At 62.9% G+C, this 54816-nt stretch carries 60 protein-coding genes and 1 pseudogene (2 of these 61 cut by a window edge); 26 read left to right on the top strand and 35 right to left on the bottom strand.

The genetic code is table 11. From position 1 onward, the window contains the following. On the top strand, positions 1 to 256 hold the final stretch of the coding sequence (locus C5F70_RS26710; RefSeq protein WP_017844975.1) for a 16S rRNA (uracil(1498)-N(3))-methyltransferase. It extends 464 nt beyond the left edge of the window; only the last 256 of its 720 coding nucleotides appear in the window; its start codon lies beyond the left edge, outside the window; its stop codon occupies positions 254 to 256. Between the two features lie 18 nt (positions 257 to 274). Here C5F70_RS26710 and C5F70_RS26705 read toward each other — a convergent pair whose 3' ends face one another. Both C5F70_RS26705 and C5F70_RS26700 read right to left on the bottom strand, forming a co-directional pair. Beyond that, positions 275 to 1177: a transporter substrate-binding domain-containing protein gene (locus C5F70_RS26705; RefSeq protein WP_102617729.1), complete on the bottom strand. Its 903-nt coding sequence runs from the start codon at positions 1175 to 1177 to the stop codon at positions 275 to 277. 27 nt (positions 1178 to 1204) lie between these two features. Beyond that, positions 1205 to 2446, bottom strand: a complete 1242-nt coding sequence (locus C5F70_RS26700; RefSeq protein ID WP_104904310.1) for a D-amino acid dehydrogenase — start codon at positions 2444 to 2446, stop codon at positions 1205 to 1207. A 107-nt stretch (positions 2447 to 2553) separates the two neighbouring features. On the opposite strand from C5F70_RS26700, the gene C5F70_RS26695 reads away from it, so the two are divergent. Continuing rightward, positions 2554 to 3456 carry a LysR family transcriptional regulator gene (locus C5F70_RS26695; RefSeq protein ID WP_057003947.1) on the top strand — a complete coding sequence of 301 codons (903 nt, stop codon included), beginning with the start codon at positions 2554 to 2556 and terminating at the stop codon, positions 3454 to 3456. Between the two features lie 128 nt (positions 3457 to 3584). Here the strand turns inward: C5F70_RS26695 and C5F70_RS26690 are convergent, their stop codons facing one another. Further along, positions 3585 to 4202 carry a hemolysin III family protein gene (locus tag C5F70_RS26690; RefSeq protein WP_017844979.1) on the bottom strand — a complete coding sequence of 206 codons (618 nt, stop codon included), beginning with the start codon at positions 4200 to 4202 and terminating at the stop codon, positions 3585 to 3587. 144 nt (positions 4203 to 4346) lie between these two features. Between C5F70_RS26690 and C5F70_RS26685 the strand changes: the two genes are divergently transcribed. Continuing rightward, positions 4347 to 5267 (top strand): LysR substrate-binding domain-containing protein, encoded by a 921-nt coding sequence (locus C5F70_RS26685; RefSeq protein ID WP_017844980.1) that lies wholly within the window; start codon positions 4347 to 4349, stop codon positions 5265 to 5267. Between the two features lie 106 nt (positions 5268 to 5373). Here the strand turns inward: C5F70_RS26685 and madM are convergent, their stop codons facing one another. The 20 genes and pseudogenes from madM to pilG form a co-directional block, all read right to left on the bottom strand. Further along, a complete protein-coding gene (madM, locus tag C5F70_RS26680) occupies positions 5374 to 6138 on the bottom strand; it encodes a malonate transporter subunit MadM (protein ID WP_104904309.1) in 765 nt (254 codons plus the stop codon). A gap of 1 nt (position 6139) precedes the next feature. Continuing rightward, entirely contained in the window at positions 6140 to 6553 is a 414-nt protein-coding gene (gene madL, locus C5F70_RS26675; protein WP_017844982.1) for a malonate transporter subunit MadL, read from the bottom strand. A gap of 66 nt (positions 6554 to 6619) precedes the next feature. Further along, complete coding sequence (gene mdcH, locus C5F70_RS26670; RefSeq protein WP_104904308.1) at positions 6620 to 7519, bottom strand: malonate decarboxylase subunit epsilon; 900 nt, start codon at positions 7517 to 7519, stop codon at positions 6620 to 6622. Continuing rightward, the gene (locus tag C5F70_RS26665; RefSeq protein WP_104904307.1) at positions 7516 to 8112 is read right to left on the bottom strand and encodes a malonate decarboxylase holo-ACP synthase; all 597 of its coding nucleotides are present in this window, start codon (positions 8110 to 8112) and stop codon (positions 7516 to 7518) included. Before C5F70_RS26665 ends, mdcH begins: the two co-directional genes overlap by 4 nt. Further along, entirely contained in the window at positions 8106 to 8876 is a 771-nt protein-coding gene (mdcE, locus tag C5F70_RS26660) for a biotin-independent malonate decarboxylase subunit gamma (protein WP_104904306.1), read from the bottom strand. The genes C5F70_RS26665 and mdcE overlap by 7 nt, the downstream gene beginning before the upstream one ends. Further along, positions 8873 to 9715 carry a biotin-independent malonate decarboxylase subunit beta gene (locus C5F70_RS26655; protein ID WP_104904305.1) on the bottom strand — a complete coding sequence of 281 codons (843 nt, stop codon included), beginning with the start codon at positions 9713 to 9715 and terminating at the stop codon, positions 8873 to 8875. The genes mdcE and C5F70_RS26655 overlap by 4 nt, the downstream gene beginning before the upstream one ends. Next, entirely contained in the window at positions 9708 to 10007 is a 300-nt protein-coding gene (locus C5F70_RS26650; RefSeq protein WP_017844987.1) for a malonate decarboxylase subunit delta, read from the bottom strand. Before C5F70_RS26650 ends, C5F70_RS26655 begins: the two co-directional genes overlap by 8 nt. Beyond that, positions 10007 to 10855: a triphosphoribosyl-dephospho-CoA synthase gene (locus C5F70_RS26645; RefSeq protein ID WP_104904304.1), complete on the bottom strand. Its 849-nt coding sequence runs from the start codon at positions 10853 to 10855 to the stop codon at positions 10007 to 10009. Before C5F70_RS26645 ends, C5F70_RS26650 begins: the two co-directional genes overlap by 1 nt. Continuing rightward, positions 10856 to 12526, bottom strand: coding sequence for a malonate decarboxylase subunit alpha (gene mdcA, locus C5F70_RS26640; protein WP_104904303.1), 1671 nt, complete (start codon positions 12524 to 12526; stop codon positions 10856 to 10858). Positions 12527 to 12690: 164 nt separating this feature from the next. Continuing rightward, on the bottom strand, positions 12691 to 13071 hold the full coding sequence (locus C5F70_RS26635; RefSeq protein WP_104904597.1) for a rhodanese-like domain-containing protein: 381 nt from the start codon (positions 13069 to 13071) through the stop codon (positions 12691 to 12693). A gap of 43 nt (positions 13072 to 13114) precedes the next feature. Then, the gene (locus C5F70_RS26630; protein WP_046487987.1) at positions 13115 to 13555 is read right to left on the bottom strand and encodes a group II truncated hemoglobin; all 441 of its coding nucleotides are present in this window, start codon (positions 13553 to 13555) and stop codon (positions 13115 to 13117) included. A 499-nt stretch (positions 13556 to 14054) separates the two neighbouring features. After that, a pseudogene (locus tag C5F70_RS31650) lies at positions 14055 to 14156 on the bottom strand (DUF6124 family protein); the annotation flags it as partial. A gap of 56 nt (positions 14157 to 14212) precedes the next feature. Beyond that, the gene (locus tag C5F70_RS26625) at positions 14213 to 14632 is read right to left on the bottom strand and encodes a hypothetical protein (RefSeq protein ID WP_046381766.1); all 420 of its coding nucleotides are present in this window, start codon (positions 14630 to 14632) and stop codon (positions 14213 to 14215) included. Next, the gene (locus C5F70_RS26620; RefSeq protein ID WP_104904302.1) at positions 14610 to 14993 is read right to left on the bottom strand and encodes a polymorphic toxin type 44 domain-containing protein; all 384 of its coding nucleotides are present in this window, start codon (positions 14991 to 14993) and stop codon (positions 14610 to 14612) included. The genes C5F70_RS26625 and C5F70_RS26620 overlap by 23 nt, the downstream gene beginning before the upstream one ends. A 381-nt stretch (positions 14994 to 15374) precedes the next feature. Continuing rightward, positions 15375 to 15830, bottom strand: a complete 456-nt coding sequence (locus tag C5F70_RS26615) for a chemotaxis protein CheW (protein ID WP_017844993.1) — start codon at positions 15828 to 15830, stop codon at positions 15375 to 15377. Continuing rightward, a complete protein-coding gene (locus tag C5F70_RS26610; RefSeq protein WP_104904301.1) occupies positions 15823 to 21642 on the bottom strand; it encodes an Hpt domain-containing protein in 5820 nt (1939 codons plus the stop codon). The genes C5F70_RS26615 and C5F70_RS26610 overlap by 8 nt, the downstream gene beginning before the upstream one ends. A gap of 162 nt (positions 21643 to 21804) precedes the next feature. Then, positions 21805 to 23856: a methyl-accepting chemotaxis protein gene (locus C5F70_RS26605; RefSeq protein WP_017844995.1), complete on the bottom strand. Its 2052-nt coding sequence runs from the start codon at positions 23854 to 23856 to the stop codon at positions 21805 to 21807. Then, on the bottom strand, positions 23853 to 24377 hold the full coding sequence (locus C5F70_RS26600; RefSeq protein WP_046381763.1) for a chemotaxis protein CheW: 525 nt from the start codon (positions 24375 to 24377) through the stop codon (positions 23853 to 23855). The genes C5F70_RS26605 and C5F70_RS26600 overlap by 4 nt, the downstream gene beginning before the upstream one ends. 12 nt (positions 24378 to 24389) lie before the next feature. Beyond that, a complete protein-coding gene (gene pilH / locus C5F70_RS26595; protein WP_046487806.1) occupies positions 24390 to 24755 on the bottom strand; it encodes a twitching motility response regulator PilH in 366 nt (121 codons plus the stop codon). 46 nt (positions 24756 to 24801) lie between these two features. Beyond that, the gene (gene pilG, locus C5F70_RS26590) at positions 24802 to 25209 is read right to left on the bottom strand and encodes a twitching motility response regulator PilG (RefSeq protein ID WP_010564379.1); all 408 of its coding nucleotides are present in this window, start codon (positions 25207 to 25209) and stop codon (positions 24802 to 24804) included. Positions 25210 to 25448: 239 nt separating this feature from the next. Between pilG and gshB the strand changes: the two genes are divergently transcribed. From gshB to C5F70_RS26555, 7 genes are all read left to right on the top strand, one after another. Further along, the gene (gene gshB / locus C5F70_RS26585; RefSeq protein WP_017844998.1) at positions 25449 to 26402 is read left to right on the top strand and encodes a glutathione synthase; all 954 of its coding nucleotides are present in this window, start codon (positions 25449 to 25451) and stop codon (positions 26400 to 26402) included. 77 nt (positions 26403 to 26479) lie between these two features. Next, positions 26480 to 27385, top strand: a complete 906-nt coding sequence (locus C5F70_RS26580; protein WP_017844999.1) for an energy transducer TonB — start codon at positions 26480 to 26482, stop codon at positions 27383 to 27385. A 197-nt stretch (positions 27386 to 27582) separates the two neighbouring features. Continuing rightward, a complete protein-coding gene (locus C5F70_RS26575) occupies positions 27583 to 28152 on the top strand; it encodes a YqgE/AlgH family protein (RefSeq protein ID WP_104904300.1) in 570 nt (189 codons plus the stop codon). Next, the gene (ruvX, locus tag C5F70_RS26570) at positions 28152 to 28589 is read left to right on the top strand and encodes a Holliday junction resolvase RuvX (protein WP_005792259.1); all 438 of its coding nucleotides are present in this window, start codon (positions 28152 to 28154) and stop codon (positions 28587 to 28589) included. The genes C5F70_RS26575 and ruvX overlap by 1 nt, the downstream gene beginning before the upstream one ends. A gap of 84 nt (positions 28590 to 28673) precedes the next feature. Next, on the top strand, positions 28674 to 29180 hold the full coding sequence (gene pyrR, locus C5F70_RS26565) for a bifunctional pyr operon transcriptional regulator/uracil phosphoribosyltransferase PyrR (RefSeq protein WP_017845001.1): 507 nt from the start codon (positions 28674 to 28676) through the stop codon (positions 29178 to 29180). A gap of 24 nt (positions 29181 to 29204) precedes the next feature. Next, positions 29205 to 30209, top strand: coding sequence for an aspartate carbamoyltransferase catalytic subunit (locus tag C5F70_RS26560; RefSeq protein ID WP_017845002.1), 1005 nt, complete (start codon positions 29205 to 29207; stop codon positions 30207 to 30209). Beyond that, positions 30206 to 31477 (top strand): dihydroorotase, encoded by a 1272-nt coding sequence (locus C5F70_RS26555; RefSeq protein ID WP_102617737.1) that lies wholly within the window; start codon positions 30206 to 30208, stop codon positions 31475 to 31477. The genes C5F70_RS26560 and C5F70_RS26555 overlap by 4 nt, the downstream gene beginning before the upstream one ends. 133 nt (positions 31478 to 31610) lie before the next feature. On the opposite strand, the gene C5F70_RS26550 is transcribed toward C5F70_RS26555, so the two are convergent. Beyond that, positions 31611 to 32039, bottom strand: coding sequence for a TM2 domain-containing protein (locus tag C5F70_RS26550; protein WP_102617738.1), 429 nt, complete (start codon positions 32037 to 32039; stop codon positions 31611 to 31613). A gap of 250 nt (positions 32040 to 32289) precedes the next feature. Here C5F70_RS26550 and C5F70_RS26545 point away from each other — a divergent pair, with 250 nt between their 5' ends. Further along, positions 32290 to 32925, top strand: a complete 636-nt coding sequence (locus C5F70_RS26545) for a C40 family peptidase (RefSeq protein WP_046487813.1) — start codon at positions 32290 to 32292, stop codon at positions 32923 to 32925. 74 nt (positions 32926 to 32999) lie between these two features. On the opposite strand, the gene C5F70_RS26540 is transcribed toward C5F70_RS26545, so the two are convergent. Next, positions 33000 to 34034 carry a type IV pilus twitching motility protein PilT gene (locus tag C5F70_RS26540; RefSeq protein WP_046381759.1) on the bottom strand — a complete coding sequence of 345 codons (1035 nt, stop codon included), beginning with the start codon at positions 34032 to 34034 and terminating at the stop codon, positions 33000 to 33002. A 57-nt stretch (positions 34035 to 34091) separates the two neighbouring features. On the opposite strand from C5F70_RS26540, the gene C5F70_RS26535 reads away from it, so the two are divergent. The 9 genes from C5F70_RS26535 to C5F70_RS26495 all read left to right on the top strand — a co-directional run bounded on the left by C5F70_RS26535 (position 34092) and on the right by C5F70_RS26495 (position 40720). After that, the gene (locus tag C5F70_RS26535) at positions 34092 to 34778 is read left to right on the top strand and encodes a YggS family pyridoxal phosphate-dependent enzyme (protein ID WP_017845007.1); all 687 of its coding nucleotides are present in this window, start codon (positions 34092 to 34094) and stop codon (positions 34776 to 34778) included. Positions 34779 to 34811: 33 nt separating this feature from the next. Continuing rightward, positions 34812 to 35630, top strand: coding sequence for a pyrroline-5-carboxylate reductase (gene proC, locus C5F70_RS26530; protein WP_104904299.1), 819 nt, complete (start codon positions 34812 to 34814; stop codon positions 35628 to 35630). A gap of 39 nt (positions 35631 to 35669) precedes the next feature. Next, positions 35670 to 36257 (top strand): YggT family protein, encoded by a 588-nt coding sequence (locus tag C5F70_RS26525; RefSeq protein WP_046381758.1) that lies wholly within the window; start codon positions 35670 to 35672, stop codon positions 36255 to 36257. A 104-nt stretch (positions 36258 to 36361) separates the two neighbouring features. Further along, a complete protein-coding gene (locus tag C5F70_RS26520; RefSeq protein ID WP_046381757.1) occupies positions 36362 to 37501 on the top strand; it encodes a homoserine O-acetyltransferase in 1140 nt (379 codons plus the stop codon). A 7-nt stretch (positions 37502 to 37508) separates the two neighbouring features. After that, the gene (metW, locus tag C5F70_RS26515) at positions 37509 to 38129 is read left to right on the top strand and encodes a methionine biosynthesis protein MetW (protein ID WP_017845011.1); all 621 of its coding nucleotides are present in this window, start codon (positions 37509 to 37511) and stop codon (positions 38127 to 38129) included. 21 nt (positions 38130 to 38150) lie between these two features. Beyond that, on the top strand, positions 38151 to 38585 hold the full coding sequence (locus C5F70_RS26510) for a DUF4426 domain-containing protein (RefSeq protein WP_046381756.1): 435 nt from the start codon (positions 38151 to 38153) through the stop codon (positions 38583 to 38585). Next, complete coding sequence (gene rdgB, locus C5F70_RS26505) at positions 38582 to 39178, top strand: RdgB/HAM1 family non-canonical purine NTP pyrophosphatase (protein WP_026139793.1); 597 nt, start codon at positions 38582 to 38584, stop codon at positions 39176 to 39178. The genes C5F70_RS26510 and rdgB overlap by 4 nt, the downstream gene beginning before the upstream one ends. Then, complete coding sequence (gene hemW / locus C5F70_RS26500; RefSeq protein WP_104904298.1) at positions 39175 to 40377, top strand: radical SAM family heme chaperone HemW; 1203 nt, start codon at positions 39175 to 39177, stop codon at positions 40375 to 40377. The genes rdgB and hemW overlap by 4 nt, the downstream gene beginning before the upstream one ends. Before the next feature lie 19 nt (positions 40378 to 40396). Next, positions 40397 to 40720 (top strand): DUF3392 domain-containing protein, encoded by a 324-nt coding sequence (locus tag C5F70_RS26495; RefSeq protein ID WP_003176691.1) that lies wholly within the window; start codon positions 40397 to 40399, stop codon positions 40718 to 40720. 143 nt (positions 40721 to 40863) lie between these two features. Here the strand turns inward: C5F70_RS26495 and trmB are convergent, their stop codons facing one another. The 4 genes from trmB to C5F70_RS26475 form a co-directional block, all read right to left on the bottom strand. Next, positions 40864 to 41589: a tRNA (guanosine(46)-N7)-methyltransferase TrmB gene (trmB, locus tag C5F70_RS26490; RefSeq protein ID WP_017845015.1), complete on the bottom strand. Its 726-nt coding sequence runs from the start codon at positions 41587 to 41589 to the stop codon at positions 40864 to 40866. Between the two features lie 9 nt (positions 41590 to 41598). After that, on the bottom strand, positions 41599 to 42393 hold the full coding sequence (locus tag C5F70_RS26485; RefSeq protein ID WP_017845016.1) for a thiazole synthase: 795 nt from the start codon (positions 42391 to 42393) through the stop codon (positions 41599 to 41601). 65 nt (positions 42394 to 42458) lie between these two features. Further along, positions 42459 to 42659 (bottom strand): sulfur carrier protein ThiS, encoded by a 201-nt coding sequence (gene thiS, locus C5F70_RS26480; protein WP_008434168.1) that lies wholly within the window; start codon positions 42657 to 42659, stop codon positions 42459 to 42461. 85 nt (positions 42660 to 42744) lie between these two features. Then, positions 42745 to 43125, bottom strand: a complete 381-nt coding sequence (locus tag C5F70_RS26475; protein WP_017845018.1) for a DUF423 domain-containing protein — start codon at positions 43123 to 43125, stop codon at positions 42745 to 42747. Positions 43126 to 43199: 74 nt separating this feature from the next. On the opposite strand from C5F70_RS26475, the gene mtgA reads away from it, so the two are divergent. Then, positions 43200 to 43922 carry a monofunctional biosynthetic peptidoglycan transglycosylase gene (mtgA, locus tag C5F70_RS26470; RefSeq protein WP_017845019.1) on the top strand — a complete coding sequence of 241 codons (723 nt, stop codon included), beginning with the start codon at positions 43200 to 43202 and terminating at the stop codon, positions 43920 to 43922. A gap of 124 nt (positions 43923 to 44046) precedes the next feature. Here the strand turns inward: mtgA and rpoH are convergent, their stop codons facing one another. The 4 genes from rpoH to ftsY form a co-directional block, all read right to left on the bottom strand. Continuing rightward, complete coding sequence (gene rpoH / locus C5F70_RS26465) at positions 44047 to 44901, bottom strand: RNA polymerase sigma factor RpoH (protein ID WP_017845020.1); 855 nt, start codon at positions 44899 to 44901, stop codon at positions 44047 to 44049. Between the two features lie 129 nt (positions 44902 to 45030). Further along, positions 45031 to 46053 carry a permease-like cell division protein FtsX gene (gene ftsX, locus C5F70_RS26460; RefSeq protein ID WP_104904297.1) on the bottom strand — a complete coding sequence of 341 codons (1023 nt, stop codon included), beginning with the start codon at positions 46051 to 46053 and terminating at the stop codon, positions 45031 to 45033. Further along, a complete protein-coding gene (ftsE, locus tag C5F70_RS26455) occupies positions 46050 to 46721 on the bottom strand; it encodes a cell division ATP-binding protein FtsE (protein ID WP_017476533.1) in 672 nt (223 codons plus the stop codon). The genes ftsX and ftsE overlap by 4 nt, the downstream gene beginning before the upstream one ends. Then, complete coding sequence (gene ftsY, locus C5F70_RS26450; protein WP_079444873.1) at positions 46718 to 48022, bottom strand: signal recognition particle-docking protein FtsY; 1305 nt, start codon at positions 48020 to 48022, stop codon at positions 46718 to 46720. Before ftsY ends, ftsE begins: the two co-directional genes overlap by 4 nt. A gap of 341 nt (positions 48023 to 48363) precedes the next feature. Between ftsY and C5F70_RS26445 the strand changes: the two genes are divergently transcribed. The 4 genes from C5F70_RS26445 to C5F70_RS26430 all read left to right on the top strand — a co-directional run bounded on the left by C5F70_RS26445 (position 48364) and on the right by C5F70_RS26430 (position 52877). Beyond that, on the top strand, positions 48364 to 49719 hold the full coding sequence (locus C5F70_RS26445) for a pitrilysin family protein (RefSeq protein WP_017845024.1): 1356 nt from the start codon (positions 48364 to 48366) through the stop codon (positions 49717 to 49719). Then, positions 49712 to 51202, top strand: a complete 1491-nt coding sequence (locus C5F70_RS26440; RefSeq protein ID WP_017845025.1) for a pitrilysin family protein — start codon at positions 49712 to 49714, stop codon at positions 51200 to 51202. The genes C5F70_RS26445 and C5F70_RS26440 overlap by 8 nt, the downstream gene beginning before the upstream one ends. Then, on the top strand, positions 51202 to 51819 hold the full coding sequence (gene rsmD / locus C5F70_RS26435) for a 16S rRNA (guanine(966)-N(2))-methyltransferase RsmD (protein ID WP_104904296.1): 618 nt from the start codon (positions 51202 to 51204) through the stop codon (positions 51817 to 51819). The genes C5F70_RS26440 and rsmD overlap by 1 nt, the downstream gene beginning before the upstream one ends. 62 nt (positions 51820 to 51881) lie before the next feature. Next, entirely contained in the window at positions 51882 to 52877 is a 996-nt protein-coding gene (locus C5F70_RS26430; protein WP_017845027.1) for a hydrolase, read from the top strand. 27 nt (positions 52878 to 52904) lie between these two features. Here C5F70_RS26430 and C5F70_RS26425 read toward each other — a convergent pair whose 3' ends face one another. Both C5F70_RS26425 and C5F70_RS26420 read right to left on the bottom strand, forming a co-directional pair. Beyond that, positions 52905 to 53759 carry a sulfurtransferase gene (locus tag C5F70_RS26425; RefSeq protein WP_104904295.1) on the bottom strand — a complete coding sequence of 285 codons (855 nt, stop codon included), beginning with the start codon at positions 53757 to 53759 and terminating at the stop codon, positions 52905 to 52907. Between the two features lie 33 nt (positions 53760 to 53792). Further along, on the bottom strand, positions 53793 to 54464 hold the full coding sequence (locus C5F70_RS26420) for a TetR/AcrR family transcriptional regulator (RefSeq protein WP_017845029.1): 672 nt from the start codon (positions 54462 to 54464) through the stop codon (positions 53793 to 53795). A 146-nt stretch (positions 54465 to 54610) separates the two neighbouring features. Here C5F70_RS26420 and C5F70_RS26415 point away from each other — a divergent pair, with 146 nt between their 5' ends. Next, on the top strand, positions 54611 to 54816 hold the 5' portion of the coding sequence (locus C5F70_RS26415) for a coniferyl aldehyde dehydrogenase (RefSeq protein WP_057003959.1). It continues 1222 nt past the right edge of the window; the window shows 206 of its 1428 coding nt (coding positions 1-206); the start codon lies at positions 54611 to 54613; its stop codon lies off the right edge, out of view.

Raw genomic sequence — 54816 nt, 5'->3', positions numbered from 1 at the left:
GGCCGATTGGCTGAAGCAGACCGAGGCGGACCTGAAGCTGGTGCTGCACCCGGTGGCCGAGCCGATGGTCAGCCATGCCAAGCCATCGAGCCTGGCGTTCCTGATCGGGCCCGAAGGCGGCTTGACCGACCCTGAAGTCGACACCGCCCAAGACGCCGGCTTCCACGCCGCCCGCCTCGGCCCGCGCGTGTTGCGCACCGAAACCGCGCCGGTCGTCGCGCTGGCCGTCGCCCAACAACTGTGGGGCGACTTCTGACCGGCCCGAGGAGCGGGTTTATTCCACCGGGTCGCTGACCGGGGTGGCGAAGATCGCCTTCAACTCGGCGGTCATCGGAAACTCCAGGTTCAGGCCCTTCGGTGGGATCGGCTGTTCAAACCAGCGCCGGTAAATCCCGTTGATCTCACCGGTACGGTACAGATCGCCCAAGGTGTCGTTGACCACCGCGAGAAACTGCGGATCGTCCTTGCGCACCATGCAGCTGTAGATTTCCCGCGACTGCTCCTCGCCCACCACCACCCAGCGATGCGGGTCCCTGGCCTTGGCGCGCTCGCCGTAGAGCAACGCATCGTCCATATAGAACGCGGCTGCGCGGCCGGTCTCGAGCATCTTGAAGGCTTCGCCGTGGTCCTTGGCGCTGATCACCGACAGGTTGCCGTTGTGCTCAGCGTTGTAACTTTTGAGAAAGCGTTCGTTGGTGGTGCCGGCGGTCGTCACCACGTTCTTGCCCTTGAGGTCGGCGAAGCCTTGGATGCCGCTGTCTTTCGCCGTCAGCAGTTGCCCCTTCACGTAGATGAAGCCGTAGGAAAACGCCACCTGCTTCTGCCGCTCGGCGGTCACTCCGGTAGAACCGCACTCCAGGTCGACGGTGCCGTTCTGCACCAGCGGGATACGGGTCTGGGAAGTCACCAGGTTGTACTTCACGCTAAGGTTGGCCACCCCGGTTTTCTGCTGGATGCGCTCGACAATCTTGTTGGCCAGGTCCACCGAATAGCCCATGGGCTTGCCGCTCTGGTCGCCCACGTAGGAAAACGGCACCGACGCATCGCGATAACCCAAGGTGATGGACTTGGTGCTGGCGATCTTACTCAACGTGCCCTCTGCCGGCGGTTCATTCGCCTGAACCGGCGCGCCGAACAAAAGCCCCAGGGTGCAACCGGTCAACAGGATTTTTCTCATTGTTATTCTCCGTTGGTGTGTGACGATTCAAGCGGCGCGGGGCGCCAGGCCCTGCATATCAATCGATGGCAGGTGCTGGCCGATCAGTTCGGCCAGCAGTTGGCCGCTGCCGCAGGCCAGGGTAAAACCGAGCGCGCCGTGGCCCAGGTTCAGCCACAGGTTGCGATAGGCACTGGCGCCGATCAGCGGCACCCCGGTCGGCGTGGCGGGACGCATGCCGGCCCATTCGACCGCATGGGCGTAGTCGCCGGCCAAGGGGAATGTCTCGACCGCCTGGCGCCTGATCAACGCGAGCCGCTTGGGCTCGAGGCCGGCGTCGAAACCGACGATATCGACCATCGCCGCCACCCGCAATTGCTCGCCGATCCGGGCGTACACGATCTTGCGGTCGTAGTCGGTGATGCTCACATTCGGCGCCCGATGCTGCGCGCCAATCGGCACGCTCAGGCTGTAGCCCTTGAGCGGATACAGCGGCAGCGCCAGCCCCGGCAACCCCAACTCAGCGCTGCGATGCCCGGCGGCGAGGACCAGTTGCTCGATCGGCATCACCTCCTCGCCCAACTCGATGGCCTGCACCGCACCGGCGCTGTGACGGATCCCGGTGACCTTGCGCCCCAGCAAGAAGCGACAATGCCCCGACGCTTGCAGGCGCGCCGCCAGGCGTTGGCAGAAGGCGTGACAATCGGCCACTTCCTCGTTCGGCGTGTAGATCCCACCGACAAAACCACCGCTCGCCAGCGCCGGCTCCAGGCGAGTGCAATCGGCCGCCGACAGCACCTGCTGTTGCAGGATATCCGTGACCTTGCGGCGCGCATGCTCGAAGGTGTCGGCGTTGCGAAACGTCACCAGCTTGCCGTTGCGCCGCCAGTCGAAGCCGTCCAGGCGATCATCCTCGCGCCACTGCTGCAAGGTGGCCTGGCTCAGGCTCGCCAGGCGCAGCAAGTGGGCGGCATTGCGCCGGTTCACCGAGCCACGGCAGGCACCGAGGAATGCCGCCATCCAGCGCCATTGCTGCGGGTCGAGGCGCGGGCGCAGCTTCAATGGCGAATCACCGCGCAGCAGCCAGCCAAGCGCTTGCAGCGGCACCCCGGCATCGGCCAGCGGCGCAACGTAGCGATACGACAACTGCCCACCGTTGGCGAAACTGGTTTCGCGGCCCAGGGTGTCGCGCGCGTCGATCAGCGTCACGTCATGCCCGGCGCGCACCAGCGCGTAGGCGCTTGCCAGGCCGATGACCCCACCCCCGATGATACAAACCTGCCTGGCCATCCCCGCTCCTCGCCGTTGAATAAGACGGCTCAAGCGTAGGGGCAGGTGACAGGCCCGCGACAATGAATAAAGATGGGTCACCTATAAGCAAAGGTTATGGACTCGCCATGCGCTTGCGTCATATCGAAATCTTCCAGGCCATCCGCCAGACCGGCTCCATCAGCGCCGCCGCGCAATTGCTGCACGTCTCGCAGCCGGCGGTGAGCAAAGTGTTGCAGCACGCCGAGTTGCAACTGGGCTTCCCGCTGTTTCTGCGCGTGCGCGGCAAATTGCAGCCCACGCCGGAAGCCCTGGCGTTGGAACGCGAAGTCGAGAAAGTCAGCGAAAGCCTGCAAGGCGTAAGGCGCCTGGCCAAGAGTCTGCGCCGGTCGCCGGCGCAGAGTGTGCGGATCGGTGCGATCCCGGCGCTGGCGCTGTCGTTGCTGCCACCGGCGATTCTGCAGTGGAAGCGCGCTTACCCGGACATCGCCTGCGAACTGTCCAGCGACCATAGCCGCGAGTTGGTGCAGAAGCTGTTGATGCGCGAAATCGACCTGGCGCTGACCCTCAACTTCGCCGGCCACCCGGGGCTCACCACCCAAGTGCTGGCCAACGGAGCCTTGGTCGCGCTGGCGTCCAAGGGCTATTGGAGCGACGCGCAAACCCACCAGCCGCTGCCGTTGGCGGAGCTGGCGGGAGCGCCGTTGATTGGCCTGTCCAGCGCCGACCCATTGGCGGCAAAGCTCGACAGTTACCTGGAGAAAGTCGACCCGCCACCACGGGTGAGCCTCTCGGTGCAGACCTACTCCCTGGCTCGTGCGATGGTGGAATCCGGCGCCGGCCTGACCGTCATCGACCCCTTCACCGCCCTCGGCGCGTCGACGGCGACCACCTGCATCCGCACGCTCACACCGCCGCTGCCGATCACCCTGTACGCCCTGACCCGCGCCGACGAACCGCCGCCGCACATGTTGGCCAACCTGCTGCAGATCTTCGGTGAACGTGCCCGGGAGCTGCTCGAACGCCTGTGAGAACGCCGAGGACTCCATGTGGGAGGGGGCTTGCCCCCGATGGCTGTGGTTCAGCCAGCATATTTGCCAACTGACACACCGCCATCGGGGGCAAGCCCCCTCCCACATTTTTTAGACCGCGTCGTGCGTTAGAGCACGTAATGCATGATCGCCACGAAATGCAGCAAACTGCCGCCGATCACAAACAGATGCCAGATCCCATGGGAATGCCGCAGGCGGTCCTCCAGGGCAAAAAAGATAATGCCGACGGTGTACAACACCCCGCCCGCCGCCAGCCAGATAAACCCCGCCGTGCCCAGCGCGGCGATCAGCGGCTTGACCGCCACCAGCACGATCCAGCCCATCACCGCATAGATCACGATCGACAGAACCCGTGCTTCAGAACGCGGTTTGATCTCCTGCAGAATGCCGATCACCGCCAGCCCCCACACGATCCCGAACAACGTCCAGCCCCACGGCCCTCTTAAACTGACCAGGCAAAACGGCGTGTAACTGCCGGCGATCAACAGGTAGATCGAAAAGTGATCGACCTTCTGCATGATCGCTTTTCGCCGCCCCTGCACGCTGTGATACACCGTCGACGCGCTGTACAGCACCATCAACGTAAACCCATAAATCGCCACGCTGACAATCTTCCAGGGGCTGCCGTCCAGGCTCGCCACCACCAACATCCACACCGCGCCCACACACGCCGCGACTGCACCGAGCAAATGGCTCCAGGCGTTGAATCGTTCCCCGTGGTACATCTGTCACTGACCTCCCGTAACCGTTGACCGCTGGCTGACAAGCGTCCCGCCTTGCGCATAAGAGTGCAAGGGCCTTATGACGTTCCGGCGACGCCGCACGGTTTTGCGGGCACAATCGGCAGCATTCGAACAAGAGCCACGGCCATGTTGATCGACGAAGAGTTCACCCTCAAAAAACTGGAAATCTTCCTGGCCTTCATGCGTACCGGCAACCTAGCCCGCGCCGCTGCCGAGCTGCAAACCAGCAACGTCAGCGTACACCGCGCCATCCACTCCCTGGAGAACGCCCTGCGCTGCCCGCTGTTCAAGCATGAAGGCCGCAACCTCACCCCGCTGGAAAGCGCCTACGTGCTCGAAGAGCGCGCACAAAAGCTGGTGCAGGACGCAGTCGACAGCATCCGCCTGACCCGTGAAGCCGCCGGCTTCTCCGCCGAACGCTTCAAGCTCGGCTCGCTGTATTCGCTGACGGTGAAAACCGTGCCGCAACTGATCATGGGCCTGAAACTGCGCCGCAGCGAACTCAACATCGACCTGATCCTCGGCTCCAACTTCGACCTGCTGTATAAGCTCAAGAACATGGAAGTCGACGCGATCCTGATCTCCCTCGACGAACGCGCCAACGACCCCGATTGCGAACAGATCGCGTTGTTCTCCGACGACATCTTCCTCGCCACGCCCGCCGACTCGCCCTTCGACCGCGACCAGCAGATCGACCTGGCCGACGTGCGCGACGCCACGTTCATCACCCTCACCCAAGGCTTCGCCACCCACCAGGACGGCAACCGTGTGTTCAAGCAAGCGGGGTTCGAGCCGAAGGTGGCGATGCAGGTCAATGACATCTTCACCCTGCTGAGCATGGTCAGTTCGGGGGTCGGTTATGCGCTGCTGCCGGGGCGGATTGCGGCGGTGTATGAGAACCGCGTGAAGCTGATACCGCTGCAACCCCGGTATCGGTTGCAGCAGCATATCGGGGTGGTGTTCTTGAAGGCCAAGGAGCGTGATCCGAATTTGCTGGCGTTGTTGGCCGAATGTCGGATGTATGCCAATCGGCAGGTGACAGCCTGACAGACCGTTATCGGGGGCAAGCCCCCTCCCACATTGAAACGCACTCCAAATGTGGGAGGGGGCTTGCCCCCGATAGCGCCAGACCAATCACCGCAACACCCCAAAGTCAGCCCACCAACCCTCGCACAATGAAGTACAGCAACGAAGGCCCGAGCAAACAGCCAAGCCCGGTGTGGAACGTCGCGGTCAGCGCGCCATACGGCACCAGGCGCCGATCCGTCGCCGCCAGCCCCGCCGTCACGCCACTCACCGTACCGGCCAGCCCACCGAACACCATCGCCGAACGCGGGTTATCCAGGCCCATCCAACGCGCCGCAACCGGCGTGCCGACCATCACCAGAATCGCCTTGATCAAGCCAGTGGCAATCGACAGCGCCATCACATCCGAGGTCGCGCCGATCGCCGCACCGGTCACCGGGCCGACGATGTAGGTCACGGCGCCGGCGCCGATGGTGGTCATGCTGATCGCATCGCGATAACCGAACACCCAAGCCATGCTTGCACCGACGATAAACGGCAGGATCGTGCCCAGCAGCAGCGCAATCACACCGATCATCCCGGCCTTGCGCGCTTCGGTGGCTTGCACTTCAAACGCCGTGGCGACGATGGCGAAGTCGCGCAGCATCGCGCCGCCCATCAGGCCGATGCCGGAGAACAGCGATATATCCGCCAGGCCTTTTTGCCCGCCGGTCATGGTGCCGCCGACCCAGGCCAGCACCAGGCCGATCACGATGGCAATCGCCGAGCCGTGAACGCGCCCGAACGTCAGACGCTTGGACAGCACCATGGAAATCCACATCACCACGCCCACGAACGCAAAGGCGGTGACCAGGCCGTTATGCTCCAAACCCTTTTCAATGAGAGCCCACATATCAGCGGCCTCCCACGACAGGTGTCGGTGTGATCAGCGGTTCTTCATCGGGCAGCGGTTCGCCCTTGTGCGTGCGGCTGATCAACGCGATGGTGCAACCACACACCACCACCGAACCAATCGCCGCGAGCACCGCGACCGGGCCGCCGTGCAGAGCGGTGACCACGTTTTGCTGTGCGGCCATCGCCACCACCACAGGGATGTACATCGCGCCCCAGAAGCCGACGCCCATTTCGCAATCCTTGGTCATGCCGCCGCGTTTGTGCATCCACAGCCGTGCGCAGATCAGCAGGATCATCGCGATGCCCACCCCGCCCACGTTGGATTTGACGCCGAGCAACACGCCAAGCATGTCGCCCATGATCACGCCCGCGAGCGTGCAGATCGCCAGCAATGCCACACCGTAAATAATCATTGTTGTTGTCCTCAAAGTGCTCGATCGATTTTTTGTTGTTGTGCTTCGAAAGCCTTGGGTGGTGCTTTATCGGTGGCGGCGCTCCTCCTCTTCCAGCAGGGCCTGCAAGGTGTCCAGGCGCGCACCTTCGCAGGCGATCACCGTGCCGTGTTCGAACACGCGGCGTGACAAGCCGGTGAGAACGGCGCCGGGGGGCAGTTCGATCTGCAGGCGCACGCCGCGCTCATAGGCGCTTTGCACGGTGCCGCGCCAGTCGACGACGCGGCACATGTTGAAGGCCAGGTCGTCGCGCAATTGCGCAGGGTCGCGGATCGGCCGCGCCCGGGTGCTGCTCAAGTAGCTGATGCGCGGTGCCTTGAGCGTGACGAACGCTTCAGCCAGCACCTGGGCCGGGCGCTCCAGCAGCGCGCAATGGGACGGCACGCTGACGGCCAGGCGCTTGGCGATACCGTTGCCTTTGACGCGCTGGGCGACACGCTGCATCGCTTCATCGCTGCCGGCGATCACCGTCTGGTTGTCGGCGTTGATATTGGCCAGGTACACCGGGGTTTCGGGACTATGGATGTCGGCCAGCAGGGTTTCGACAGTGGATAAATCCGGGCCGATCAGGGCGGTCATGCCATAGCCCTGTGGATAAGCCTGCTGCATCAGTTCGCCACGCAGGCTGACCAGCCGGACGGCGTCGGCAAAGTCCAGGGCACCGGCAATCACCGCCGCCGGGTAAGCACCGATGGACAAACCCGCCACATAGTCCGGCGTGCGCGCCAACAGGCGCGCATGGGCCACACCCGCAATCAACAGGCACAACTGCACAGCGCGGGTACTGGCCAAGGCTCGCGCAGAGTCGAGTGGGCGAACGTCTTCAGCCAAGGCCTCGCTGGCTTCGTCCAGCACCGACGCGGGCAAATGCCGAAGCATGCCAGGGCGTTGCGCGCCCTGCCCCGGAAACACCAGCAGGCTGCTCATATCAGCGCCTGCCAGGGATCGATGACCAGGTGCGCGCCGCTGGCGGTTTTGAGTAATACGCGACGTGACGAGCCGGCCCATTCGCGCAAGGCGACGGCGCCAAACGGGGTTTGCAGTTGCAGGTCCACGGCGCAGACCACCGTGTCCAGGATCGCCAGCAAGTCCCCGGCGTCGCGTCGCTCCAGCGGCTCGGGGGTGTGCAGGATCAAATCCAGATCGCTGGCGTCATGCAGCGCTTCGATGCCCGTGGCCAATTCAAAACCCGCACTGCCGCTGACGCCCCAATCCTTCTGCGCCAGCAGCGGCCGCAGTTGAGCCAGCGCCCGCAATGCCGGCAAATCCCGTGGCGATGTCACCTCGCGCAGGGCTTGCGGCGTCACGCGCCGCCGCACCAGCGCCAGCGGCATCTGCGCGGCGAAACGCTGCTCGCGCAAACGCCCACGCACGCCGACCGCCACCTGGCCCGGTTGCGCAATGGCGCGGCGGACCACCACCGGCTGCCCGGCACCGAGCGCCTCCAGCACCCAGGCCGGCGCATCGGCAGGCACATGCGCCGGGGTCATGCCCCAGAGCAGGTCGTGGGCGTTCACCATTGCGCCCGCAGCAGTTGGCGCACATGGCTGGAGGCGGCGCGATGGGGCGCACCCAGGCGACCGCTCAAATCGCGGCCATCGACATCCTTGATCGCACTGACCAGGCAGTCGCTGACCCGCGCCACATCGTCCTTCGTCGGCTGTTCAATCTGGCTGACCGACAAGGTCTCCCAGAGCAAACCGAGGCTGGCATAACTGTCGATGTCATAGGCCATCGGCGGCACACTGGCGGCCAGAGCTTCGAGCTCTTCGACGCTGCGCAGGGTCACCCGCGCCGCCGAGGCCTTGCCCATGGCGTGAACCATCACGCCGGGGTCGCGCAGGGCGATCAGGCGGTTGGCCTGGTAGCCGTGGGCGAGGAACGCGCCGGACATGGCCTTGCCCACCAACAACCCGATCACCGGGTGCCCGGCCAGACGGGCCCGAGCGTAGCTGTCGACCGCGGCGGCCAGGGCTTGATGGATGCCGAGGGCTTCTTCGCGACGGCCATAGGCCTGGCTCGGCACATCGACGATGGCGATCAACGGGCGCTGGTCGCCGGTCGCAATGGCTTCATCCACGGCTTTGGCCAACCCCCAGCCTTCGAGCAGGCCGACTTCGCCATTGCGTGCGCGGGGGAAGCGGTTTTGCGCGTCAGGGACCACGGCGATAAAGCGCACCGTGTGTTCACCCAATACGCCATCGGCGACTTTCAGCGAGTCCGGCAACCCTTCCACGGGTTGGGCGCCGGCACTCAACGCGTTGAACCACTGCAAGCCTCTCATGAGTGTTCTCCCTGATACAGATCGCGAACCGTCGCCGGGTCGATTTGCGGTTCGGCGTCCAGTTCAGCCAGGCGCGCCAGATAGAAGTCGGCGCGGCGACTGCGTTGTTGGGCGGGCAAGCCGAGCTGCAATAGCGCGCTGACGGTCTGCTGAATCTGCGCGACATCATCCGCCACGTAACGGTCGGCCAAGCCGCTGTTGAAGCGTTGTTCGCCACCGGTCAGGCTCCAGATAAAGGGCCGGTCGCGGGAATCGTATTCATCCAGGCCGGCTTCCTGCTCGATCACCTGCGGACCGTTCAGGCCCAGGCGCGCTTCGCGGGTCACCAGCAGATAGCTGCACAGCCCGGCGGCGATGGACATCCCGCCAAAGCAACCGACGCTGCCCGCCACCACGCCGATCACCGGCTGATACTGGCGCAGATCGACAATCGCGGCGTGGATATCGGCAATCGCCGCCAGGCCCAGGTTGGCTTCCTGCAGGCGCACGCCACCGGTTTCCAGCAGCAGCACGGCGCGGGTCGGGATGCCGTTGCGGTTGTCTTCGGCCGCAAGTTCAAGGGCTCCGGCGATTTTTGCGCCGCCGACCTCACCGAGGCTGCCGCCCTGGAAGCTGCCTTCGATCGCGGCGATCACCACCGGCTTGCCGGCGATATTGCCTTTGGCGATCACCACACCGTCGTCGGCCTGGGGCACCACGCCCTGACGGCTGAGCCAGGGCGACATGACCCGTTCGAACGGGTCGATCAGTTCGCGGTAAGAACCTGCGTCCAACAAGGCCTTGGCCCGCTGCCGTGCGCCCAGTTCGACGAAGCTGTGTTTGCTGAGCAAGTCAGTCATGGCCGATCTCCTCGAAGCCTTGTTCCAGGCGCAGGCGCACCACGCCGGGCGTGGCACCGAAGTCGTGGATATCAATGTTCAACGCGGGCGGCGTGTGCTCCTGGAAGATCCGCTCGAACAGGTGCTGCCAGCGCTGTTCGGCGCCATTCACCGAGGTCTCTACCTGAATGCTCAGGATGCCGGGCGTGCCCGGTTCCAGCAGCACTTCGAGGTCGCCCGAACCGACACACCCCACCAGCGCGCGACCTTTGGGCGGTTGCCCGGCGGGAAATTCAAAGGATAAGGTTTCCATCAAAACGCTCCATCGAGGCGGTCGATAAACAGGCAGGCGGCCAACAGGTCAGCGGCGCCGCCGGGGGAGGCATTCAGGGCCAACAGCTGTTGGTCGAGTTCGTGCAAATGGCGGCGACCGGCCAGGGTTGCGCTGCCGCCTGCGTCGAGCACCGCTTGGGCGCCGTGTTGCATGGCGTGCAGGCCCGCAGTGCCGGCGCGGTAGAGCACGCAGGTGTCGGCCAGGGCGGTCATGATCGCGAGCAATGCATCCAGGCGCGCGTTCTGTTCACCGGCCTGTTGCTGGCGGCTTTTGTGCAGTTGCGGCAGGCCGCGTTGCAACACCGAGGGGAAACCCAGTTGGGCTTCCTCACGGGCACCGCGTGCGCCGTAGCGTTGCGCCACCTGCGCGCCGTGGCTCATGGGTTGCGGGGCATGGCGATCGTCGAGCAGGGCCAGTTTTGCCGCTGTCAGGGTTACGGCATTCGGGTGAAGGGATTGGGGTTCCAGTGCCGCAGCCGCAGTGAGTAAGCCGAGGGCCCAGATCGCACCGCGATGGGTGTTCACGCCGAGGGTGGTGACGAGCATCGCCTGTTCACCCTCACGACCGATGCGGCCGAGGGCTTCGCGCAGGGGCAAGCCGACTTCACCGATGTCGCGGGCGGCTTCGGCCATTGCCAGGAACATCGGCCACAGCGACAGCGCCGAGGCATGCATCAGGCCCAGGTGCAAATCGCGGTGGGCGCCGTTGCCACGACGGTCCACCAGGGCCGGTTTGGGCGACAGGTCGGCTTCGTCGATCAGGGCGTCGACGGCCAGGTCCGCCAGGCGTTCGGCAACGCTGAGTGGGTGCAGTTTGAGGGCGCGCATTTACCAGCTCCTGAACTTGGCGGGAGGGTTGTACAAACCGCCGGACCACTCCACCAGGTCGGCCACGCTCTTGGCGGCCAACAACTCGCGGATAGCGTCGGTGCGGCGGATGCCGAGGTCTTCAGGCCAGGCGATCAGGCCCTCACGGCGCATGCGCGCGGTGTCTTTGGGGTTATGGCGCATGCCGATGGCGGTCACCCCGGCGACGGCGGCAATCATCGCCTGGCGCTCTTCCAGGGAGCGCGCCTTGTACAGGTAGGCGATGCCTTCTTCGGTGAGCAAGTGGGTGACGTCGTCACCGTAGATCATGATCGGTGCCAGGGGCATGCCGCTTTTGCGCGCCACCTCCACCGCGTCGAGGGTGTTGACGAAGGTCGGTTTGCCGCCTTCCTGGAACGTCTCGACCATTTGCACCACGAGCTTTTTGCCGCGCTCCAAGAGTGCTTCGGGAGCATCCTCGTGACGCATGTCGAGCCAGGCCGGGGTGCCATGGCGGCGGCCACGCGGGTCGTGGCCCATGTTCGGTGCGCCGCCGAAACCGGCGAGGCGCCCGCGGGTGACCGTGGAGGAATGCCCGTCGCCGTCGACTTGCAGGGTGGCGCCGATAAACAGGTCCACCGCGTATTGGCCGGCCAGTTGGCAGAACATGCGGTTGGAGCGCATGGAACCGTCGCGGCCGGTGAAGAACACATCCGGGCGGGCGGCGATGTAGTGTTCCATGCCCAGTTCAGTGCCGAAGCAATGCACGCTTTCGACCCAGCCGCTTTCGATGGCGGGGATCAGCGTGGGGTGCGGGTTGAGGGTCCAGTTGCGGCAGATCTTGCCCTTAAGACCCAGGGATTCGCCGTAGGTGGGCAGGATCAATTCGATGGCGGCGGTATTGAAGCCGATGCCGTGGTTGAGCGACTGCACGTTGTGTTTTTCGTAGATGCCGCGGATCGCCATCATCGCCATCAGCACATGCACCGGCTTGATGTGGCGCGGGTCACGGGTGAACAGCGGTTCGATGTAGAACGGCTTGTCGGCCACCACCACGAAGTCGACCCAACTGGCCGGGATGTCGACGCGGGGCAAGTCGGTGACGTCATCCACCAACTGATTGACCTGCACGATGACAATGCCATCGCTGAACGCTGCCGGCTCGATCAGCGCCGGGGTGTCTTCGGTACTCGCGCCGGTGTAGATATTACCGGCGCGGTCGGCCATGAAGCCGGCCGAGAGCACCACATTGGGGATCAGGTCCACCACCAGCCGGGCGTAGAGTTCGATGTAGGTGTGGATCGCGCCGATTTCCAGCAGGCCGTCTTCCAGCAACTGGCTGATGCGCAGGGATTGGGTGCCGGCGAAAGAGAAGTCGAGCTTGCGCGCGATGCCCTTTTCAAACAGGTCCAGGTGCTCGGACCGGCCGACACTGGGCATGATCATGTGCAAATCGTGGAGCTTGGCCGGGTCAGCCTTGGCCAGGGAGCGCGAGAGGAAATCCGCCTGCTTCTGGTTATTGCCCTCCAGCACCACGCGGTCGCCGGGGAGAATCAGGGCTTCGAGGGCCTCAACGATTTTGTCGCTGGGCAGCACGGCCCCATCCGCATACTGCTTGACCAGCCCGAGCCGCCGCTGCTTCTCGTCGCGCCGCCGCGTCCAGCGCGAGTCGGGGGTAATTATTGTTGTCATGGTCGCTCCACGGGTTTGCTGTCGTGGGCTGTACCTTAGGAGTGATTCAGAGGGGCATCAATCAAGCTGGGCGGCGGATCGTTACGGCTGGAGTAATGAATCAGCCACAGACACGGGGTTAAGCCTAATGGGGAGCAACATGCCCCCCAAAACAGCCCACGGCGCTACTCGAAGCGAGGTAAATGCGGAACCACCGTCGGCTTTTGCGCACTCACCCATGCGTCGAACCCTCCGGTGATCGATGTTACGTGCAGGTAGCCCATATCAAGCAGCGATACAGCCGCGAGTGCTGCACGACCACCCGTTTTGCAGTACAGCACGACCTTAAGGTCCCGCGAACTGAGTGCGGTATCGTTGGACAGTTTAAATTCCAGCATTCCGCGCGAGGCATGCACAGCGCCCGAGATATGACCTGCGGCATACTCGTCGGCTTCACGTACATCAATAAGTACATCCGCATTCTGGATAGCCAGGTCAACGTCTTCGATGGCAACTTCTTCGATACGGGCTTTAGCGTCTACTACAAGATCGTGGGCAGTTTTAATCATGGTATTTGGGAAGCGTCCAGTTGGGAGAGTTAGCCGACGTTCAAAGCGGCGCCGCAACACCTGCGCGGCTGCCATCGGTATTAATCATGTGGTCGGCCATTTCGGAAAACATACGTTGCAGCTTCGCATTCAGGACTGCGTCATCCACCTGCTCGTTGATTGCCTGACACATGCACAGCATCCATTCGTCGCGCTCGACAATACTGACTGCAAAGGGCGCATGTCGCATGCGCAAACGCGGGTGGCCACGTTCCTGTTGAAACAGTGGCGGACCGCCAAGCCAGCCACTCAGGAACTTGAATAGACTGTCGGCGCTGCCGGCAAGACTCGGCGGGTGCATCTGGCGCACTCTTCGCGCCTCGCACAGCACCTCCATCAATTCGTAAAAGCGGTCGACCAGTTTATGGATACCCGCCTCTCCCCCTAACTGGAGATAAGTACTGGTGTTGTTCTTATGCACGGTACTCAATAGTTCAGTCATATCGTCAGCACTCAATGTTGGAACTTTATCCCGCGGGCAAGCGCATGTGTCACACAGCACTGCCATTGGCAGATGACGCCGCCGTCGTTTATCGCAACGGGCCATGACCAGGCAGTTAGCACGCGCCATGCCAAGAGCGGAAATGTGTTTTTTATTGATTGATAACAAATACTTAACTATTCGCGCACGAAGATGGCAGATGCGTTGGCAGTCACATATTCTGCCAATCGGCTATGACGGCAGTGGTTGGCAGTCAGGGTGCGGGCGAGCGCCTACGACGTGTGGCAGGCCGAGCATTGGGAGCAGCGGATTGATTGAGCTCTGAAGACGAGCGCTAACCTGTGTGGGAGGGGGCTCGCCCCCGATAGCAGTGGCTCAGTTACAGATACTGAGACTGACACACCGCCATCGGGGGCAAGCCCCCTCCCACATTTGTTCGGCGGTGTCTTTTAAATAGCGGTCCCCAAAAGGGAGTGATCAGTCGCTGTTTGGGAACGTTTCAAGATGCTGGAGAAGGGCTGACTTGATCCCGCGCTCTGTCGACCAGCAACTGCCCCAAAGCCGCCATTTGCTGGATTCCGAGCATGATTGCGCGCTGCGAGCGACACGTTCATGCAGGGCGCAAAATATTGCAGGAAGAATCCGAACGCTGACTCATCACAACTCCATCACCACCTTGACCGCTCCAAGACCTTCGAGGGCGTAGCTGTTGTACTCATACACGCCCCCCTGAATATCCAACCGAAGCACGCCCTCATGCTCACTTACTTGCACATCGGGTTCTTTGGTTTTCAGAAATGGATGAGCCGACACCAACCCTGTGAGTATTTCCTGATCACTCCCCAGGTCCTTATGAACGTAGTACCTGTAGGAAAAGCCCACCGTCGCACCACCCTGCCCATCCCGCGCGCCGTAGATTGAGGTGCCGTTGCCCAAGGAATGTTTCAACACCACCTCATCCAGATCCGGTGTCCCGGGCGACATGACCCAACTGCCCGCGATATAAATCAGGCAGACCACTAACAGGCAGTTACGCAGGATCGGTATGAAGCCTTCAGTGGCCTTGAGAAATCGCATACTCAATACCTCTCCTTATCCAATATTGATCTCGCGGGTCATCACCAAAAGGATCACCTCCCCACCATGATCCAAAATCCGGATGGGTGGTTTTTGCGATGGTCTGAGCAACACCAGCGGCGCGCAGCAACACGTGCTCAGGAATGCCCAACACCGTACCAGTTGCACCGTAATTGAAGTTACCAAAAGCCTCGTATTGGCGCCCTCGCTTGTTGTAGTTCCATGGCCCGGCAGCTCTGACCTGAGAATAAAACCAGGAGTAGGCGAACGCCGAGCCTGACTGGAGATGAACACGCTTGCATTTGGCTATTGCCATATTTTCTAGAAGTGAAACACCAGGCGGCATTAACGGTACGGCCATGTGCCGGTCCTTGTCGGCAGTGAGGGGTGCTGAAATTAGCATCCCACTCAGGCCAGAAAACCTGCCCAATCAAAGTAAAGAAATTGCCTACATAAACAACATCCCATTCCGACAGAGGCTCGCCCCCGATGGCAGTGGCTCAGTTACAGATACTGAGACTGACACACCGCCATCGGGGGCAAGCCCCCTCCCACATTTGTTCGGTGGTGTCTTTTAAATAGCGGTCCCCAAAAGGGAGTCCCATTCAGGCCGGAAAACCTGTCCAATCCAGGCAAAGAACTTGCCTACATAAACAACATTCAATTCTGACATCAGTGCGCTCAACGCCAACCTGTGTGGGAGCAAACCCCTCCCACATCGGGATCATCGCAAGGCTTATGTTCAGGCCAGGCCGGATTCAACCAGCAGGGCTTCTAACCCCATCAAATCCGGCACTTTCGCCACATGCTCCCCCACCTGCACCGCCGCCAGTTCCAGCGGGCACAGCGGCACATCCACGTAGCTCAACTGGCTATCGAGTTTGTACGAGCGGGGAATCCCCTGGATCACCATCGCAATGAACTTCAATGACGGCCGCCCGCCCAGGGCGTTCAGCACGACGATGCGCGAGCGCTCGCCGGTCACGCTGGCTTCACCGCAGGCCGCTTCGAAGCTGATCAGCGGCAATTGCCGGTCGCGCCAGGTCACTTGCCGCAGGTACCAGGGCGGTGCGTCGCTGGCCGGTTCGCCGCGCTGGAAGTCGATCAGTTCAGCGATGGCGACGTTGGGCAGCACCAGGTGGCGGTCGGCGAGGGGCAGGAGCAGGCCGGTGAGTTGGCTGGTGCGGTGGTCAAGCATGGGACTTGCTCCAATAGGCGATGCTTTCCAGCAGCACCGACTCCTGATACGGCTTGCCGAGGTAGTCGTTGACGCCGATGGCCATGGCGCGGTCGCGGTGTTTCTGGCCGGTGCGGGAGGTGATCATGATGATCGGCAAGCGCATCAGCCGTGGGTCGTTGCGCACCTGGATGGCCACTTCGAAACCGTCCATGCGCGGCATTTCGATGTCCAGCAGCATCAGGTCCGGGGTGTGTTCTTCCAGCACGGCCATGGCGTCGATGCCGTCCTTGGCGGTGAGGACGTTCATGCCGTTGCGCTCGAGCAGGCGGCTGGTGACTTTGCGCACGGTGACCGAGTCGTCCACCACCAGCACCAGCAGCGGGCGCTTTTTCAGCGGCGCGTTGAGCAGCAGCGGGACGTCCACCACCTGGGCCGGCAAGGCCGGTTGCCGGGCGCGGATGTGGGCGAGCAGGTCGATGATCAAGACCACGCGGCCATCGCCGAGAATGGTCGCCCCGGAGAGCCCCTTCACCCCGGCAAACTGCGGCCCCAGGCCCTTGACCACGATTTCCCGGCTCCCCGCCATGCTGTCCACCTGCACCGCCACGTGCCGTTCGTTGTACTGCACCAACAGCACCGGCAACGGTTGGTACTGGCCCAGCAGTTTCGGGCGGGCGACCGTGTGCAACAGGTCACCGAGGTAAAACAGCTCATAGCGCTGGCCAGCGTATTCATAACGCGGCGGGTCCAGTTGATAGTGCCCTTCCAGCTCATGGGGCAACACGCGCACCAGGCCTTCGATGGTGTTGAGCGGCATCGCGTATTGATCGTCCGCGCACTGCACCATCAGCGCACGGTTGACCGACACGGTGAACGGCAGGCGAATACGAAAATGCACGCCCGCCCCCGGTATCGAATCGATAAACATCGAGCCGCCAAGCTGGCGCACTTCTTCATGCACCACGTCCATGCCCACGCCGCGCCCGGAAATCTGGGTGATCTTTTCCGCGGTGGAGAACCCCGGCTGCAGGATGAACTGCAACACGTCATGGTCGCTGATCTCTTGATCAGCGGCGAGCAGGCCGCGCTTGATCGCCTTGCGCCGTACCGCATCGAGAGACACGCCGGCACCGTCGTCGCGCAGGTCGAAGAGGATATCGCCGCCTTCGTGGGTCAGGTCCAGGGTGACGCGGCCCTTCTCGGGCTTGCCGGCCAGCAGCCGCGCCTCGCGGGACTCCAGGCCGTGATCGACGGCGTTGCGCAGCATATGTTCCAGCGGCGCGACCATGCGTTCCAGCACGTTGCGGTCCATCTCGCCCTCGGCATTGCCGACCACGAATTCCACGTCCTTGCCCAACTCCTGCGCGACCTGGCGCACGATGCGCTTGAGGCGCGGCAGCATGCGTTCAAAGGGCACCATGCGCGTTCGCATCAGGCCTTCTTGCAATTCGGTGTTGATGCGCGCCTGTTGCTGCAACAGGTCGTGGGCATCCTGGTTGCGGCGTTCGAGGGTTTCCTTGAGGTCGAGCAAGTCGGAGGCAGACTCGAACAACGCCCGGGACAGTTGCTGCAACTGTGAATGACGGTCCATTTCCAGCGGGTCGAATTCGTCATAGTCCAAGCGCTCGGCTTCGGCCTGCTGACGGCTGAAGAGGCGGCCCTGGGTTTCGCTGTCGAGCCGACGCAGTTGGTCGCGCATGCGCTCGAGGGTGGTTTCCACCTCATTGAGGGCAACCTGCGCGTCGTTGACCTGCTGTTCGATTCGGCCACGGAAGATCGAAGTTTCACCGGCCAGGTTGACCAGGTCGTCCAGCAGGTCGGCGGAGATTTTCACCATGTCGGCCGTCGGTTCGACAGCCGCTTCGGCCTTGCCCGTCACCAACGCCACCGCCGCCACCGGCTCATCGCTGGGGTGGACCAGGCTCTTGATGCGCTCGATGAGTTTGTCCACCGAGCCCACTGGCAAGCCCGCCGCCACCGCATCGATCATCTGCGCCAGGCGGTCGTGACAACCTTGCAGCAAGGCGAACAACTCAGAGGACGCCACGAGCAAACCGGAGGACAAGCCTTCGTAGAGAAACTCCAGCTCATGGGCCAAGTCGCCGATCGGGCCGATCTCGACCATGCGCGCACCGCCCTTGAGGGTGTGCAGGTCGCGCAGCAGGGTTTCGACTTCCTGGCGGTTATGGGGCTCTGCCTGCCAGCGCAGCAACGCCGCGCCCGAGCTGTCGAGAATGTCGGCAGCTTCTTCGAGGAAGATATCCAGCAATTCAGGGTCGATGCCCAAGGTATGCGCGGTCGCGACCGGCGCCGTGGGCGAACCGCTGTGGCGCAACGCCCGGACTTTGGCGATCAACTCACTGGAATCGCTCAGCGCCTGATGCTCTTGTAGCTGATCCAACTGCAACGCCAAGTGCTCATGACTGGACATCAGTACCTGGGACAGCTCGCCGGAATAGCTGTAGCGGCGGTCCGCCAGACCTTCGTAAAGGCCTTCCAGCTCGTAGGCAAGGTCGCCGACCGGCCCGATTTCGGCCATGCGCGCGCCGCCCTTGAGGGTGTGCATATCGCGCTGCAACGAGGTCAACGGCGCTACGCCCTCGGGTTCCAGCAACCAGCGCTTGAGGGATTGCCCGGCGCTGTCGAGGATATCCACAGCTTCTTCGAGGAAGATCTCGACGATCTCATCATCTACCACCGCGTGCCGATCCAGCCGGGCCGTCGCGGCGCCCAGTTCGGAGATGCTCAGCGCACGGCTGCCGTCGCTTTTGATCAGGCCGGTGGCGGACGGGTCGAGGGCGCCATCCAGCAGCTCGCGCAAGGCTTGCATGCGCGCCGGGGCCGGGCTGATTTCCTGGCCGGCGGCCAGTTGGTCGAGCATGTTGATCAGCGCTTCGTGGGCCTGTTCGGCCTCCTGGAAAAACCGCTCGCTGACCGCCAGGCTGCTTTCTTCCACGGCGCCGTAAAGGTCGAGCAGGGCTTCGCACAGTTCGTCGATGGCGTGCAGGTCGGCGAGGTGCGCGCCCTGCCCCAGGGTGGTCAATTCGTCCAGCAGCGCGGTCAGTTCCTGGCGTTCGCCGGGGTGTTGTTGCCAGCGGCGCAGCAGGCTTTCGGCATCGAGCAGGATGTCCATGCCCTGGGCCAGGAAGTTGTTGATCAGTTGCGGATCACGCTTGATCCGCAGCCCGGTGCTCGGCGCTTCGAGCTGGGCTTGAAGCTGCTGATCGAGCAGGCTTTGGGTGCGACCGATCAGGTCGGCGGCCCCTTGGATCGGCATCAGCGGGTCGCCGTTCAACTGGCGCAAGCCCCGTTGGAACAGGCCCTCGGCCTCCAGCAGCAGTTCCACTTCATCCAGGTCCAACGGCAGGCGGTGGGCCTTGTACTCGCGGGTCAGGTGATCGAGCGGGCGCGCCAGTTCGGCGATCGGCAGCACGCCGGCCATGTAGGCGCTGCCTTTGAGGGTGTGCAAGGCGCGTTGCAGCTCATCGCTGACTTGCAGCGGCACATGCTCGGCGGCCTGGCGCAGGAAATGGTTGAGGCTGTCGAGGTGGCTCTGGACTTCGTTGCGGAAGATCTCCAGCAGCATCGGGTCATGGGGTTCGGCAGCCGCCACGGCAGTGCCGCTGGCCAACGCGTGGGCGCGCGCGGCCAGGGCGTCGACCGCGTCCCGCTGGCGCTGGGCACCGGCGGCGAAGTCGGCGATCAGTTCCGGCAGCAGGGCCACTGCTTCATCCAGCACCTGTTGCACCTCGGGGCCGGCGGCCACGCTGCGCTCCAGCACGCGGTTGAGCAGGTTCTCCACGGCCCAGGCCAGTTCCGCCAGCACCAGGGCCCGCACCATGCGGCCGCTGCCTTTGAGGGTGTGGAAGGCACGGCGCATTTCGCCGAGGGCGGTTTTATCGACGCCGCTCGGCAGATGGTGGTGCAGCACCTCGAGGACTTCGGCGGTCTCTTCGAGGAACACTTCACGTAGTTCGTCGTCGATCGGCTCTTCACCGGCCGGCGGCGGCAGCAGGCTGCCGGGGCGTTGCAGGGCGGGCGGGTTCAAGCGCGAAGCGGGATTGGCCAGCGCGTCGAACTGGGACTGGCTCGGCGTGCTCTCGCTCGACAGCGCACCATCCGGCGCCACCAGCGCCTGGCGCCAGGGCTTTTCGGCAGGCAGATAACCCAGCGCGGCCAGGCCCCGGGTGGCCAGCTCCAGCACCCGTTCGCCAGCGGCGTCGGGGTCTTGGAGCATGCGCTCCAGGTAGTACTCCAGGCCGCTGATCACGTCGGCGAAATGCTCCAACTGCTCTGCGGACGGCACAGCGTCGTTGATCATCAGTTGTTCATCGATGTAATCGGTGCAACCGCGCATCAGGCTCGCTGCGCGTGGCAGTGGAATCATCGCCAGGGCGCCGCGCACCTGGCTCAACAGCTCCGGCAGGGACTCCAGGCGCTGGCGCTCCCACTGGGCGTCGATGCAGTCGATCACCAGCTCTTTGGCTTGCTTGAGGCACTGGCAGGACTCGCGGATCACCAACTGATGAATCTGCGTCAGGTCGGTGGTGGGCAAACGGCTTTCTTCGCGGTTTTCCGGTTCGACCGTGCCCGCCATCCCGGCCAGCGTGGCTTCGACGTAGAGCAAGGCGCCGGCGACATCCATCAGCACCGCATCGTTGGGTTCGCGCTGGCCCTGGGCCAGGCTCAACACCACCGCAAGCTGGTCGATGATAACTTTGCGCGGCTGGCCAAAGCCCAGCACCGCGAGGGTATCGGCGATTTGCCGCAGCGGCGCCAACAGCGCATCGAGGTCGCTGGTGTGTTGACGGTCGCTGCGCACGAACAGGTCGAGGCGTTCCTTGACCCGCACCAGCTCCTCGCACAACGCGCCGAGCACCGAGCCCATCGCATTGCGGTCCGGCCCGGCCAGGCGCGCCCGTTCGGCATCGACCACGGCGCTGTCGGGCAAGGCTTCATCGAGGCCGTAGCGTTCTTTCAGGCTTTGCATGCGCGGCGTTGGCCGGGTGACTTTGGCGACGTAGAACAGCAGGCTCTTGAGCAGTTCATCCGGCGCCGGCTGGTTGATGCCGCCAATGCCCTGGACGAGCAGGCGCTTGAGTTGCTTGTCGCTGGCCTTGAGTAGGCTGCGCAGCGCCGGGCTGTTGGCGATCACGCCGGTCAACATGCCCTCGACCAGCGCCGAGGTGACTTGCCACAGCGGCAACAGCGGCGCGCCCTGGCACAGCGCTTCGAGGCGCGCGAAGACTCGCGCCATGTCTTCCAGGTTGCTCGGGCCGTGATCTTCGCGCAGCAACCCGGCCAGGGCTTGTTGCAGCAGCAGGTGCCACTGGCGCACCTGCTCGTTCAGGTCGGGCGGCGCGCGTTGCGCCAGCGTTTCTTCGGACAACGGCGCAATCGACAGCAGTTGCGGGCTGAACAGGCTGGTTTCGGACAACAGGCTTTCGCCGCGCGCACTGCGCAGGTCGTTGAGCAGCGGCAACACCACCAGCGGCAAGTCGCGGCGCGCGCTGTGAATGCGGTCCAGGTACAGCGGCAATTGGCCGAGGGCTTGTTGTAGCAGGCGGATGCTTTCATCGCGCTGGCTGACGCGCCCGGCCTGCAGGGCCAGAGCCAGGGCTTCGATTTCTTCGGCGAGCAGCGCCGCGCCGTAGAACTCGACCATTTGCAAAGCGCCATGCACTTGATGGATGCACGCCAGGCAATCGCCGAGGGTGTCGTTGTCGGTGGTTTCGACAAACGCGTCCAGCGCCGAACGGGCCTGTTTCAGGGTTTCGGCAATGTCGCCCTTGACCCATTCGAGGGCCACGTAGTCGTGCCGATCAACCATAACTGCTCCGCTTAGAATTCATGAGTTGCTGGTGTTCTTGAAACAAAGAGCGAGATCACATGTGGAGGGGGCTTGCTCCCGATGACGGTGTATCAGTCACCTGATTCATTGACTGACCCACTGCCATCGGGAGCAAGCTCCCTCCCACATTTGGATTGCATTTCAATCATCAGCCTGCTTAGCAGCCGGCAAGGTGAAGCCCGATACTGAGCGGCGCAACTGGCTGGCCATTTTCGCCAGGTTGCCGATGCTCTCGGCGGTAGCGGTCGAGCCCGATGAGGTCTGGCTGGTGATCTGCTGGATGACGTTCATGGTCAGCGAGATCTGCCCCGCCGACGACGTCTGTTGCTGCGCCGCGTTGGAAATACTCTGGATCAGCGCCGCCAGGGTTTTCGACACGCCTTCGATCTCTTCCAGCGCCACCCCGGCGTCCTGGGCCAGCCGTGCGCCGCGCACCACTTCAGTGGTGGTCTGTTCCATCGAGATGACGGCTTCGTTGGTGTCGGCCTGGATCGCCCGCACCAGGGTTTCGATCTGCCGCGTGGCCGCCGAGGAGCGTTCGGCCAGGCGTTGCACTTCATCGGCAACCACCGCGAAGCCGCGCCCGGCATCCCCGGCCATGCTTGCCTGGATCGCGGCGTTGAGCGCAAGGATGTTGGTCTGGTCGGCGATGTCATCGATCAGGCTGACAATGTCGCCGATCTCCTGGGACGACTCGCCCAGGCGCTTGATGCGCTTGGCGGTGTCCTGGATCTGCTCGCGAATGTTGTCCATGCCGTGGATGGTGTTGTGCACCACTTCATTGCCCTTGTTGGCGATTTCCACCGAGCGCTCGGCCACCGCCGAGGATTCAGCCGCGTTCGCCGACACCTGATCGATCGACTGGGCCATCTGCTTGATCGCGGTGGAAGCCTCGGCGATTTGCTGGGCCTGATGCTCCGAGGCCTGCGCCAGGTGCATGGCGGTGGCCTGGGTGTCCTGCACCGCGCCGGCGACCTGGCCGGCGGTGAGGTTGATGGTAGCGACAAGGTCGCGCAGTTGGTCCACGGAATAGTTGATGGAGTCGGCGATGGTACCGGTGAAGTCTTCGGTCACCGAGGCCGTCACGGTGAGGTCGCCGTCGGCCAGGTCTTCGATTTCATCCAGCAGGCGCATGATCGCGTTCTGGTTGCGCTCGTTCTTCTCGGCGGTTTCCCGCAGTTGCTGGTTGGTGGCGCGGACCATCACCAGGCCGATCAGGATGATCGAGGCCAGCGCCAGCAAGCCCAGCACATAGCCGCCGATCGTGTCGAAGCTGCGCCCGCCGGCGAGGTTTTCAAAGCCGGTGGCCAGGAGCGAGGCTTCATCGAGCAGGGTTTGCGAGAGGTTGAAAATATTGCTCGCCGAGGCCCGGACCTGGAACAGTTGCGGCGAGGTTTCGAGGATCTCGTCCACGGAGCCGGAGACAAACTCGAACAGCTCGGCGATTTCCGCCAGGCGCGCCCGTGCGTCGTGGTCCTCGACCTGGGTGATGCGCAGCCCGGGGTTGCCCTGGAGCATGCCGGTGAGCACCTGGCCGAAGCGGTTGGCATCGCGGCCAAAGGCATCGGCGGCCTGCGCGGCGGTTTCGTCACCGGCCAGCACGGTGTTGACCGCCCCCAGGATCCGTTCGGCCAGCAGCGACTGGCGCTGGGCCAAGGCCACCTGGCTGGCCGGGGCGCCGCGTTGCAGCAGGATATCCACGACCTTTTCCGATTCCATCTGCAGTTGCGGCACGGTTTCGGCCAGGGTCGCGGCAACTTGATGCAACGACAGCACGGTCTGTTCGCTGGCGAGGATCGCGTCGGTGTTTTTCAGCAGCGCTTCCCAGTCGGTCTGCACCGCCCGCATCTCTGCACGTACCGCACTGGGCGCGGCGGGCAGGCCGGTGGCCGGGTCGCCCTTTTTCAGGTAACCCCAGCGCCGGGCAAAGTCATTGCGCGCCTCCGCCAGCAACTTGAACGCCGCGGCCTTGCCGGCGGCGGCTTCGGTGGCGTTCTTGGCGATACGCTGGGACAGCACCCGCAACTCACCGGCGTGGCCGATGTACTGCTTGTCGTAGGTGGACTGGGTGTTGAGGTACGCGAAGTTGGCGAACAGCAACATGATGAACACGATCAGCGCAATAAACAGCACGATGATCTGCGAGCGGCTGCGTGAGCCTGCCTGGGGTTTGGGCGTGGTAGCGGTGGTCATGCGGCAACATCCATGAAGCCAGGGGCCTGGGCCAGAGCGAAGGGGCTGAAGACCTGCCATTGCTGATCAGCGTCGAACCGGCCACTGATAAAGGGCACGCCGGGGGTGGCGCTGGGCAACAAGGCGTCTTGTGCGAAATGCTGCATACCCACCACCTCGTCCACCAGCAGCCCGATAAATATGTCCTGGTATTCCACGACCAATACCCGCCGCTGCTTGTCCGCCTTGGACAGCGCATGGCCGAGGAACCCGCCGAGATCCATCACCGGCAGCAGGCGCCCACGCAGGTTAGCGACTCCTCTGATCCAGGTCTTGACCCCGGGCATTAAAGTGCAGCGCGGCTCATGCAGCACTTCGGCGACTTCGCGCATGGGCGCGACAAACCACTGTTCGCCCACGCGAAAGCCGATCCCGCTCCAGCCTTGCAGGCGGGTTTCCTGGGACGGCAGGTCAGCGGCCAGCAGGCGACAGCGGCGGTCGATGTCCAGCAGCAGCTCGAAGGCGGTTAGCGACTCGGTCATGATGGCGTGCCGTCAGCGGGCCAAGACCTTGTTCAGGGTGGCGATCAGCGTGGCTTCGTCCACCGGCTTGGTCAGGTAATCCTTGGCACCCTGGCGCGCGCCCCAGATTTTGTCGGTTTCCTGGTCCTTGGTGGTGATGATGATGATCGGGATGCTGTTGGTTTCCCGCTCCTTGGACAACTGGCGGGTGGCCTGGAAGCCATTGAGGCCCGGCATCACGATGTCCATCAAGACCGCGTCGGGCTTTTCCTGGCGGGCCAGGGCCACGCCGTCGGCACCGTTTTCCGCTTTCAAGACCTGATGACCGTGCTTTTCCAGCATGCCGGTCAGTTTGTACATTTCGGTCGGCGAATCGTCGACGATCAGAACACGTGCCATGGTTTTCCCCACTACATTGGAAGACGCACGCCCTTGTGAGGTTGCGTCAGTGTGCTTGTTCTACTGCGGCGAAACCCGGCACGTAGGCCTTGATCGCGCCCAGCAGTTCTTCCTTGCTGAAAGGCTTGGTCAAAAACTGATCGACACCGACGATACGCCCCTTGGCCTTGTCGAACAGGCCGTCCTTGGAAGACAGCATGATCACCGGGATCGACTTGAACGCCGGGTTGTTCTTCACCAGGGCGCAAGTCTGATAGCCATCCAGGCGCGGCATCATGATGTCGACAAAGATAATGTGCGGGTGATGATCCACAATCCGGGCCAGGGCATCGAAACCATCGATGGCCGTGATGACATCGCAGCCCACGTTCTTCAACAGGGTTTCGGCGGTGCGGCGGATCGTTTTCGAATCGTCGATCACCATCACTCTCAAGGCGTTGGAATGCTGTTCCATATCTGCTCTACCATCGCCACAGCGAATCGGTTTTCGGTGTGTACGGCCTGATACTGCCCAGGATGAGCGTCACAAGCCTTGGAATTCAGGGGCTGCTGCGCCGTGGCAGTCTTTTTAGCACAGTCTCGTGGAGCAATCTATCGAGCGACCCGCCAGGTGGTTTTTCCTTGACCCACAACAGTCGCAGCGCCACTCTGACGCCACTTTTATGCGCCCTAATTTGCTAGAGGAAATCCCCCATGAGCGTTCGCGTCGGCATTGTCATGGACCCTATCGCCAGCATTTCCTATAAAAAGGACAGCTCGCTGGCCATGCTCCTGGCCGCCCAGGCCCGCGGCTGGAGCCTGTTCTATATGGAACAGCGCGACCTTTACCAGGGCGACGGCGAGGCGCGTGCGCGGATGCGTCCGCTCGAGGTGTTCGCCAACCCTGAAAAGTGGTTCGAGCTGCAAGACGAAATCGACAGCCCCCTGAGCGACCTGGACGTGATCCTGATGCGCAAGGACCCGCCGTTCGACATGGAATTCGTCTACTCCACCTACCTGCTGGAGCAGGCCGAGCGCGCCGGCGTGCTGATCGTCAACAAGCCGCAGAGCCTGCGCGACTGCAATGAGAAGCTGTTCGCCACGCTGTTCCCGCACTGCACGCCGCCGACCGTGGTCAGCCGCCGCGCCGATGTGCTGCGCGAATTCGCCGCCAAGCACGGCGATGTGATCCTCAAGCCGCTGGACGGCATGGGCGGCACCTCGATCTTCCGCCACCGCGCCGGCGACCCGAACCTGTCGGTGATCCTCGAAACCCTGACCGCCCTGGGCACCCAGCAGATCATGGGCCAGGCTTATCTGCCGGCGATCAAGGACGGCGACAAGCGCATCCTGATGATCGACGGCGAACCGGTGGATTATTGCCTGGCGCGCATCCCGGCAGCCGGCGAGACCCGCGGCAACCTGGCGGCCGGCGGTCGTGGCGAAGCCCGGCCTTTGTCGGACAAGGACCGCTGGATTGCTTCCCAGGTCGGCCCGACCCTGCGGGAAAAAGGTTTGCTGTTCGTAGGCCTCGACGTAATTGGTGAACACCTCACCGAAATCAACGTCACCAGCCCGACCTGTATTCGCGAGATCGACAATGCATTTGGCACGAACATCGGCGAAATGCTGATGGCCGCGATTGAGCGTAAGCTACAAGCCAAGTGACATAGAACAGCCGGACACCCGCCAACATTGCGTTATCATGCGCCACCTGTGAAACACGCGATGTTGGTTTTCTTGTCATGACACTCCCGTCCGATCTGCCCTTCGAACCCTCCCCCAGCGGCGTGCGCCCGGCTGATCGGCTCGGATTTACCCTGTTTCTCGCGGCATTGATCCACCTGGCGCTGATCCTCGGCGTGGGTTTCACCATGGTCGAACCCAAGCAAATCACCAAGACCCTGGAAATCACCCTCGCCACGTTCAAGAGCGAAAAGAAGCCCGAGAAGGCCGATTTTCTCGCCCAGGACAATCAGCAGGGCAGCGGCACGCTGGACAAGAAAGCCGTGCCCAAGACCACCGAAGTGGCACCGTTCCAGGACAACAAGGTAAATAAAGTCTCCCCGCCGCCGACGCCCAAGCCCGAAGTCCCGCAGGCCGCGCCCAAGCCTGTGGTGACCACCGTCGCGCCGAAACCGCAAAAAGCCGCGACCCAGCGCGAGAAAACCAAGACCGAACCGCGACCCGAGCCCGTCAAGCCGGCGCCGACCTTCGACAGCTCGCAGCTCTCCGACCAGATCTCCAGCCTCGAAGCCGAACTGGCCAATGAGCAACAGCTGTACGCCAAGCGCCCGCGCATCTACCGCCTGAACGCGGCGTCCACCATGCGCGACAAAGGCGCCTGGTATAAGGACGAGTGGCGCAAGAAGGTCGAACGCATCGGCAACCTCAACTACCCGGACGAGGCCCGCCGCCAGCAGATCTACGGCAATTTGCGCTTACTGGTGTCGATCAACCGCGACGGCACGTTATATGAAGTGCAGGTGCTCGAATCGTCCGGCCAGCCGCTGCTGGACCAGGCCGCCCAGCGCATCGTGCGCCTGGCCGCGCCCTTTGCGCCGTTCAGCGGCGACCTGAATGACGTGGACCGCCTGGAAATCATCCGCACCTGGCGGTTTGCCAAGGGCGACCGCCTGTCCAGCAACTGATAACCCCAATCAACACCAATCACTGTAGGAGCGAGCTTGCTCGCGAAAAACTTGAGAGCGACGCGGTTCTACCTGGAGCACTTCGTTATCGTTGGCGTTTTTCGCGAGCAAGCTCGCTCCTACAGAAAAGGCGACGGCGCTGTATTCGGATCACTCCCAGCTTGTCAGTTCGCCCCTCCAACGCCACACTAGCGGACATGAAAAATGTCAACCCGACCTACCTCAAGCACCAATTCCTGATCGCCATGCCCCATATGGCCGACCCGAACTTTGCGCAGACCTTGACCTACATTGTCGAGCACACGGCCAATGGTGCCATGGGGTTGGTGGTGAACCGCCCGCAGGAGCTGAACCTGGCCGATATCCTCGAGCAACTGCGCCCGGAGATCGACCCGCCAGCCCGCTGCCAGGGCGTGCCGATCTATATCGGCGGGCCGGTGCAGACCGATCGCGGCTTTGTGCTGCACCCGACCGGGCCGAAGTTCCAGGCCACGGTGGACCTCGACGGCGTGTCGCTGTCCACATCCCAGGACGTGTTGTTCGCCATCGCCGACGGCGTCGGCCCCGAACAGAGCGTGATCACCCTCGGCTACGCTGGCTGGGAAGCCGGGCAACTGGAGGCCGAGCTGGCCAGTAACGCCTGGCTGACCTGCCCCTACGATGCCGACATTCTGTTCAACACTGCCGCCGAGCTGCGCCTGGACGCGGCCGCGGCCAAGCTGCGGGTCAACCTCAGCCTGCTGACCAGCCAGGCGGGGCACGCCTGATGGCCTTGCGTCTGATCCTCGGTTTTGACTACGGCACCAAACAGATCGGCGTCGCTGTCGGCCAGGTCATCACCGGCCAGGCCCGCGAGCTGTGTACCTTGAAAGCCCAGAACGGCATACCGGACTGGAACCAGGTCGAAGCCCTGATCAAGGAGTGGAAGCCCGACGCGGTGGTGGTCGGCCTGCCCTTGAACATGGACGGCACCCCCAGCGACATGTGCCTGCGCGCCGAAAAGTTCGCGCGCCGCCTCAACGGCCGCTACAACCTGCCCTTTTATACCCACGATGAGCGCCTGACGACCTTCGAAGCCAAGGGTGAGCGCCGCGACCGTGGCGGGCAGAAAGGCAGCTACCGCGACAACCCGGTGGACGCCATCGCCGCGGCCTTGCTGTTGCAGGGTTGGCTGGATGAAAACACCGCGTTATTTGAATCCTGACTGACGCGGCTTGCCGCGTCTTTTTACGTTTGAGCCCGGTCCTTGCTGGCAAACCCCGCCGCGCAAGGCCTTGAAGGAGCGACCATGAGCCTGCCAAACCCCGCCGAACTGATCAGCCAGATGGCGATTCGCCTCAAGGCCCACCTGAAACACCGTGGCATCAGCGAGCCGCGCTTCATCGGCATTCGCACGGGTGGCGTGTGGGTGGCCCAGGCGCTGCTGCAAGAGCTGGGCAACGATTCGCCGCTGGGTACGCTGGATGTGTCCTTCTACCGCGACGACTTCAGCCAGAACGGCCTGCACCCGCAAGTGCGCCCGTCGGCCCTGCCGTTCGAGATCGAAGGCCAGCACCTGGTGCTGATCGATGACGTGCTGATGAGCGGCCGCACCGTCCGTGCCGCGCTGAACGAGCTGTTCGACTACGGCCGCCCCGCCAGCGTGACGCTGGTCTGCCTGCTGGACCTGGACGCGGGCGAGCTGCCGATCAGCCCGGATGTGGTCGGCGCGACCCTGTCGCTTTCAGCCCAGCAGCGGGTAAAATTGTCCGGTCCCACGCCGCTCGTACTCGAACTGCAAGACCTTGCCCTTTAAACCGCCTTGTAAAGAGTCCCCGCGATGACGCCTCTAGATGCCAAGCGCCCGCTGCAGCTCAATGCTCAGGGCCAGCTGCAACACTTCTTGTCCCTCGACGGTTTGCCCCGCGAACTGCTCACCGAAATCCTCGACACCGCCGACTCGTTCCTCGAAGTCGGTGGCCGCGCGGTGAAGAAGGTCCCGCTGCTGCGCGGCAAGACCATCTGCAATGTGTTCTTCGAGAACTCCACGCGCACCCGCACCACCTTCGAACTGGCGGCCCAGCGCCTGTCGGCCGACGTGATCACACTGAACGTGTCGACCTCGTCGGCGAGCAAGGGCGAGACCCTGCTCGACACCCTGCGCAACCTCGAAGCGATGGCCGCCGACATGTTCGTGGTGCGCCACGGCGACTCCGGCGCCGCGCACTTCATCGCCGAGCACGTCTGCCCGCAGGTGGCGATCATCAACGGCGGCGACGGCCGTCACGCCCACCCGACCCAGGGCATGCTCGACATGCTCACCATCCGTCGGCACAAAGGCAGCTTTGAAAACCTTTCGGTGGCCATCGTCGGCGACATCCTGCACTCGCGGGTAGCGCGCTCGAACATGCTGGCCCTGAAAACCCTGGGCTGCCCGGATATCCGCGTGATCGCGCCGAAAACCCTGCTGCCGATCGGCATCGAGCAATACGGCGTGAAGGTCTACACCGACATGACCGAAGGCCTCAAGGATGTGGACGTGGTGATCATGCTGCGCCTGCAACGCGAACGCATGTCCGGTGGCCTGTTGCCGAGCGAAGGCGAGTTCTACCGCCTGTTCGGCCTGACCACCACGCGCCTGGCCGGAGCCAAGCCGGATGCCATCGTGATGCACCCGGGGCCGATCAACCGAGGGGTGGAGATCGAATCGGCGGTGGCCGACGGCAACCAGTCGGTGATTCTCAACCAGGTGACCTACGGCATCGCCATACGCATGGCGGTGCTGTCCATGGCCATGAGCGGGCAAACCGCGCAACGTCAATTCGAGCAGGAGAAGGCCCAGTGAAGCTCAGCATTCTCGGCGCCCGCGTCATTGATCCGGCCAGTGGCCTGGATCAAGTCACCGATCTTCATCTGGAAGCCGGCAAGATCATCGCCATCGGCGCTGCGCCCGCTGGCTTCAGCGCCAGTGAGACCCTCGACGCCAAGGGCCTGGTGGCCGCGCCTGGCCTGGTCGACCTGAACGTCGCCCTGCGCGAGCCGGGTTACAGCCGCAAAGGCAACATCACCAGCGAAACCCGCGCCGCCGCCGCCGGTGGCGTCACCAGCCTGTGCTGCCCGCCGCACACCAAACCGGTGCTGGACACCTCGGCCGTGGCCGAGCTGATCCTCGACCGCGCCCGCGAAGCCGGCAATTGCAAAGTGTTCCCCATCGGCGCCCTGAGCAAAGGCCTGGAAGGCGAGCAACTGGCCGAACTGATCGCGCTGCGCGATGCCGGTTGCGTGGCCTTCGGCAACGGCCTGGAGAGTTTCCGCAGCACCCGCACGCTGTGCCGTGCCCTGGAATACGCGGCCACCTTCGACCTGACTGTGATCTTCCACTCCCAGGACCGCGACCTGGCCGAAGGCGGCCTGGCCCATGAAGGCGCCGTGGCCAGCTTCCTCGGCCTGCCGGGCATCCCGGAGACTGCGGAAACCGTGGCCCTGGCCCGCGATCTGCTGCTGGTGGAACAAAGCGGCGTGCGTGCGCACTTCAGCCAACTGACCAGCGCCCGCGGCGTAGACCTGATCGCCCAGGCCCAGGCCCGTGGGTTGCCGGTGACGGCAGACGTGGCGCTGTATCAGTTGATCCTGACGGACGAGGCGCTGATCGACTTCTCCAGCCTGTATCACGTACAACCGCCGCTGCGCACCCGTGCCGACCGCGAGGGTTTGCGTGCGGCGGTGAAGTCCGGTGTGGTGTCGGCGATTTCCAGCCATCACCAGCCCCACGAGCGCGATGCCAAGCTGGCACCGTTCGGCGCGACCGAGCCGGGTATCAGCAGCGTCGAGCTGTTGCTGCCGCTGGCGATGACGCTGGTGGAGGATGGCTTGCTCGACCTGCCGACGCTGCTGGCGCGCCTGAGTGCAGGCCCTGCCGAAGCCTTGCGCCTGCCAGCGGGCAAGTTGGCGGTGGGGGCGGCGGCAGACCTGGTGCTGTTCGATCCAGCCAGCTCGACGATTGCCGGCGAGCACTGGCTGTCCAAGGGCGAAAACTGCCCGTTCATCGGCCATAGCCTGCCGGCGAGCGTGCGCTACACCCTGGTGGACGGACGCATCAGCTACCAGGCCTAAAGCGGGCTCGGTAAAAAATGTGGGAGGGGGCTTGCCCCCGATAGCAGTGGGTCAGCTACAGATAAGCTGACTGGTCCACCGCCATCGGGGGCAAGCCCCCTCCCACATTGGGTTCTCTATAGAGCTTGAGAGATCAGCGCCCGCCTCTTAGCTCGGCGTTACGGATCGATATCTGCGTATTCAACGTCCAGAAGTCATACAACACCCCCACCAGGAACAGGCCGCCGGTCAGCAGGTACAGCAGGCCGGTGACCCATTTGCCCTGGTACATCCGGTGTACACCGAACACGCCGAGAAACGCCAACAGAATCCAGGCCACGTTGTATTCGATCGGGCCGGCGGTAAAACGCAGGTCGGCTTCACGGTCCATCGCCGGAATCAGGAACAAGTCGATCAGCCAGCCGATCCCCAGCAAGCCCAACGTGAAAAACCAGATCGTCCCGGTGACGGGTTTGCCGTAATAGAAGCGATGCGCCCCGGTAAAACCAAAAATCCAGAGCAGGTAACCGATCACCTTGCTGTGGGTGTCTTGCTGCGAAACATCCTGTCGATAGGTGTTCATGGCGTACCTCTTTTGCTGCGATAGATAAATTTTTTCACTTTCTTTGTGACTTTTTTACATGCGCCCGACGTATGGCCGATGGTATCTTCGCTCCCCTGAAAGCCTGATGCCACCTGACTTGTGTAGGACAATTGCGGCGATTCGTCGCGTATTTCCTGAGTTTGACCCCAAGGTTCAGTCGACAAACGGCCTGAGAACGACACAAAAAGCTGTTATAAAGTTGCGCGCAAACCCATAAGAGCCACGCCTAATGCGACCATTTTTCAAGACATGGCTAACCATTTGCCTATTAATGCCACTGGCCGCCCACGCCACCAATCGTGAGCAACGACTTCCTAACGTCAACGGCTTCACCCCTAAAGTCCACAGCACACCCAGCACGGCCAAATCCGTAAAGCCCACCGTCAGCCGCCCGACTAAACTGAGCAAGGCCCACGGTAAGGCAACACCCGGCCTGATGGCGGGTAACACCAAGCAAAGCAGCACCGTCCTCAGCCGCGCCGTGAATGTGCTCGGTACACCTTATCGTTGGGGCGGCAGCAGCCCAAGTAAAGGGTTCGACTGCAGCGGCCTGGTAAAATATGCATTCAACGACGTTGCCGCGGTGGATTTGCCACGCACCTCCAACGCCATGGCCGCCGGCCACGGGCAGAAGGTTGACCGCAAGGACTTGAAGCCGGGCGACCTGCTGTTCTTCAAATTGAAGAGCCGCCGGGTTAACCACGTTGCCATCTACCTGGGCAACGACCGCTTTATCCACGCACCGCGTCGCGGCAAGTCGGTCAGCATCGATACCCTGAAGAAGCCGTTCTGGGACAAGAACTACGTGATCGCCAAGCGGGTTCTGCCGAAAGAACAGAACAACCTGCGGATCGTCCAACGCTGATCTGAAGCTGGAATACAGTACCCATGTGGGAGGGGCTTGCCCCTCCCACATTTGATTTCATTGCCCACAAGATCTCATATGTCTGTCGGCACCCTCGCCTTCTCCCGCGCCGCCTCCCGGCTGATCACGCCCTGCGTGACCAAGGCCTTCAAGCGCATATCCAACGTCTGCATCCCCGATGCGCCACCGGTCTGAATCGCCGATACGATCTGCGCCACCTTGTCTTCGCGGATCAAATTGCGAATGGCGGGCGTACACAGCATGATTTCATGGGCCGCCACGCGCCCGCCGCCGATCTTCTTGACCAACACCTGGGACACCACTGCCTGCAGCGACTCCGAGAGCATCGAGCGGACCATCGGCTTTTCTCCCGCCGGAAACACGTCCACCAGGCGATCCACGGTCTTGGCCGCCGACGCGGTGTGCAGGGTGCCGAAGACCAGATGCCCGGTCTCAGCCGCCGTCAGCGCCAGGCGGATGGTTTCCAGGTCACGCAGTTCACCCACCAGGATCACATCCGGGTCTTGCCGCAGTGCCGAGCGCAAGGCCGCCGAAAAACTGTGGGTGTCGCGATGCACCTGGCGCTGGTTGATCAGGGCCCGGCAGGGCTGGTGGATGAATTCGATGGGGTCTTCCAAGGTGAGGATGTGCTGGCGCCGGTGCTGGTTGAGGTGATCGATCAGCGCCGCCAGGGTGGTCGACTTGCCCGAGCCGGTGGGCCCGGTCACCAGCACCAGGCCGCGCGGCAGTTGGGCGATACGTTGGAACACCGCGCCCAACCCGAGGTTTTCCAGGCTCTGGACCTGGGCGGGGATGTTGCGAAACACCGCGCCCATGCCACGCGCCTGCTGGAACACATTCACCCGGAATCGCCCGACACCGGGCAGTTCGAAGGCGAAATCCGTTTCAAGAGATGTTTCGAAATCCTTTTGTTGGTACTGGTTGAGCAAAGGGCTGAGCAAATCCGCCACGTGCGTGGGTGACAGCACTGGCCCATCCAGGGACCAGACCTCGCCATCCATCCGCAGCATCGGTGCGAGGCCGGCCGACAGGTGCAGGTCGGAGGCGCCCCGGCGCACGCTGTGCGTGAGTAATTCAGTGATATCCATAGGGCTTTCCATTTCCAGTAGAATGCCGCGGACTCCATATCCACGGGCGCATCTTGAATGTCGACGATAGCAGACAACATTGGCCAGGTTCGCCAGCGCATCCGCGCCGCAGCCGACGCCGTGCAACGTGACGCAAACAGCATCCACCTGCTGGCCGTGAGCAAGACCAAGCCCGCGCAAGCCGTGCGCGAAGCCTATGCCGCCGGGATGTGCGATTTCGGCGAAAACTACCTGCAGGAAGCCTTGGGCAAACAGGCCGAATTAACCGACCTGCCCTTGAGTTGGCACTTCATCGGCCCCATTCAATCGAACAAGACTCGCGCGATCGCCGAGAACTTCGCTTGGGTGCATTCCGTGGACCGCCTGAAAATCGCACAACGCTTGTCCGAACAACGCCCGGCCGACCTGGCCCCGCTGAACATCTGCATCCAGGTCAACGTCAGTGGCGAAGCCAGCAAGTCCGGCTGCACGCCCGCCGACCTGCCGGCGCTGGCCAACGCGATCAGCGCCCTGCCGCGCTTGAAGTTGCGCGGTTTGATGGCGATCCCTGAACCGACCGAAGACCGCGCCGCACAGGATGCAGCGTTCGCCGCCGTCCGCGACCTGCAGGCCAGTTTGAACCTGCCGCTCGACACACTTTCCATGGGCATGAGCCACGACCTCGAGTCGGCCATCGCCCAAGGCGCCACCTGGGTGCGGATCGGTACCGCCCTGTTTGGCGCCCGCGACTACGGTCAGCCGTGAAATGGCCGACTTCCCACTGAATAAGGACCTGTCATGAGCAACACGCGTATTGCCTTTATCGGCGCCGGCAACATGGCGGCCAGCCTGATCGGCGGCCTGCGGGCCAAGGGCCTGCAAGCCCAACAGATCCGCGCCAGCGATCCGGGCGCCGAAACCCGCGCCCGCGTCAGCGCCGAACACGGTATCGACACCTTCGCCGACAACGCCGAGGCCATCCAGGGCGTCGACGTGATCGTGCTGGCGGTCAAGCCGCAAGCCATGAAAGCCGTGTGCGAAAGCCTGCGCCCGAGCCTGCAGCCGCACCAGTTGGTGGTGTCCATTGCCGCCGGCATCACCTGCGCCAGCATGAACCGCTGGCTCGGCGCCCAGCCCATCGTGCGCTGCATGCCCAACACCCCGGCGCTGCTGCGCAAAGGCGTGAGCGGTTTGTATGCCACCGCCCAGGTCAGCACCGAACAGCGCGACCAGGCCCAGGAACTGCTGTCCGCCGTGGGCATCGCCCTATGGCTGGAACAGGAAGAGCAACTGGACGCGGTGACCGCCGTCTCCGGCAGCGGCCCGGCCTACTTCTTCCTGCTGATCGAAGCCATGACCGCCGCCGGCGTGAAACTGGGCCTGAGCCGGGACATCGCCGAGCAACTGGCCGCGCAAACCGCCCTGGGCGCCGCGCAGATGGCCGTGACCAGCGACGTGGATGCCGCCGAACTGCGCCGCCGCGTGACCTCCCCCGGCGGCACCACGCAAGCCGCCATTGAATCGTTCCAGGCCGGGGGCTTCGAAGCCCTGGTGGAAAAAGCACTGGGTGCCGCGGCACATCGTTCGGCCGAGATGGCCGAGCAACTGGGCAAATAGTCGTCCCCAACCTGCAACTGGACTAGATAGGAATCGAACATGCTCGGAATCAATGACGCTGCCATTTTCATCATCCAGACCCTGGGCAGCCTGTACCTGCTGATCGTGCTGATGCGCTTTATCCTGCAACTGGTGCGGGCGAACTTCTACAACCCGCTGTGCCAGTTCGTGGTGAAGGCCACCCAGCCGCTGCTCAAGCCCCTGCGCCGGGTGATCCCGAGCCTGTTCGGGCTGGACATGTCCTCGCTGGTGCTGGCGCTGCTGCTGCAGGTCCTGCTGTTCGCGGTGATCCTGATGCTCAACGGCTACCAGGCCTTGACCCTGCTGCTGCTGCCATGGGCGCTGATCGGGGTTTTCTCGCTGTTTTTGAAGATCCTCTTCTGGTCGATGATCATCAGCGTGATCCTCTCGTGGGTCGCACCCGGCAGCCGCAGCCCTGGGGCCGAGCTGGTCGCGCAGATCACCGAACCGGTGCTGGCGCCGTTCCGCCGGTTGATCCCCAACCTGGGCGGTCTGGACATCTCGCCGATCTTCGCGTTTATCGCGATCCAGCTCCTGCAAAGCTGGGTGATCCCGCGCCTGGCGTTCTATGCATTCATGCCCAAAGAGCTATTCGGGCTGATCTGATTCGGCCCCGCTTGCGTGTCAGGGCCGGATAACCTCCGGCCTTTGCTTGCCGCTAGGGGCAGCGGTCTTTAGACTTACGCCTCATTTAAACGAGAGCAGGGTCGATGCCAGCTGCCTTTCCCCCCGATTCTGTTGGACTGGTCGTGCCCCAAATGGCGCACTTCAGCGAACCGCTGGCCCTGGCCTGCGGACGTTCGCTGCCAGCCTACGACCTGATCTATGAAACCTACGGCCAGTTGAACGCCACGGCGAGCAACGCCGTGCTGATCTGCCACGCCTTGTCCGGCCATCATCACGCCGCGGGCTTCCACAGCGTCGACGAGCGCAAGCCCGGCTGGTGGGACAGCTGCATCGGCCCCGGCAAGCCCATCGATACCAACAAGTTCTTTGTGGTCAGCCTGAACAACCTCGGCGGCTGCAACGGCTCGACCGGCCCCAGCAGCCTCAACCCGGAAACCGGCAAGCCTTTCGGCGCCGACTTCCCGGTGCTGACCGTGGAAGACTGGGTCCACAGCCAGGCGCGTCTGGCCGACCGGCTGGGCATCCAGCAATGGGCCGCCGTGATCGGCGGCAGCCTCGGCGGCATGCAGGCCCTGCAGTGGACCATCACTTACCCCGATCGCGTGCGCCATTGCCTGGCCATCGCCTCGGCCCCCAAGTTGTCGGCGCAGAACATCGCCTTCAACGAAGTGGCGCGCCAGGCGATCCTGACCGATCCGGACTTCCACGGCGGCTCGTTCCAGGAAGCCGGCGTGATCCCCAAGCGCGGCTTGATGCTGGCGCGGATGGTTGGGCATATCACCTACCTGTCCGACGATTCCATGGGCGAGAAATTCGGCCGCGGCCTCAAGAGCGAGAAACTCAACTACGACTTCCACAGTGTCGAGTTCCAGGTGGAAAGCTACCTGCGTTATCAGGGCGAAGAGTTCTCCGGGCGGTTTGACGCCAACACCTACCTGCTGATGACCAAGGCCCTGGACTACTTCGACCCGGCCGCCAACTTCGACGACGACCTGGCGAAAACCTTCGAGGGCGCGTCGGCCAAGTTCTGCGTGATGTCGTTCACCACCGACTGGCGCTTCTCGCCGGCCCGCTCGCGGGAACTGGTGGATGCCTTGATGGCGGCGAAGAAAGACGTCTGCTACCTGGAAATCGATGCTCCGCAAGGCCACGACGCCTTCCTGATCCCGATTCCTCGTTATCTGCAGGCGTTCAGTAACTACATGAACCGCATAACTCTGTGAGAACGCCATGAGAGCCGACCTGGAAATCATCCAAGACTGGATACCCGCCGGCAGCCGCGTGCTCGACCTTGGCTGCGGCAATGGCGAACTGCTGAGCTGGCTGCGCGACAACAAGCAAGTCACCGGCTATGGCCTGGAAAACGACCCGGACAACATCGCCGAGTGCGTGGCCAAGGGCATCAACGTGATCGAGCAGGACCTGGACAAGGGCCTGGGCAACTTTGCCAGCAACAGCTTCGACGTCGTGGTGATGACCCAGGCCCTGCAGGCGGTGCATTACCCGGACCGCATCCTCGACGAAATGCTGCGCGTCGGCCGCCAGTGCATCATCACCTTCCCCAACTTCGGTCACTGGCGCTGCCGCTGGTACCTGGCCACCAAGGGCCGCATGCCGGTGTCGGATTTCCTGCCGTACACGTGGTACAACACGCCGAACATCCACTTTTGCACCTTCGAAGACTTCGAAGCCCTGTGTGGCGAGCGGGAAGCCAAGGTGATCAACCGCCTTGCCGTCGATCAACAGCACCGCCACGGCTGGGCGAGTAAACTATGGCCCAACCTGTTGGGTGAAATCGGGATCTACCGGGTCAGCAGCCCGGGCCTGACAGACCACAAGATCGCCGTCTAACTATTTTCGAGGAAGACGAATATGAGACGCCTGGCTGTATTTCTACTCACCGCGTGCCTGGGCGTCAGCGCCATGGCCGCCGATGCCATCGACAGTAAGCGCCAGAAGGAATTTGGCGATATCACCGTACACTACAACACCTTCACCTCCAGCTTCCTGCAACCCGATACGGCCCAGGCTGTCGGCGTGGTACGCAGCAAGAACAAGGGTTTGATCAACGTGACCGTGATCAAGGGCGTAACGCCCGTGGCCGCGCAAGTGACCGGCACGATCAAAGACCTGAGCGGCAGGAGCGAAATCCTGACGTTCAAGCAGATTACCGAAAAAGGTGCGATCTATTACCTCGCGCCCTACAACGTGCCGCAACAGGAAGTGCGGGTTTTCACCATCAACGTTGAAACCGGCGGCAAGGCCCATGGTTTCCAATTCAACCAGGAACTGTTTCCGGCGGACTGATGAACCTGACTCAACTCGTGCTGGCCAGCCATAACGCCGGCAAACTCAAAGAACTCCAGGCCATGCTCGGCGAGTCCGTGCAACTGCGCTCGATCGGCGAGTTCAGCCAGGTCGAGCCCGAAGAAACGGGCCTGTCGTTCGTCGAGAACGCCATCCTCAAGGCGCGCAATGCCGCGCGCCTGTCCGGCCTGCCGGCGCTGGCGGACGACTCGGGCCTGGCGGTGGACTTCCTCGGCGGCGCCCCCGGTATCTATTCGGCGCGCTATGCCGACGGCAAAGGCGACGCGGCGAACAACGCCAAGCTGCTCGATGTGCTCAAGGACGTGCCGGATGCCGAGCGTGGCGCGCAGTTCGTCTGCGTGCTGGCCCTGGTGCGACATGCCGACGATCCGTTGCCGATCCTCTGCGAAGGCCTGTGGCACGGGCGCATCCTGCATGCAGCCAGCGGCGCGCATGGGTTTGGCTACGACCCGCTGTTCTGGGTGCCGGAGCGCGATGTCTCCAGCGCCGAACTGAGCCCGGCCGACAAAAACCAGATCAGCCACCGCGCCCGCGCCATGGCTTTGCTGCGCCAGCGCCTGGGCTTGAAATGACCCAGAACACCTCAGCGCAGCCGCTGATCCACGGCGGCGCGCAAACACCACGGGCGGCCCTGCCCCACCTGCCGCCCCTGGCGCTGTACATCCACATCCCGTGGTGCGTGCGCAAATGCCCTTATTGCGACTTCAACTCCCACACCGCCAGCCCTGTGTTGCCGGAAGAAGAGTACGTCGATGCGCTGCTGGCCGACCTCGATCAGGACCTGCACGCGGTTTATGGCAGGGAACTGAGTTCGATCTTCTTCGGTGGCGGCACGCCGAGCCTGTTCAGTGCCGCCGCGCTGGGCCGCCTGCTCAAGGGCGTGGAAGCACGCATCCCGTTTGCCGACGACATCGAAATCACCCTGGAAGCCAACCCGGGAACGTTCGAGCAAGAGAAGTTCGTGGCGTACCGCAAGCTGGGGATCAATCGCCTGTCCATCGGCATCCAGAGCTTCCAGCAGGAAAAACTCGCGGCCCTGGGCCGTATCCACAACGGCGATGAAGCCGTGCGCGCCGCCGGCATGGCGCGCCAGGCCGGGTTCGACAATTTCAACCTGGACCTGATGCATGGCTTGCCCGATCAGTCCCTGGACGACGCCCTGAGCGACCTGCGCCAGGCCATCGCGCTCAAACCGACCCATTTGTCGTGGTACCAACTGACCCTGGAGCCCAACACCGTATTCTGGAACCAGCCGCCGACGCTGCCGGAAGACGACACCCTGTGGGATATCCAGGAAGCCGGCCAGGCGCTGCTGGCCGAACACGGTTACGCGCAATATGAAGTATCGGCCTATGCGCAACCGGGGCGAGCGGCGCGACATAACCTCAACTACTGGAGCTTCGGCGACTTCATCGGCATCGGTGCCGGCGCCCATGGCAAGCTCAGCCACCCGGACGGGCGCATCGTCCGCACCTGGAAGACCCGCGCACCGAAGGACTACCTCAACCCGGCCAAAAGCTTCCTGGCCGGCACGAACGCGCTGACCAACGAAGAGCTGCCGTTCGACTTCCTGATGAACGCCCTGCGCCTCACCGAAGGCGTCGACGCCAAGCTCTACGCCGAACGCACCGGGCTGGCGCTGGCAAGCCTCGCGCAAGGCCGCACCGAGGCAGAACAAAGTGGCTTAATGCAGGTCGAACCGTCACGCCTGGCGGCGACTGACCGCGGGCAACTCTTTCTCAATGACCTGTTGCAGAAGTTTTTGAGCTGATCGCTCTTAAGGAAATCGAATGGATTTGGTACTCGACCTGCTCGCCACCGTATCCCGCTGGAGCCGCAGCAACCTGTCGGAAATCTCCCTGGCCCTCGTCGGCTGCCTGTTGGTGCTGTTCGGCGCCGATATCAAAGGCTGGGTCGAAGCCCGCCTCGGCAGCATCGCCGGCGCCTTGCGCGTGCCGTTGATGGCCCTGCTGTGCATGATCGGCAGCGGCGCGGCGCTGATCTACGCCACGCCGTGGATTGTGCGGGGGCTGAGCCAGTTCAATAACTACAGCCTGGCGCCGGTATTGGTGGTGGTGCTGGTATTGATCGGCGTCGTCGCCGACCGCCGCTGATCCCAAACCCAACACAAAACCAATGTGGGAGGGGGCTTGCCCCCGATATCAGAGTGTCAGTCAACCACTCTATGACTGACCCACCGCTATCGGGGGCAAGCCCCCTCCCACATTTTTTGACCGCATTCCAAGTTACTGGCTGATCAGTCGACTTTCTCGAACTTCAAATCCCACACCCCATGCCCCAACCGCTCGCCGCGGCGTTCGAACTTGGTGATCGGGCGCTCGGCCGGGCGTGGTACGCATTTGCCGTCTTCGGCCAGGTTGCGGTAGCCAGGGGCGACGTTCATCACTTCCAGCATGTATTCCGCATAGGGCTCCCAGTCGGTGGCCATGTGCAAGATACCGCCGACTTTCAGCTTGCTGCGCACCAGCTCCGCGAAAGACGCCTGGACGATGCGGCGCTTGTGGTGACGGCTTTTGTGCCATGGATCGGGGAAGAACAGCATCAGGCGATCGAGGCTGTTGTCGGCGATGCAGCGGTTGAGCACTTCAATCGCGTCGCAGTCGTAGACCCGCAGGTTGGTCAAACCCTGGGTCAGCACGCCATTGAGCAGCGCGCCGACACCCGGGCGATGGACTTCCACACCGATGAAATCCTGTTCCGGCGCGGCGGCGGCCATTTCCAGCAGGGAGTGGCCCATACCGAAGCCGATTTCCAGGGAGCGCGGGGCCGAACGGCCGAACACTTGGTCATAGTCCACCGGCGCGTCGGCCAGGGGCAGGACGAACAGCGGCGTGCCTTGCTCCAGGCCCTTTTGCTGGCCTTCGGTCATGCGACCGGCGCGCATCACAAAGCTCTTGATGCGGCGGTGCTTGGACTCGTCGCCCTGTTCCACGGTGTTCGGCGTTTCGTTTGATTCAGTCATCAATGGCTCTTACTTGATCAGACCATCCAGCGGCGAGGAGGCGCTGGCGTAGAGTTTTTTCGGCATGCGCCCGGCGAGGTAGGCCAGGCGGCCCGCGACGATGGCGTGTTTCATGGCTTCGGCCATCATGATCGGCTGTTGGGCATTGGCGATGGCCGAATTCATCAGCACCGCTTCGCAGCCCAGCTCCATGGCGATGGTCGCGTCGGAGGCAGTGCCCACGCCCGCATCCACCAGCACCGGGATCTTGGCTTCTTCGAGGATGATCTGCAGGTTGTACGGGTTGCAGATCCCAAGGCCGGTGCCGATCAGGCCGGCCAGCGGCATCACGGCGATGCAGCCGATTTCGGCCAGTTGGCGGGCGATGATCGGGTCATCGCTGGTGTAGACCATCACGTCGAAGCCTTCCTTGACCAGGGTTTCGGCGGCCTTGAGAGTTTCGATCACGTTGGGGAACAGGGTTTTCTGGTCGGCCAGCACTTCCAGCTTCACCAGGTTGTGGCCGTCGAGCAGCTCACGGGCCAGGCGGCAGGTCCGCACGGCTTCGATGGCGTCGTAGCAGCCGGCGGTGTTCGGCAGGATGGTGTAGCGGTCCGGCGGCAGGATATCCAGCAGGTTCGGTTCGCCCGGGTTCTGGCCGATGTTGGTGCGGCGCACGGCCACGGTCACGATCTCGGCGCCCGAGGCTTCGATGGCCAGGCGGGTTTCTTCCATATCGCGATACTTGCCGGTGCCTACCAGCAGACGGGACTGGTAGGTACGACCGGCCAGGACGAAGGGCTTGTCGCTACGAACGATGCTCATGGGAAATCCTCGAAGTGGGGTGAGGTTCTGCAGAATCCGGGGTGGCGCGCCTGGGCGCCGGACGACTAGCCGCCGCCGATGGCGTGGACCACTTCGACCTGGTCACCTTCGGTGAGCGCAGTCTCGACGTGTTGGCTACGCGGGACGATATCCTGGTTGAGCTCCACTGCGACGCGACGCCCGGTCAGGTCCAGACGGGTCAGCAGGGCCGCAACGGTTTCGCCGTCGGGCAGTTCAAAGGGTTCGCCGTTCAACTGAATGCGCATGCCATGGGCCGCCATCGTTTTTAGGGGCAAGCATTCTAGCCCGATTGGCGTAGCTGGCCCAAGACCCTTTGATCAGCAGCGCGCTTCAGGCCGCCTGCTGCAAGCGCCACGCCGCCAGCCCCAGGAGGAACCAACCGAGCAGAAACGCCAGGCCACCGAACGGCGTGATGATGCCGAGCTTGCTGATGCCAGTCATCGTCAGCACGTACAGGCTGCCGGAGAACAGCAGGATGCCGACGACGAACGACACGCCCGCCCACGTGACCAGGCGGCCAGGCAGGTGCGCCGCGAGCAACGCCACGCCGAACAGCGCCAGGGTGTGGACCAGTTGGTAGGTCACGCCGGTATGAAAAATCGCCAGGTACTCGGCGCTCAGGCGGTTTTTCAAGCCGTGGGCGGCGAACGCACCGAGGGCGACACCGGTGAAGCCGAAAAAAGCAGCCAGCATCAGAAAGCCACGCAGCATGAGGAACTCCAGTCAGACTCATTGGGCAGGGTCTGTATAATGGCCCGCTCAACGGGTTCGGCCAAGCCATCTCTATGCTGCGTGTCCTCTTCAATCGTTTTCTCAAAGCCGTGAAATGGTTTGCCATCGGCAGCGTGTTGCTGGTGCTGCTGTTTCGTGTCGTACCGCCGCCGTTCACGGCGCTGATGGTGGAGCGCAAGATCGAATCCTGGTTTGACGGCGAACCGATTGACCTGCAGCGCACATGGGTGCCGTGGGATGAGATCTCCAACGACCTCAAAGTGGCGGTGATGGCGGGTGAAGACCAGCGTTTCCCACAACATTGGGGCTTCGATTTCGGCGCGATCCAGGCGGCGCTCCTGCACAACGAGCGCGGCGGCTCGATCCGCGGCGCCAGTACGCTGAGCCAGCAGGTATCGAAGAACCTGTTCCTGTGGTCCGGCCGCAGTTATCTGCGCAAGGGCCTGGAGGCCTGGTTTACCGGTCTGATCGAGGTGCTGTGGCCCAAGCAGCGGATCCTTGAGGTGTACCTCAACAGCGTGGAATGGGATGAAGGGGTGTTCGGTGCGCAAGCGGCGGCGCAGCATCACTTCGGGGTGAGTGCCAAGGCGCTTTCTCGGCAGCAGGCCAGCTATCTGGCGGCGGTGCTACCCAATCCTCGGGTATGGAGCGCCAGCCATCCAACGGCCTATGTGGCACGGCGGGCGGCATGGATTCGCCAGCAGATGAGCCAGCTGGGTGGGGATGGCTATCTGGTTGAGTTGAACAATTCGCGCAAGGCGCCTTGGTCCGACTGACACAACACAGAAATAAATGTGGGAGGGGGCTTGCCCCCGATAGCAATGGATCAGTCACCTTGATGTCGACTGACACTCAGCTATCGGGGGCAAGTCGAATCGTCGCACCGCCCCTCCCACAGTTTTAAGCGGCGATCGACAGCTTCAGCTTGTTCATCGCGCTTTTCTCAAGCTGACGAATCCGCTCAGCCGACACGTTGTACTTCTGCGCCAGGTCGTGCAGCGTGGCTTTTTCTTCGGCCAGCCAGCGCTGGTAGAGGATGTCACGGCTGCGGTCGTCCAGCACTTCCAGCGCTTCGTGCAGGTTGTGGTTGGAGTTGTCGCTCCAGTCGGCGTCTTCCAGTTGACGCGCCGGGTCGTACCGGTGGTCTTCCAGGTAGTTGGCCGGCGATTGGAAGGCGCTGTCGTCGTCCGCTTCGGCGGCCGGGTCGAAGGCCATGTCATGGCCGGTCAGGCGGCTTTCCATCTCGCGCACTTCACGCGGCTCCACACCGAGGCTTTCGGCCACGCGGTGGACTTCTTCGTTGTTCAGCCACGCCAGGCGTTTTTTCTGGCTGCGCAGGTTGAAGAACAGCTTGCGCTGGGCCTTGGTGGTCGCGACTTTCACGATGCGCCAGTTGCGCAGGATGAACTCGTGGATTTCCGCCTTGATCCAGTGAACAGCGAACGACACCAGGCGCACACCCATTTCCGGGTTGAAGCGCTTCACTGCCTTCATCAGGCCGACGTTGCCTTCCTGGATCAGGTCAGCCTGGGCCAGGCCGTAGCCGCTATAGCTACGGGCGATATGTACGACAAAACGCAGGTGGGCGAGCACCATCTGCCGAGCCGCCCCCAAATCCTGCTCATAGTAGAGACTCTCGGCCAGTTCACGCTCCTGCTCCGGTGTCAGCAATGGAATGCTGTTGACCGTGTGCACATAGGCCTCCAGGTTCGCACCCGGGACCAAGGCATAAACAGGTTGCAAAGAAGTGGTCATACGAAAAAACCTCCGACTCACATAACTCGTGCAGTTCAGCACTGCGAAAATTGACCGGGAACCGTAGGACAAGTTCCCTAAACCACTGATACGGTCAATACAAACGAAACCACATTAATCTGACATTAACTACTTCGGTGCCAGCTCACGTAAATGCCGTGCGACCGCAATCCACGCACCGATATACCCCAACAAGACCGCGCCAAGCAAGAGCGACAGACCATCGGCGACCGGCACCCCGGCCAGGGCGAAATCACTGCCGTACAAGCCGGCCAGCCCGATGACCGCGTCGTTCAGCCAGTCCAGGCCGAACGCCAACAAGCCCCAGGACAAAATCCCCGCACCGAAGCCATAAAGCGCGCCCATGTACAGAAAAGGACGACGCACATAGCTGTCCGTGCCGCCGACCAGTTTAATCACTTCTATCTCGGTGCGACGGTTTTCAATATGAAGACGAATGGTATTACCTATCACCAAAAGTAATGCAGACACCAACAACACCGTCAGGCCGAACACAAAGCGGTCGCCCAGCTTGAGGATCGCCGCCAGGCGCTCTACCCAGACTAGATCAAGTTGCGCCTGTTGCACCTTGGGCATCTCTGCGAGTTTTTGTCGCAGGGCTTCCAGGGCCGGTTTGTCGACTTCATTCGGCGTCACCAGCACCACGCCCGGCAGCGGGTTCTGCGGCAGCTCCTTGAGCGCCTCGCCCAGGCCGGACTGTTGCTGGAATTCCTCGAGGGCCTGATCGCGGCTGATGTACTCGGCATCCGCCACGCCCGGCAGGTTCTTGATCTCTTCGCGCAGGGCCTCGCCGTCTTTGGCGCTGGCATCCAGGTTCAGGTACAGCGAAATCTGCGCGGCGCGCTGCCAGGAACCGCCCAGGCGCTCCACATTATTAAGCAGCAGCGACAAGCCCATGGGCAGGCTCAAGGCCACGGCCATCACCAGGCAGGTGAAAAAGCTGCCGATCGGCTGCTTGCCCAGGCGACGCAGGCTGTCGAGCAGGCTGGCACGATGGCTTTCGATCCAGGCACGCAGCAGCGTGGCGAAATCCGGGCCGTCGTCTTCGTCGTTTTTTTTCTTTTTCGGTTGCGGGTCGGCCGGTTTCGGCGCCACGCGCTCGGAAACCTTGGGGCTGCGTGTCGCACTCATACGCCAGCCTCCCCGTCGCCGATCAGGCGACCGCGTTGCAGGGTCAGCATGCGATGGCGCATGCGCGCGATCAGTGCCAGGTCGTGACTGGCGATCAGCACGCTGGTGCCCAGGCGGTTGATGTCTTCGAACACGCCCATGATCTCGGCCGCCAGGCGCGGGTCGAGGTTACCGGTGGGTTCGTCCGCCAGCAGCAAGGCCGGGCGGTGGACGATGGCGCGGGCGATGCCGACGCGCTGTTGCTGGCCGGTGGACAGGTCGCCGGGGTAGAGGTCGGTCTTGTCCGACAACGCCACGCGCTCCAGCGCCGAGTCCACGCGCTTGATGATTTCGGCCTTGGACAGCCCAAGGATCTGCAACGGCAACGCAATGTTATTGAACACCGTGCGATCGAACAGCAACTGGTGGTTCTGGAACACCACGCCGATCTGGCGGCGCAGGAACGGAATCTGCGCATTGCTGATGGTGGCCAGATCCTGGCCGGCCAGCAGCAGCTTGCCGGTGGTCGGGCGTTCCATGGCCAGCAGCAGGCGCAACAGGGTACTTTTGCCGGCACCCGAATGGCCGGTGACAAACAAGAATTCGCCGCGACGCACTCGAAAACTCAGCTCATGCAAGCCGACATGCCCATTGGCATAGCGTTTACCGACCTGTTCGAATCGAATCATGAACGCTCCCGCTCGGCAAACAGTGCCTGGACAAAGGGTTCGGCTTCAAAGGTGCGCAGGTCGTCGATACCTTCACCGACGCCGATATACCGAATCGGCAACCCGAACTGCTTGGCCAGGGCGAAGATCACGCCGCCCTTGGCCGTGCCGTCGAGCTTAGTCAATGCCAGGCCGGTCAGTTGCACCGTCTGGTGGAATTGTTTGGCCTGGCTGATGGCGTTCTGGCCAGTACCGGCGTCAAGCACCAGCAGCACCTCGTGCGGAGCCTCGCCGTCGAGCTTGCCGATCACGCGGCGCACTTTCTTCAGCTCTTCCATCAGGTTGTCTTTGGTGTGCAGACGACCGGCGGTATCGGCGATCAGCACATCAATGTTGCGGGCCTTGGCGGCTTGCACGGCATCGAAGATCACCGAAGCGGAATCGGCGCCGGTGTGCTGGGCGATGACTGGGATCTTGTTGCGCTCGCCCCAGACCTGCAACTGCTCGACGGCGGCGGCGCGGAAGGTGTCGCCGGCGGCGAGCATGACTTTCTTGCCTTCCAACTGCAGCTTCTTGGCCAGTTTGCCGATGGTGGTGGTCTTGCCGGCGCCGTTGACGCCGACTACCAGGATCACGAACGGCTTCTTCGGAGTAATCACCAACGGCGCTTCGACCGGCTTGAGCATCGCGGCCAGCTCGGCCTGCAGGGATTTGTACAGCGCATCGGCGTCGGTCAACTGCTTGCGCGCGACCTTCTGGGTCAGGCTCTGGATGATCACGGCGGTGGCTTCGACGCCCACGTCGGCGGTCAGCAGACGGGTTTCGATGTCTTCCAGCAGTTCGTCATCGATGGTCTTCCGGCCCAGGAACAGGCTGGCCATGCCTTCGCCGATGGTCGCGCTGGTTTTGCTCAGGCCTTGCTTGAGGCGGGCGAAGAACCCGGTTTTGCTCGGTTCGGCGGCAACCACGGGCGACGGCGCGATCACTGCGGGCGCCGCGGCCACAACAGGTGCGGGAGTCGGCTCGACCGCCACCGGCTCAACCTGCGGAATCGGCGGCGTCACATGCTCGGCCTGCACATCTTCGACCAATGCCACGGGCTCTTCGGCCACCGGCAGTGCCAGCCACGGTTTGTGCTCAGGCTCGGCTTGCGCCACCGGCGCGGTCGGTTCGGCGCCTACCAAGGGCTCAGGGGTCGGCTCAGATTGAACCTGCGGCTGTTCGACGACGGTTTCCTGCGGCTTTTTGCGCAGCCATCCGAACAGGCCTTTTTTCTCGCCAGCCGCAGCTGGACTCTTCTTGTCGTCGTTGGAACCAAACATGGAGGACGGCTATCTCAAGGTAGCGACGCGCCAAGGGCGCCTCGGTAAATAAAAATTCGATGCAGAACAGACTGCTTTAACGCTCGCTCGTTCATGCGCAACATTTTGTAAGGCGTAAATACAGGCCTCAACAAATCGATTCAATATGGAATTGAAGCGATAACATCGGCGAAAAGATGAAGATTGTCGGGGAAAATCACCCTCTACTTCAATATTCCTACGACTGGGTCCGGAACAAGATGACTGCCGCAGTGGCCGTCCCCAAATCGGATCAGTATCCTAGCACCTCCTCGCCCGCCGACGCTAAGACCAAGCGGGCAGCCCAACAGGTTTAAAAACGAATGAATGCTCTAGCCCGCCGCGCCGCAGGCCTGCTGCTCAGCACAGTTTGTCTGCCCCTCTCAGCCTTGGCTGCCGACCCACAACCCACCCATGAATTCACCCTGGATAACGGCCTCAAAGTGGTCGTGCGCGAAGACCATCGCGCGCCGGTGGTGGTTTCCCAGGTCTGGTACAAAGTCGGTTCGAGCTACGAAACCCCGGGCCAGACCGGTTTGTCCCACGCCCTGGAACACATGATGTTCAAGGGCAGCTCCAAGGTCGGCCCCGGCGAAGCCTCGCTGATCCTGCGCGACCTGGGCGCCGAAGAGAACGCCTTCACCAGCGACGACTACACCGCCTACTACCAAGTGCTGGCGCGTGACCGCCTGGGTGTCGCCTTCGAACTCGAAGCCGACCGCATGGCCAGCCTGCGCCTGCCGGCCGACGAGTTCAGCCGCGAAATCGAAGTCATCAAGGAAGAACGCCGCCTGCGCACCGACGACAACCCGATGTCCAAGGCCTTCGAGCGCTTCAAGGCCATGGCCTTCCCGGCCAGCGGCTACCACACGCCGACCATCGGCTGGATGGCCGACCTCGACCGCATGAAGGTCGAAGAACTGCGCCACTGGTACCAGTCCTGGTACGTGCCGAACAACGCCACCCTGGTGGTGGTCGGCGACGTGACCCCGGACGAGGTGAAGAACCTGGCCCAACGCTATTTCGGTCCGATCCCCAAGCGTGACGTGCCTCCGGCGAAGATCCCGCTGGAACTGGCCGAGCCCGGCGAGCGCCTGCTGACGATGCATGTGCAGACCCAACTGCCGAGCGTGATCCTGGGCTTCAACGTGCCCGGCCTGGCCACCGCGCCAGACAAACGCTCGGTACAAGCCCTGCGCCTGATCTCGGCCCTGCTCGACGGCGGCTACAGCGCGCGCATTTCTGAACGGCTCGAACGCGGTGAAGAGCTGGTCTCCTCCGCCTCCACCAACTACGACGCCTACACCCGCGGTGACAGCCTGTTCACCCTGAGCGCCACACCGAACCAGCAGAAGAAAAAGACCATCGCACAAGCCGAAGCCGGCCTGTGGCGCTTGCTGGAAGAACTCAAAGCCAAGCCGCCGACCGCCGAGGAGCTGGAGCGTATCCGTGCCCAGGTCATTGCCGGCCTGGTCTACCAGCGCGACTCGATCACCAGCCAGGCGACCGCCATCGGTTCCCTGGAAACCGTCGGCCTGTCCTGGAAACTGATGGACACCGAACTGGCCGACCTGCAAAGCGTGACCCCGGACGATATCCAGAAGGCCGCACGTACCTATTTCACCCGCGAACGTCTCAGCGTCGCCCATGTCCTGCCTGAGGAGACCGCTCATGAGTGATCGCAAAAGCAGCCGCCTGATCCTGCCCGGCCTGATCGCCGTCACCCTGATCGCGGCGAGCGCGGTGTATTTCCTGCGCCCAAGCGAATCCGTCGCCAGCCCGGCGCTGGAAAAAGCCCAGTCGACCCACACACTGCAATCCCTGGCGGAACTGGACGGCAAGGCGCCGACCAACCGCAAGCTCGACGTGCAGACCTGGAACACCGCCGAAGGCGCCAAGGTGCTGTTCGTCGAAGCCCACGAACTGCCGATGTTCGACATGCGTATCCTGTTCGCCGCCGGCAGCAGCCAGGACGGCAACGTCCCCGGCGTGGCGCTGATGACCAACGCCATGCTCAACGAAGGCGTGCCGGGCAAGAATGTGAGCCAGATCGCCAGCGGCTTTGAAGGCCTCGGCGCGGACTTCGGCAATGGCGCTTACCGCGACATGGCGCTGGTGTCCCTGCGCGGCCTGAGCGACAGCGACAAGCGCGACGCCGCCCTGGCGCTGTTTGACCAGGTGATCGGCAAACCGACCTTCCCCGCCGACTCCCTGGCGCGCATCAAGAACCAGATCCTCGCCGGCTTTGAGTATCAGAAGCAGAACCCCGGCAAACTGGCGAGCCTGGAGCTGTTCAAGCGCCTGTACGGCGACCACCCGTATGCTCACCCGAGCGAAGGCACGGCCGAGAGCGTTCCGAAAATCACCCAGGCACAGTTGCAGGCATTCCACGCCAAGGCGTATGCCGCGGGTAACGCTGTGATTGCCGTGGTGGGCGACCTGACCCGCGCCGAGGCCGAAGCCATGACCGCCAAGGTCTCGGCCTCGCTGCCCAAAGGCCCGGCCCTGGCGAAGATCGCCCAGCCGACTGAGCCCAAGGCCGGTTTGAGCCATATCGAGTTCCCGTCCAAGCAGACGCACCTGCTGTTCGCGCAACTGGGCATCGATCGCGCCGACCCGGACTACGCCGCCCTGTCCCTGGGCAACCAGATCCTCGGCGGCGGGGGCTTCGGCACCCGCTTAATGAGTGAAGTGCGCGAGAAGCGCGGCCTGACCTACGGCGTCTACTCCGGTTTCTCGCCGATGCAAGTGCGCGGTCCGTTCATGATCAACCTGCAGACCCGCGCGGAAATGAGCGGCGGCACCCTGCGCCTGGTGGAAGACGTGCTGGCCGACTACCTCAAGACCGGCCCGACGCAAAAGGAGCTGGATGACGCCAAGCGCGAGCTGAGCGGCAGCTTCCCGCTGTCCACCGCGAGCAACGCCGATATCGTCGGGCAGCTGGGCGCCATGGGTTTCTACAACCTGCCGCTGAGCTATCTGGAAGATTTCATGAAACAATCCCAGGCCCTGACCGTAGAACAGGTCAAAGCGGCTTTGAACAAACACCTGAGCGCCGACAAGATGGTCATCGTGACCGCCGGCCCGACGACTGCGCAAAAGCCACTACCGCCCCCCACTGATAAACCTGCCGAGCAGCCGCTCGGGGTTCCGGAGCATTAATGGCCAGTTCATCTCGCCCGAAAAAACCTGTCCACAACGTGCATAACAGTGTGGGCCAACTGCGCATCATTGGCGGTGAATGGGGCAGCCGCAAGCTCAGCTTCCCCGACGTCGTGGGCCTGCGCCCAACGCCGGATCGCGTGCGTGAAACCCTGTTCAACTGGCTGGCACCCTACATCGCCGGGGCCAAGGTACTCGACCCGTTTGCCGGCAGCGGCGCGCTGTTCCTCGAGGCGCTGTCCCGTGGCGCGGCCCAGGCACAGGCGCTGGATGCCAGCAATGTGGCGGTGTCCAGCCTCAAGGAACACCTGGGCACCCTGCGTTGCACCAACGGCCAGGTGCAGACCGCCGACGCGCTGCGCTACCTGGAAACCCAGGCCGCCAGCGAATACGACGTGGTGTTCCTCGACCCGCCGTTCAACCAGAACCTGCTGCCGACCGTGTGCGCGTTGCTGGAAGAGCGCCAATGGCTGGCGCCGGACTCGTGGATCTACACTGAAAGCGAAAGCGCGCCATCCAGCCTGGGCCTGCCCGGCAGCTGGCGCCTGCACCGGGAACAGAAATCCGGGCGGGTGTATTACGCATTGTGGCAACGTTCGGTACAGCCCTCGGCCTGAACGGGCTTTTGTGGCGAGCAAGCTCGCTCGCCACAGTGAGTCCGCGTGCCACAGAGAGTGTCATGACCCCCTCTTCAGACCTGTTCAAACCCGCCTTCGGCCTCGGCAACCCTCATCTGCAAACGTTGTGGGGGCCGCTGTGGCGCCCGACCACGCACCTCGAACGCCCACGCGAACGCCTGTGGCTGGACGACGGCGACTTTCTTGACCTCGACTGGCATGGCCCCCATGACGCGCAAGCGCCGTTGGTGCTGGTACTGCATGGGCTGACCGGTTCGTCCAACTCGCCTTACGTGGCCGGCCTGCAAAAAGCCCTCGCCGCCCTGGGCTGGGCCAGTGCGGCCTTGAACTGGCGCGGATGCTCGGGCGAGCCGAACCTGTTGGCGCGCAGCTACCACTCGGGCGCCAGCGAAGACCTGGCGGCGGCGATTGCCCATCTGCGCGCCAAGCGGCCGTTGGCGCCGTTGTATGCGGTGGGTTATTCCCTGGGGGGCAACGTGCTGCTCAAGCATTTGGGCGAAACCGGCGCGAATTCGGGGCTGCAAGGCGCGGCGGCGGTGTCGGTGCCGTTTCGTCTGGATCAGTGCGCCGATCGCATCGGCCTGGGCTTTTCGCGGGTGTACCAGAAGCACTTCATGCGCGAGATGGTGGCGTATATCCGTGTCAAACAAAGCCGCTTTTTACAGGATGGTCGTGCTGAAGGGCTCAAGGCCCTGGAGGCACTCGGGTCTCTGGAGAAGATGCACACGTTCTGGGACTTCGACGGCCGGGTCACCGCGCCGCTGCATGGTTTTCTCAGTGCCGAAGACTATTACCGCCGCGCGTCGAGCCGTTACTACCTGGGCGATATCCGCACGCCGACCCTGATCATCCAGGCGGCCGATGACCCGTTTGTCTTCGCCCATAGCCTGCCCGAAGCCAGCGAGTTGTCGGATTGCACCGAGTTCGAATTGCTGGCCAAGGGTGGGCATGTGGGGTTTGTCGACGGTTCGCTGAAGCGCCCCGGTTACTACCTGGAGCGGCGGATTCCGCAATGGCTGCTGACACAACCCCGTTAAACAAGGTGGGTTTACACGCAGGACGACTCAGTCGCCCGTCGCGATTTCCCGCGTCGGATCGGTAATCCACTCGCTCCACGATCCCGCATACAACTTGCCCAACGGGTAACCCGCCAGGCTCAGGGCGAACAGGTTATGGCACGCCGTCACGCCCGAACCGCAATACGCCACCAGTTCATCCGGCGAACGGCCTTGCAACTGGGCGGCGAAGCGCTGCTTGAGCTGCTCGGCCGGCAGGAAACGCCCATCGCTGCCCAGGTTTTCGGTGAACGCCGCACATTGCGCGCCGGGAATGTGCCCGGCAATCGGGTCGATAGGCTCGACATCGCCGCGAAAGCGCGGCTGGGCGCGGGCGTCGATCAGGGTCAGGCCCGGTTGGCCCAGGCGTTTTTGCAGCTGCTTGGCATCCAGTAGCAGGCGATTGTCCGGCGCGCCGACAAAGGTGCCGCGCTCGATCACCGGCGCATCCAGGCTTAACGGGAAGCCGGCCGCGTGCCAGGCCTTCAAGCCACCGTCCAGGATAAACACGCCATCACGCTTGCCCAGCCACGCCAGCGACCACCAGGTGCGGGCGGCATAAACACCCGGGCCGTCGTCGTAGAGCACCACATCGGTATCGGCATTGATGCCCCAGGCACGCAGTTGCTCGGCGAGCGTCTGCGCCTGTGGCAACGGGTGACGCCCGGTCACGCCCTTGGTCACCGGCCCACTGAGATGGCGCTCCAGGTCAGCATATTGCGCGCCTTCGATATGCCCTTCGGCGTAGCTGCACATTCCGTAGTCCGGGTCTTCCAGGGCAAAGCGGCAGTCAAGTATCACCAGAGCGCCGCGCTGTTGGCGCTCGGCCAGTTGCTGGGGGCTGATCAGTTGGGCAAGTGGCATGACAGACTCCTGTGAACAAATTCGGGAAAGATCCTACTTCACTTCTTCCAGTGCCTGGTTCAACGGCACGTAAAACTCTTTGAACAGTGCATCCACCGCCGCTTTGGCCTGCGGCGTGACAAACCCCGCTTCCAGCACCAGCACCTGATACACCCCGCGCTTGATCGCTTCGGCGCTCAGATGCGTGGATTTTTCATTGGTGGTACACAAAAACCGCACCCAGGAGGTAAGGATGATCCAGGCGTTGAGGGTCAGCGCCTCGGTTTGCACCGGGTCCATATTGAGAATGCCGGCATCGACAAACCCCCGGTAAATGGCGCCACCCTGAATCAGGCAACGCTGGGAAAAGCGCCGGTAGCCGGTGGCCAGTTCCGGGTCGCTCTCCAGCAGGTGTTCGAGGTCACGGTGCAGGAAACGGTAGCGCCACATACCAGCCAGGACCGCCTGCAGGTAGAAGCGCTTGTCCTCCACCACCATGGTGCGACCCTGGGGCGGGCGCAGGAAACTGTCGACCAAGGCTTCGTATTCGCGAAACAGCACGGCGATGATCGCCTGCTTGTTGGGGAAGTGGTAGTACAGGTTGCCCGGCGAAATTTCCATATGGGCGGCGATATGGTTGGTGCTGACACTGCGCTCGCCCTGCTGGTTAAAAAGCTCCAGGCTGGTTTGCACAATGCGCTCGCTGGTCTTTACTCGTGGTGCCATAGGGGATCAGCTTCTGTACACGTGATCGACCATCTTACGGCCTAACCTTGCCGGGATAAATCCAGTTGTGGCTGCAATGCCATTTGACAATTTAGAGCAATAACTCTAAAAATCCAGGCAGACCAATAACAATCCGGGACTGCACCATGTCTGCCAACGTTGCCTACCCGCAAGATTCCCAGACACTGGATCAACTCCAGGGCCTGTTCGACGCCCAACGCCGCGCCTATGCCGCCAACCCGATGCCGCCGGCCGCGCAACGCCAACAATGGCTCAAGGCCTTGCGCGAAGTGCTCAGCGACGAACGCCAGGCGCTGATCGACGCGATCAGCCAGGACTTCAGCCATCGCAG

Source organism: Pseudomonas sp. LH1G9, from assembly GCF_002949975.1.
GTDB classification, from domain to species: domain Bacteria; phylum Pseudomonadota; class Gammaproteobacteria; order Pseudomonadales; family Pseudomonadaceae; genus Aquipseudomonas; species Aquipseudomonas veronii.
Note: the sequence above shows the minus strand (reverse complement) of the source record. Positions and strands in the feature narration are given on the sequence as shown.

Coding starts and splice junctions, on each gene's coding strand:
- C5F70_RS26705 (WP_102617729.1), bottom strand. CDS start 1,177: ATGAGAAAAATCCTGTTGACCGGTTGCACCCTGGGGCTTTTGTTCGGC.
- C5F70_RS26700 (WP_104904310.1), bottom strand. CDS start 2,446: ATGGCCAGGCAGGTTTGTATCATCGGGGGTGGGGTCATCGGCCTGGCA.
- C5F70_RS26695 (WP_057003947.1), top strand. CDS start 2,554: ATGCGCTTGCGTCATATCGAAATCTTCCAGGCCATCCGCCAGACCGGC.
- C5F70_RS26690 (WP_017844979.1), bottom strand. CDS start 4,202: ATGTACCACGGGGAACGATTCAACGCCTGGAGCCATTTGCTCGGTGCA.
- C5F70_RS26685 (WP_017844980.1), top strand. CDS start 4,347: ATGTTGATCGACGAAGAGTTCACCCTCAAAAAACTGGAAATCTTCCTG.
- madM (WP_104904309.1), bottom strand. CDS start 6,138: ATGTGGGCTCTCATTGAAAAGGGTTTGGAGCATAACGGCCTGGTCACC.
- madL (WP_017844982.1), bottom strand. CDS start 6,553: ATGATTATTTACGGTGTGGCATTGCTGGCGATCTGCACGCTCGCGGGC.
- mdcH (WP_104904308.1), bottom strand. CDS start 7,519: ATGAGCAGCCTGCTGGTGTTTCCGGGGCAGGGCGCGCAACGCCCTGGC.
- C5F70_RS26665 (WP_104904307.1), bottom strand. CDS start 8,112: ATGGTGAACGCCCACGACCTGCTCTGGGGCATGACCCCGGCGCATGTG.
- mdcE (WP_104904306.1), bottom strand. CDS start 8,876: ATGAGAGGCTTGCAGTGGTTCAACGCGTTGAGTGCCGGCGCCCAACCC.
- C5F70_RS26655 (WP_104904305.1), bottom strand. CDS start 9,715: ATGACTGACTTGCTCAGCAAACACAGCTTCGTCGAACTGGGCGCACGG.
- C5F70_RS26650 (WP_017844987.1), bottom strand. CDS start 10,007: ATGGAAACCTTATCCTTTGAATTTCCCGCCGGGCAACCGCCCAAAGGT.
- C5F70_RS26645 (WP_104904304.1), bottom strand. CDS start 10,855: ATGCGCGCCCTCAAACTGCACCCACTCAGCGTTGCCGAACGCCTGGCG.
- mdcA (WP_104904303.1), bottom strand. CDS start 12,526: ATGACAACAATAATTACCCCCGACTCGCGCTGGACGCGGCGGCGCGAC.
- C5F70_RS26630 (WP_046487987.1), bottom strand. CDS start 13,555: ATGACTGAACTATTGAGTACCGTGCATAAGAACAACACCAGTACTTAT.
- C5F70_RS26625 (WP_046381766.1), bottom strand. CDS start 14,632: ATGCGATTTCTCAAGGCCACTGAAGGCTTCATACCGATCCTGCGTAAC.
- C5F70_RS26620 (WP_104904302.1), bottom strand. CDS start 14,993: ATGGCCGTACCGTTAATGCCGCCTGGTGTTTCACTTCTAGAAAATATG.
- C5F70_RS26615 (WP_017844993.1), bottom strand. CDS start 15,830: ATGCTTGACCACCGCACCAGCCAACTCACCGGCCTGCTCCTGCCCCTC.
- C5F70_RS26610 (WP_104904301.1), bottom strand. CDS start 21,642: ATGGTTGATCGGCACGACTACGTGGCCCTCGAATGGGTCAAGGGCGAC.
- C5F70_RS26605 (WP_017844995.1), bottom strand. CDS start 23,856: ATGACCACCGCTACCACGCCCAAACCCCAGGCAGGCTCACGCAGCCGC.
- C5F70_RS26600 (WP_046381763.1), bottom strand. CDS start 24,377: ATGACCGAGTCGCTAACCGCCTTCGAGCTGCTGCTGGACATCGACCGC.
- pilH (WP_046487806.1), bottom strand. CDS start 24,755: ATGGCACGTGTTCTGATCGTCGACGATTCGCCGACCGAAATGTACAAA.
- pilG (WP_010564379.1), bottom strand. CDS start 25,209: ATGGAACAGCATTCCAACGCCTTGAGAGTGATGGTGATCGACGATTCG.
- gshB (WP_017844998.1), top strand. CDS start 25,449: ATGAGCGTTCGCGTCGGCATTGTCATGGACCCTATCGCCAGCATTTCC.
- C5F70_RS26580 (WP_017844999.1), top strand. CDS start 26,480: ATGACACTCCCGTCCGATCTGCCCTTCGAACCCTCCCCCAGCGGCGTG.
- C5F70_RS26575 (WP_104904300.1), top strand. CDS start 27,583: ATGAAAAATGTCAACCCGACCTACCTCAAGCACCAATTCCTGATCGCC.
- ruvX (WP_005792259.1), top strand. CDS start 28,152: ATGGCCTTGCGTCTGATCCTCGGTTTTGACTACGGCACCAAACAGATC.
- pyrR (WP_017845001.1), top strand. CDS start 28,674: ATGAGCCTGCCAAACCCCGCCGAACTGATCAGCCAGATGGCGATTCGC.
- C5F70_RS26560 (WP_017845002.1), top strand. CDS start 29,205: ATGACGCCTCTAGATGCCAAGCGCCCGCTGCAGCTCAATGCTCAGGGC.
- C5F70_RS26550 (WP_102617738.1), bottom strand. CDS start 32,039: ATGAACACCTATCGACAGGATGTTTCGCAGCAAGACACCCACAGCAAG.
- C5F70_RS26545 (WP_046487813.1), top strand. CDS start 32,290: ATGCGACCATTTTTCAAGACATGGCTAACCATTTGCCTATTAATGCCA.
- C5F70_RS26540 (WP_046381759.1), bottom strand. CDS start 34,034: ATGGATATCACTGAATTACTCACGCACAGCGTGCGCCGGGGCGCCTCC.
- C5F70_RS26535 (WP_017845007.1), top strand. CDS start 34,092: ATGTCGACGATAGCAGACAACATTGGCCAGGTTCGCCAGCGCATCCGC.
- proC (WP_104904299.1), top strand. CDS start 34,812: ATGAGCAACACGCGTATTGCCTTTATCGGCGCCGGCAACATGGCGGCC.
- C5F70_RS26525 (WP_046381758.1), top strand. CDS start 35,670: ATGCTCGGAATCAATGACGCTGCCATTTTCATCATCCAGACCCTGGGC.
- C5F70_RS26520 (WP_046381757.1), top strand. CDS start 36,362: ATGCCAGCTGCCTTTCCCCCCGATTCTGTTGGACTGGTCGTGCCCCAA.
- metW (WP_017845011.1), top strand. CDS start 37,509: ATGAGAGCCGACCTGGAAATCATCCAAGACTGGATACCCGCCGGCAGC.
- C5F70_RS26510 (WP_046381756.1), top strand. CDS start 38,151: ATGAGACGCCTGGCTGTATTTCTACTCACCGCGTGCCTGGGCGTCAGC.
- hemW (WP_104904298.1), top strand. CDS start 39,175: ATGACCCAGAACACCTCAGCGCAGCCGCTGATCCACGGCGGCGCGCAA.
- C5F70_RS26495 (WP_003176691.1), top strand. CDS start 40,397: ATGGATTTGGTACTCGACCTGCTCGCCACCGTATCCCGCTGGAGCCGC.
- trmB (WP_017845015.1), bottom strand. CDS start 41,589: ATGACTGAATCAAACGAAACGCCGAACACCGTGGAACAGGGCGACGAG.
- C5F70_RS26485 (WP_017845016.1), bottom strand. CDS start 42,393: ATGAGCATCGTTCGTAGCGACAAGCCCTTCGTCCTGGCCGGTCGTACC.
- thiS (WP_008434168.1), bottom strand. CDS start 42,659: ATGCGCATTCAGTTGAACGGCGAACCCTTTGAACTGCCCGACGGCGAA.
- C5F70_RS26475 (WP_017845018.1), bottom strand. CDS start 43,125: ATGCTGCGTGGCTTTCTGATGCTGGCTGCTTTTTTCGGCTTCACCGGT.
- mtgA (WP_017845019.1), top strand. CDS start 43,200: ATGCTGCGTGTCCTCTTCAATCGTTTTCTCAAAGCCGTGAAATGGTTT.
- rpoH (WP_017845020.1), bottom strand. CDS start 44,901: ATGACCACTTCTTTGCAACCTGTTTATGCCTTGGTCCCGGGTGCGAAC.
- ftsX (WP_104904297.1), bottom strand. CDS start 46,053: ATGAGTGCGACACGCAGCCCCAAGGTTTCCGAGCGCGTGGCGCCGAAA.
- ftsE (WP_017476533.1), bottom strand. CDS start 46,721: ATGATTCGATTCGAACAGGTCGGTAAACGCTATGCCAATGGGCATGTC.
- ftsY (WP_079444873.1), bottom strand. CDS start 48,022: ATGTTTGGTTCCAACGACGACAAGAAGAGTCCAGCTGCGGCTGGCGAG.
- C5F70_RS26445 (WP_017845024.1), top strand. CDS start 48,364: ATGAATGCTCTAGCCCGCCGCGCCGCAGGCCTGCTGCTCAGCACAGTT.
- C5F70_RS26440 (WP_017845025.1), top strand. CDS start 49,712: ATGAGTGATCGCAAAAGCAGCCGCCTGATCCTGCCCGGCCTGATCGCC.
- rsmD (WP_104904296.1), top strand. CDS start 51,202: ATGGCCAGTTCATCTCGCCCGAAAAAACCTGTCCACAACGTGCATAAC.
- C5F70_RS26430 (WP_017845027.1), top strand. CDS start 51,882: ATGACCCCCTCTTCAGACCTGTTCAAACCCGCCTTCGGCCTCGGCAAC.
- C5F70_RS26425 (WP_104904295.1), bottom strand. CDS start 53,759: ATGCCACTTGCCCAACTGATCAGCCCCCAGCAACTGGCCGAGCGCCAA.
- C5F70_RS26420 (WP_017845029.1), bottom strand. CDS start 54,464: ATGGCACCACGAGTAAAGACCAGCGAGCGCATTGTGCAAACCAGCCTG.